Annotated in this window: 49 protein-coding genes and 1 tRNA gene (1 of these 50 running past the window's edge); 10 read left to right on the top strand and 40 right to left on the bottom strand. The window is 59.1% G+C overall.

The window, feature by feature from the left end; translation table 11 throughout:
* The 5 genes from HX868_RS24905 to treP form a co-directional block, all read right to left on the bottom strand.
* Nucleotides 1-153, bottom strand: the 5' portion of a protein-coding gene (locus HX868_RS24905; RefSeq protein WP_177004702.1) for a PTS sugar transporter subunit IIB. Its footprint begins 138 nt before the window's first position; the window shows 153 of its 291 coding nt (coding positions 1-153); the start codon lies at nucleotides 151-153; the stop codon falls past the left edge of the window.
* Between the two features lie 2 nt (nucleotides 154-155).
* Entirely contained in the window at nucleotides 156-2,672 is a 2,517-nt protein-coding gene (gene ptsP / locus HX868_RS24900; RefSeq protein ID WP_177004701.1) for a phosphoenolpyruvate--protein phosphotransferase, read from the bottom strand.
* A gap of 143 nt (nucleotides 2,673-2,815) precedes the next feature.
* Complete coding sequence (locus HX868_RS24895) at nucleotides 2,816-4,036, bottom strand: maltoporin (protein ID WP_177004700.1); 1,221 nt, start codon at nucleotides 4,034-4,036, stop codon at nucleotides 2,816-2,818.
* A gap of 69 nt (nucleotides 4,037-4,105) precedes the next feature.
* Nucleotides 4,106-5,752 (bottom strand): alpha,alpha-phosphotrehalase, encoded by a 1,647-nt coding sequence (gene treC, locus HX868_RS24890; protein WP_177004699.1) that lies wholly within the window; start codon nucleotides 5,750-5,752, stop codon nucleotides 4,106-4,108.
* 30 nt (nucleotides 5,753-5,782) lie between these two features.
* On the bottom strand, nucleotides 5,783-7,225 hold the full coding sequence (treP, locus tag HX868_RS24885) for a PTS system trehalose-specific EIIBC component (protein WP_177004698.1): 1,443 nt from the start codon (nucleotides 7,223-7,225) through the stop codon (nucleotides 5,783-5,785).
* Between the two features lie 239 nt (nucleotides 7,226-7,464).
* Between treP and treR the strand changes: the two genes are divergently transcribed.
* Entirely contained in the window at nucleotides 7,465-8,169 is a 705-nt protein-coding gene (gene treR, locus HX868_RS24880; protein WP_033898611.1) for a trehalose operon repressor, read from the top strand.
* 16 nt (nucleotides 8,170-8,185) lie between these two features.
* Here the strand turns inward: treR and HX868_RS24875 are convergent, their stop codons facing one another.
* Together HX868_RS24875 and HX868_RS24870 are read right to left on the bottom strand one after the other, a co-directional pair.
* Nucleotides 8,186-9,421, bottom strand: a complete 1,236-nt coding sequence (locus HX868_RS24875; protein ID WP_177004697.1) for a type II toxin-antitoxin system HipA family toxin — start codon at nucleotides 9,419-9,421, stop codon at nucleotides 8,186-8,188.
* Nucleotides 9,405-9,659: a helix-turn-helix domain-containing protein gene (locus tag HX868_RS24870; protein WP_177004696.1), complete on the bottom strand. Its 255-nt coding sequence runs from the start codon at nucleotides 9,657-9,659 to the stop codon at nucleotides 9,405-9,407. The genes HX868_RS24875 and HX868_RS24870 overlap by 17 nt, the downstream gene beginning before the upstream one ends.
* Nucleotides 9,660-10,043: 384 nt before the next feature.
* Here HX868_RS24870 and HX868_RS24865 point away from each other — a divergent pair, with 384 nt between their 5' ends.
* From HX868_RS24865 to HX868_RS24855, 3 genes are all read left to right on the top strand, one after another.
* Nucleotides 10,044-12,116, top strand: coding sequence for a TerD family protein (locus HX868_RS24865; protein WP_177004695.1), 2,073 nt, complete (start codon nucleotides 10,044-10,046; stop codon nucleotides 12,114-12,116).
* Nucleotides 12,117-12,369: 253 nt separating this feature from the next.
* A complete protein-coding gene (locus tag HX868_RS24860) occupies nucleotides 12,370-13,212 on the top strand; it encodes an alpha/beta hydrolase (RefSeq protein ID WP_246355586.1) in 843 nt (280 codons plus the stop codon).
* A gap of 329 nt (nucleotides 13,213-13,541) precedes the next feature.
* Complete coding sequence (locus HX868_RS24855) at nucleotides 13,542-15,845, top strand: autotransporter family protein (protein WP_177004694.1); 2,304 nt, start codon at nucleotides 13,542-13,544, stop codon at nucleotides 15,843-15,845.
* Between the two features lie 416 nt (nucleotides 15,846-16,261).
* On the opposite strand, the gene HX868_RS24850 is transcribed toward HX868_RS24855, so the two are convergent.
* The 5 genes from HX868_RS24850 to HX868_RS24830 all read right to left on the bottom strand — a co-directional run bounded on the left by HX868_RS24850 (nucleotide 16,262) and on the right by HX868_RS24830 (nucleotide 25,817).
* Complete coding sequence (locus HX868_RS24850; RefSeq protein ID WP_177004693.1) at nucleotides 16,262-20,884, bottom strand: ATP-binding protein; 4,623 nt, start codon at nucleotides 20,882-20,884, stop codon at nucleotides 16,262-16,264.
* Nucleotides 20,885-21,028: 144 nt separating this feature from the next.
* Nucleotides 21,029-22,606, bottom strand: a complete 1,578-nt coding sequence (gene guaA, locus HX868_RS24845) for a glutamine-hydrolyzing GMP synthase (RefSeq protein ID WP_016977685.1) — start codon at nucleotides 22,604-22,606, stop codon at nucleotides 21,029-21,031.
* A gap of 80 nt (nucleotides 22,607-22,686) precedes the next feature.
* Nucleotides 22,687-24,156 (bottom strand): IMP dehydrogenase, encoded by a 1,470-nt coding sequence (gene guaB, locus HX868_RS24840; protein ID WP_016977684.1) that lies wholly within the window; start codon nucleotides 24,154-24,156, stop codon nucleotides 22,687-22,689.
* A 228-nt stretch (nucleotides 24,157-24,384) separates the two neighbouring features.
* Nucleotides 24,385-24,933: a hypothetical protein gene (locus HX868_RS24835; RefSeq protein WP_028617835.1), complete on the bottom strand. Its 549-nt coding sequence runs from the start codon at nucleotides 24,931-24,933 to the stop codon at nucleotides 24,385-24,387.
* A 116-nt stretch (nucleotides 24,934-25,049) separates the two neighbouring features.
* Nucleotides 25,050-25,817 carry a sulfite exporter TauE/SafE family protein gene (locus tag HX868_RS24830; RefSeq protein ID WP_177004692.1) on the bottom strand — a complete coding sequence of 256 codons (768 nt, stop codon included), beginning with the start codon at nucleotides 25,815-25,817 and terminating at the stop codon, nucleotides 25,050-25,052.
* A gap of 99 nt (nucleotides 25,818-25,916) precedes the next feature.
* On the opposite strand from HX868_RS24830, the gene HX868_RS24825 reads away from it, so the two are divergent.
* The 4 genes from HX868_RS24825 (at nucleotide 25,917) to leuA (ending at nucleotide 31,025) form a co-directional block, all read left to right on the top strand.
* Complete coding sequence (locus tag HX868_RS24825) at nucleotides 25,917-26,807, top strand: LysR substrate-binding domain-containing protein (protein WP_177004691.1); 891 nt, start codon at nucleotides 25,917-25,919, stop codon at nucleotides 26,805-26,807.
* 10 nt (nucleotides 26,808-26,817) lie between these two features.
* Nucleotides 26,818-28,197: an exodeoxyribonuclease VII large subunit gene (gene xseA / locus HX868_RS24820; RefSeq protein ID WP_177004690.1), complete on the top strand. Its 1,380-nt coding sequence runs from the start codon at nucleotides 26,818-26,820 to the stop codon at nucleotides 28,195-28,197.
* A gap of 3 nt (nucleotides 28,198-28,200) precedes the next feature.
* Nucleotides 28,201-29,022 (top strand): M23 family metallopeptidase, encoded by an 822-nt coding sequence (locus HX868_RS24815; protein WP_061433992.1) that lies wholly within the window; start codon nucleotides 28,201-28,203, stop codon nucleotides 29,020-29,022.
* A gap of 323 nt (nucleotides 29,023-29,345) precedes the next feature.
* Entirely contained in the window at nucleotides 29,346-31,025 is a 1,680-nt protein-coding gene (leuA, locus tag HX868_RS24810) for a 2-isopropylmalate synthase (RefSeq protein ID WP_177004689.1), read from the top strand.
* 160 nt (nucleotides 31,026-31,185) lie between these two features.
* Here the strand turns inward: leuA and HX868_RS24805 are convergent, their stop codons facing one another.
* The 21 genes from HX868_RS24805 to trmJ all read right to left on the bottom strand — a co-directional run bounded on the left by HX868_RS24805 (nucleotide 31,186) and on the right by trmJ (nucleotide 50,055).
* On the bottom strand, nucleotides 31,186-31,977 hold the full coding sequence (locus HX868_RS24805; protein ID WP_177004688.1) for an amidohydrolase: 792 nt from the start codon (nucleotides 31,975-31,977) through the stop codon (nucleotides 31,186-31,188).
* Nucleotides 31,965-33,113 (bottom strand): pyridoxal phosphate-dependent aminotransferase, encoded by a 1,149-nt coding sequence (locus tag HX868_RS24800; RefSeq protein ID WP_177004687.1) that lies wholly within the window; start codon nucleotides 33,111-33,113, stop codon nucleotides 31,965-31,967. Before HX868_RS24800 ends, HX868_RS24805 begins: the two co-directional genes overlap by 13 nt.
* A gap of 121 nt (nucleotides 33,114-33,234) precedes the next feature.
* Nucleotides 33,235-34,704, bottom strand: coding sequence for a ribosome biogenesis GTPase Der (gene der / locus HX868_RS24795; RefSeq protein WP_016977675.1), 1,470 nt, complete (start codon nucleotides 34,702-34,704; stop codon nucleotides 33,235-33,237).
* A 205-nt stretch (nucleotides 34,705-34,909) separates the two neighbouring features.
* Entirely contained in the window at nucleotides 34,910-36,061 is a 1,152-nt protein-coding gene (gene bamB / locus HX868_RS24790) for an outer membrane protein assembly factor BamB (RefSeq protein WP_016977674.1), read from the bottom strand.
* Nucleotides 36,054-36,695, bottom strand: coding sequence for a YfgM family protein (locus HX868_RS24785; RefSeq protein WP_016977673.1), 642 nt, complete (start codon nucleotides 36,693-36,695; stop codon nucleotides 36,054-36,056). The genes bamB and HX868_RS24785 overlap by 8 nt, the downstream gene beginning before the upstream one ends.
* A gap of 41 nt (nucleotides 36,696-36,736) precedes the next feature.
* Nucleotides 36,737-38,026 (bottom strand): histidine--tRNA ligase, encoded by a 1,290-nt coding sequence (gene hisS, locus HX868_RS24780; protein ID WP_177004686.1) that lies wholly within the window; start codon nucleotides 38,024-38,026, stop codon nucleotides 36,737-36,739.
* A 23-nt stretch (nucleotides 38,027-38,049) separates the two neighbouring features.
* Nucleotides 38,050-39,159, bottom strand: a complete 1,110-nt coding sequence (gene ispG, locus HX868_RS24775; protein ID WP_003175952.1) for a flavodoxin-dependent (E)-4-hydroxy-3-methylbut-2-enyl-diphosphate synthase — start codon at nucleotides 39,157-39,159, stop codon at nucleotides 38,050-38,052.
* Nucleotides 39,160-39,161: 2 nt separating this feature from the next.
* Nucleotides 39,162-40,142: a RodZ domain-containing protein gene (locus HX868_RS24770; protein WP_177004685.1), complete on the bottom strand. Its 981-nt coding sequence runs from the start codon at nucleotides 40,140-40,142 to the stop codon at nucleotides 39,162-39,164.
* On the bottom strand, nucleotides 40,142-40,900 hold the full coding sequence (gene pilW, locus HX868_RS24765) for a type IV pilus biogenesis/stability protein PilW (protein WP_177004684.1): 759 nt from the start codon (nucleotides 40,898-40,900) through the stop codon (nucleotides 40,142-40,144). Before pilW ends, HX868_RS24770 begins: the two co-directional genes overlap by 1 nt.
* Nucleotides 40,901-40,912: 12 nt before the next feature.
* Nucleotides 40,913-42,061, bottom strand: a complete 1,149-nt coding sequence (rlmN, locus tag HX868_RS24760) for a dual-specificity RNA methyltransferase RlmN (RefSeq protein WP_177004683.1) — start codon at nucleotides 42,059-42,061, stop codon at nucleotides 40,913-40,915.
* Between the two features lie 29 nt (nucleotides 42,062-42,090).
* Nucleotides 42,091-42,516: a nucleoside-diphosphate kinase gene (gene ndk / locus HX868_RS24755; protein ID WP_003175956.1), complete on the bottom strand. Its 426-nt coding sequence runs from the start codon at nucleotides 42,514-42,516 to the stop codon at nucleotides 42,091-42,093.
* 92 nt (nucleotides 42,517-42,608) lie between these two features.
* Nucleotides 42,609-42,809: a Fe-S cluster assembly protein IscX gene (iscX, locus tag HX868_RS24750; protein ID WP_016977667.1), complete on the bottom strand. Its 201-nt coding sequence runs from the start codon at nucleotides 42,807-42,809 to the stop codon at nucleotides 42,609-42,611.
* A 14-nt stretch (nucleotides 42,810-42,823) separates the two neighbouring features.
* The gene (gene fdx / locus HX868_RS24745) at nucleotides 42,824-43,165 is read right to left on the bottom strand and encodes an ISC system 2Fe-2S type ferredoxin (RefSeq protein ID WP_015885743.1); all 342 of its coding nucleotides are present in this window, start codon (nucleotides 43,163-43,165) and stop codon (nucleotides 42,824-42,826) included.
* 3 nt (nucleotides 43,166-43,168) lie between these two features.
* A complete protein-coding gene (gene hscA, locus HX868_RS24740; RefSeq protein WP_177004682.1) occupies nucleotides 43,169-45,031 on the bottom strand; it encodes a Fe-S protein assembly chaperone HscA in 1,863 nt (620 codons plus the stop codon).
* A gap of 53 nt (nucleotides 45,032-45,084) precedes the next feature.
* On the bottom strand, nucleotides 45,085-45,606 hold the full coding sequence (gene hscB, locus HX868_RS24735; protein ID WP_177004681.1) for a co-chaperone HscB: 522 nt from the start codon (nucleotides 45,604-45,606) through the stop codon (nucleotides 45,085-45,087).
* 8 nt (nucleotides 45,607-45,614) lie between these two features.
* On the bottom strand, nucleotides 45,615-45,938 hold the full coding sequence (iscA, locus tag HX868_RS24730; protein WP_003175963.1) for an iron-sulfur cluster assembly protein IscA: 324 nt from the start codon (nucleotides 45,936-45,938) through the stop codon (nucleotides 45,615-45,617).
* Between the two features lie 28 nt (nucleotides 45,939-45,966).
* Nucleotides 45,967-46,353, bottom strand: a complete 387-nt coding sequence (gene iscU, locus HX868_RS24725; RefSeq protein ID WP_010207899.1) for a Fe-S cluster assembly scaffold IscU — start codon at nucleotides 46,351-46,353, stop codon at nucleotides 45,967-45,969.
* A gap of 99 nt (nucleotides 46,354-46,452) precedes the next feature.
* Nucleotides 46,453-47,667 (bottom strand): IscS subfamily cysteine desulfurase, encoded by a 1,215-nt coding sequence (locus tag HX868_RS24720; RefSeq protein WP_016977663.1) that lies wholly within the window; start codon nucleotides 47,665-47,667, stop codon nucleotides 46,453-46,455.
* A 50-nt stretch (nucleotides 47,668-47,717) separates the two neighbouring features.
* Nucleotides 47,718-48,209 carry a Fe-S cluster assembly transcriptional regulator IscR gene (gene iscR / locus HX868_RS24715; RefSeq protein ID WP_003194020.1) on the bottom strand — a complete coding sequence of 164 codons (492 nt, stop codon included), beginning with the start codon at nucleotides 48,207-48,209 and terminating at the stop codon, nucleotides 47,718-47,720.
* A 287-nt stretch (nucleotides 48,210-48,496) separates the two neighbouring features.
* Complete coding sequence (gene cysE, locus HX868_RS24710) at nucleotides 48,497-49,282, bottom strand: serine O-acetyltransferase (protein ID WP_016977662.1); 786 nt, start codon at nucleotides 49,280-49,282, stop codon at nucleotides 48,497-48,499.
* Nucleotides 49,283-49,284: 2 nt separating this feature from the next.
* Nucleotides 49,285-50,055, bottom strand: a complete 771-nt coding sequence (trmJ, locus tag HX868_RS24705; protein WP_016977661.1) for a tRNA (cytosine(32)/uridine(32)-2'-O)-methyltransferase TrmJ — start codon at nucleotides 50,053-50,055, stop codon at nucleotides 49,285-49,287.
* A 145-nt stretch (nucleotides 50,056-50,200) separates the two neighbouring features.
* Here trmJ and suhB point away from each other — a divergent pair, with 145 nt between their 5' ends.
* Nucleotides 50,201-51,016, top strand: coding sequence for a type III secretion system regulator SuhB (suhB, locus tag HX868_RS24700; protein WP_003175971.1), 816 nt, complete (start codon nucleotides 50,201-50,203; stop codon nucleotides 51,014-51,016).
* Between the two features lie 57 nt (nucleotides 51,017-51,073).
* Here the strand turns inward: suhB and HX868_RS24695 are convergent, their stop codons facing one another.
* From HX868_RS24695 to queA, 6 genes are all read right to left on the bottom strand, one after another.
* The gene (locus tag HX868_RS24695; protein WP_010207894.1) at nucleotides 51,074-51,616 is read right to left on the bottom strand and encodes a glycine zipper 2TM domain-containing protein; all 543 of its coding nucleotides are present in this window, start codon (nucleotides 51,614-51,616) and stop codon (nucleotides 51,074-51,076) included.
* Between the two features lie 123 nt (nucleotides 51,617-51,739).
* On the bottom strand, nucleotides 51,740-52,654 hold the full coding sequence (gene secF, locus HX868_RS24690) for a protein translocase subunit SecF (protein ID WP_095013459.1): 915 nt from the start codon (nucleotides 52,652-52,654) through the stop codon (nucleotides 51,740-51,742).
* Between the two features lie 9 nt (nucleotides 52,655-52,663).
* Nucleotides 52,664-54,532 (bottom strand): protein translocase subunit SecD, encoded by a 1,869-nt coding sequence (secD, locus tag HX868_RS24685; protein ID WP_177004680.1) that lies wholly within the window; start codon nucleotides 54,530-54,532, stop codon nucleotides 52,664-52,666.
* Between the two features lie 62 nt (nucleotides 54,533-54,594).
* Entirely contained in the window at nucleotides 54,595-54,933 is a 339-nt protein-coding gene (gene yajC, locus HX868_RS24680; protein WP_003175975.1) for a preprotein translocase subunit YajC, read from the bottom strand.
* Nucleotides 54,934-54,976: 43 nt separating this feature from the next.
* Nucleotides 54,977-56,092: a tRNA guanosine(34) transglycosylase Tgt gene (gene tgt / locus HX868_RS24675; protein ID WP_003175976.1), complete on the bottom strand. Its 1,116-nt coding sequence runs from the start codon at nucleotides 56,090-56,092 to the stop codon at nucleotides 54,977-54,979.
* A 5-nt stretch (nucleotides 56,093-56,097) separates the two neighbouring features.
* A complete protein-coding gene (queA, locus tag HX868_RS24670; protein WP_177004679.1) occupies nucleotides 56,098-57,147 on the bottom strand; it encodes a tRNA preQ1(34) S-adenosylmethionine ribosyltransferase-isomerase QueA in 1,050 nt (349 codons plus the stop codon).
* Nucleotides 57,148-57,255: 108 nt separating this feature from the next.
* Between queA and HX868_RS24665 the strand changes: the two genes are divergently transcribed.
* Nucleotides 57,256-57,340, top strand: a tRNA-Leu gene (locus tag HX868_RS24665).
* Nucleotides 57,341-57,473: 133 nt separating this feature from the next.
* On the opposite strand, the gene HX868_RS30600 is transcribed toward HX868_RS24665, so the two are convergent.
* On the bottom strand, nucleotides 57,474-57,671 hold a 198-nt coding region (locus HX868_RS30600; protein WP_218168802.1), incomplete at its 5' end, for a hypothetical protein.

Genomic DNA, 57,671 nt, shown 5'->3' with positions numbered 1-57,671 from the left:
CGCCACCCGCTGCTGCGACTTGAGGTTATCCGCCCCGCCCAACGCATTCAGCACCTCGGCCGACAGCAGACTATGCGTTGGCGCAACGACCGTCTCGGCAATCAAATCCGGCGTCAGGGCCTTCCAGAACGCCCGCTGTAATTTCTCGAACATACTCAGTGCTCCACGACAGGTGAGGTTTCAACGGTAGCCGCGTGATACTGGCGCAAGGCCTCACGCACCTGGGCGGCTTCTTCCAGGCCCAGCACCTGGCGGGCGATGATCTGGCAGTCGGCCAGGTCCAGCTCGCGCACGGTGGCCTTGATGGTGGGGATCAACGGCACGCTGACCGACAACTCGTCCACACCCAGCCCGATCAATACGGGCACCGCCAACGCTTCGGACGCCAACGCGCCGCACACACCCACCCACTTGCCGTGGGCGTGGGCAGCCTTGACCGTGGTGGCGATCAAGCGCAGTACCGCCGGGTGGAAACTGTCGGCCTGACTGGCCAGGCGCGGGTGGTCGCGGTCCATCGCCAGCGTGTACTGGGTCAGGTCGTTGGTGCCGATGGAGAAGAAATCCACATAGGGCGCGAACACATCCGCCATCAGCGCGGCGGATGGCACTTCAATCATGATGCCCAGCTTTGGCAACTCGGTGAGCCCCAGCGCCAGCGCTTCTTCTTCAAGGATTTTGCGCGCCAGGTGCAGTTCCGACAGCAGGCTGACCATCGGCAACATGATGTGCAGCCGTGCAAAACCGGCGCTGGCGAGGATTGCGCGAAATTGTTCGCGCAATAGTTCCGGGCGTTCCAGGCATAAACGAATGCCGCGAAGGCCAAGGAACGGGTTGGTCTCGGCGTCCATCGGCACATAGGCCAAGGGTTTGTCGCCACCGACGTCGAGGGTGCGCACCACCAGGTTGCGCTCGGTGCCCAGGGCGCGGGCGATAGCGGTGTAGGTCGCGGCCTGTTCGTCGGGACTTGGGGCACGGTTACGATCCAGATACAGGAACTCCGATCTCAGCAGGCCGACGCCTTCGCCGCCGAGGGTCAGGGATTGCTCGACTTCCTGCAACGAAGCCACGTTGGCAGTGACTTCAACGTGGTGGCCGTCACGGGTAGTGGCGGGTAGCGACGCCTGCGCCACATCGTGCTGATGGCGGAGCCCCTGTTGTTTACGTGCCGCGTCCAGTTGCTCGATTTCGGCCAGGTTCGGGTCGAGGTGCAGCTCGCCCTTGTCGGCGTCGAGCAGCACCTGCTTGCCATTGGCCAACGCCAACACCTCGCCCGGCACACCGCAAATAGCCGGCAGGCCCAGGGCACGGGCGAGGATTGCGACGTGGCTGGTCGCACCACCACCGACAGTGACAAACCCCAGCACCTTGCGTGTGTCCAGGCTGGCGGTCTGTGAAGGGGTCAGTTGTTCGGCGATCAGGATCGCGCGCTCTGGCAACTCCCAGGCGCTGTCTTGGATACCCAGGATCAGTTTCAGCACGCGCTGGCCGACGTCCGTCAGGTCTGCCGCACGCTCAGCGATCAGCGCGTTGCCCAATCCCTGGAAGAGCTTGACGGTCGCGAGCGTCGCACTGTTCCAGGCGAACGCGGCACTCTTGCCTTCAGCCAGTAGGCGGTGGGCATGTTCCAGCAAGGTCGGGTCTTCAAGCAATTCCTGATGGGCGCGGAAAATCTCGGCCTGGGCGCTGCCAGCCGCCTTGTCCTGCAAAGCCTGCAACGCTTCAGTGGCGGCGAGCAAGCCGCGGGTCAAAGCAGCACGTTCGGCAGCTTCGCCCGTGCCTTGCTGCGTGATGACCAGCTCGGGTTCGGTCACTTGAACGACCTGACCAAACGCCGAGCCCGGTGATGCACACACGCCCCGCAGCAAGGTCACCGGCGACTGCGCTGCGGCTGGCTCGGCAACACTCGCCACCGCCTCGCCACACCCTTCGGCCAACAAGGCCACCAGCGTCTTGATCGCCGCCTCGGCGTCCTCGCCCGCCGCGCTCACTTGCAAGGTATCGCCCTGCACGGTTTGCAACGCCATGATCGCCACCAGCGATTTGGCGTTGGCGCTCTGGGTTTGCTTGTGCAGGTAGATGCTGGCGTTGAAACCCTTCGCCGCCTGGGCGAATACCGCGGCCGGGCGCGCGTGCAGGCCGTTGGCATTAGGCAAGGTCAGCGGCTTGGAGAACAGGGCATCGCCCTCCTCTTCGTCCGCTGCTTGCACAGCCTCACTTGGGGATAACTGCAACAGCGGCTGGCCCGTTTCCACCAGGCCGTCCGCCAACAGGCTGAAGGGCTCGCCGCTGACCACCAGCATCAAGGTCAGCAAACTGCGTGCATTGAGCGCCACGTAGTCGGCATCGAATTCGATCAACGGCTGCCCGGCCTCCACACGCTGGCCTTCCTGCACCAACCGGGTGAAGCCCTGGCCCGCCAGGTTCACGGTGTCCAGGCCGATATGCATCAGCACCTGGACGCCGTTGTCGTCGGTGACACTGACCGCATGCCCACTGTCCTGGATATTGCTGATCACCCCGGTCAGCGGCGCGCAGAGCGTCTGCGACGTGGGGTCGATGCACAGGCCATCGCCGATCAGGCGGCTGGAGAACACCGGGTCCGGCACCTTGTCCAGCGCCAGCAGCACACCCGATAAGGGCGCCAGCAATTCCAGGGGTTGAGTTGTGGTCATGACTTCACCTGCTGTTTTGTTCTGTAAATAACCCTGTAGGAGCGAGCTTGCTCGCGAAGGACGTCAACGATGACGTACGCATCCTGGATGAACGCGGTGCCCTTGCGTTTTTCGCGAGCAAGCTCGCTCCTACAGAGAATTGATTATTTCCACCAATATTCGACTTGCACACCAAAGTTCGACCCATGTCGCGCCGTGCCATAGGCACCGGTATCGGATAACGCCGACCCTGCCGCCAATTCATTCGCCGCACGCTTGGCCGCTTCGTTCCAGGTTGCATAGGTGTAGTACAAGCGCACCTCCGGCCGCGCCCAGAAATCCGGGCCTTTGGGCGACCATGTGGGAGCGAAGGTAAATTTGCTCAGCTTGCGCGTTCCGCCCGTGGCCTCGACTTGATCATGCCCAAGCTCGGTGACCAGTTTGAATTGCTCGCTGATGGCGTATGCCGGGCGCACACCGAGGGACATCCAGGTCTGGTCGCTTGAGCCTGGGCGAATGTCTTTCTGATACACGGCCTCGATCTGCCCGCCAAAACGCGGGGTCACCTGCCAATCGAAAAACTCCACGGCGCGGTAACTTTTGCTGCTGTTGTCCAGGAAGGTATTGCCGGTATAACCCAGGCCGGTGCCGGGGCCCTCGCCGTACTGCAAGGCGAACTTGTTCTTGCCGCCGAGGAAAGGTTTTTGCACGTGCTGCGCGGTGATCGCCCAACCGCTGTTGGTGTCGCGGCCGCCGGCTTTTTCGATGTAGCTCAAGCCCAATTCCAGTTCGCCGCCGGGGTTGGTCTTGAAGCCCGCGACGTTGAAATCGTGACGGGTGGCGTATTCCTTCTGGTAAAGGTTGTCCTTGCGGGAAATCGCGTAGCTGTACTTGAGGTCACCGATCAGCACGTCCTCGATACCGCCGCCCGTGGCGCTCTGGTTCCAGTAGTAGAAGTCGGAGATATGGATGTCGTTTCGTTTGTAGTAACGCCGGCCGGCCCACAGCGAACCGCCATTGAGGCTGGGCAGGTTGGACCACTGCGCATACATCTGCGGCATGCGCGCCGAGCCATTGTTCTCGCCCTGGAACTTCAGCTCACGGTCGTACTTGTTGTAGAGCGACGCCATGGCATCGACGCTGAGCACCGAACCGTCGTCGAGGGTGAGCAGGTCCTGGCGCAGTTCCAGCTCGGCGTATTGTTCGCATTCGTTACCCAGGCGGTATTTGGATTGCGCCCCCGGCAGCTGGAAACATTGCTGTGGACCGCTGCCCGTCGAGGTGCCTGCGCCGCTGCGCAGGTAACCGGCAAATTCCAGGGCTTGAGCGCCAAACGGCAGGCTTAGACAAGACGCAACGAGGCCCAGCTTTATAGTTGTTTTCATGAAGCACTCCGATATTTTTATTATGGTTTTTGAAGCGCCCCGTGCTCCCACACGGGGTTGCAGCGGGTCTCAATCCTTGAGGTGCAGCACAAACGATTCGTAGGGGCGCAGCGTTACCGTGGCGCTACGTTGCGGGCAGTCGGGGTAGTTGCTGATCAGCAGGCGCTGTTCGCTGGCCGGGTTGATCACGTTGTCCGGCAGTTGGATTTCGCAGGGCGTACCGTAGAAGTTGTTCAGCACCAGCAGGCGTTCGCCATGGCCCTCGCGCAGGTAGGCCCAGACTTGCAAATGGTCTTGCAGGAGCTGGCGATACACGCCCTCCTGGATCAGCGGTTCGTGACGACGCAAGGCGATCAGCGCGCGGTAGTGATGCAGCACTGAGTCCGGGTCATCCAGTTGGCTTTCGACGTTGATCTGCGCCGCATTGGCCGGAATGCCGATCCACGGTTCACCGCTGCTGAAACCGGCGTTTTCCCCGGCACTCCACTGCATCGGCGTACGACCGTTGTCGCGGGATTTCTGCATGATCGCCGCCATGCTCGATGCCTCGGACTCCCCCGCATCGCGCTTGAGGCGGAAGATGTTCAAGGTCTCCACATCACGGTATTGCGAGATGCTGTCGAAACCCGGATTGGTCATGCCCAGCTCTTCGCCCTGGTACACATACGGCGTGCCCTGGAGGAAGTGCAGCGCAGTCGCCAGCATCTTGGCCGAGACCACACGATGCTCGCCGTCATTGCCGAAACGCGAGACCACCCGCGGCTGGTCGTGGTTACACCAGAACAGCGCATTCCAGCCACCACCGGCCTGCATGCCCAGTTGCCAGTCAGAGAAGATCTGCTTGAGTTGCAGAAAGTCGAAATCGGCCTTCACCCACTTCTGCAGGTTCGGGTAATCGACTTTCAGGTGATGAAAGTTGAAGGTCATCGACAGCTCTTTCGACTCCGGCCGCGAGTAGCGGATGCAGTGTTCCAGGCTGGTGGACGACATCTCGCCGACGTTGATCAGGTCATGCCCTTCGAAGACTTCACGGTGCATTTCCTGCAGGTATTCGTGCACGTTCGGGCCGTCGGTGTAGAAGCGGCGGCCGTCGGTGTTGTCTTCGGGGAAGTCGGCAGGCTTGGAGATCAGGTTGATCACGTCCAGGCGGAAACCGCCCACGCCCTTGTCGCGCCAGAAACGCATCAACTTGAACACTTCGGCGCGCACCTTGGGGTTGTCCCAGTTGAGATCGGCCTGGGTATGGTCGAACAGGTGCAGGAAATACTGGCCGGTTTGCGCCTCGTATTCCCAGGCCGAGCCGCCGAACTTGGATTCCCAGTTGTTCGGCTGGTCGCGCCAGATGTAGAAGTCGCGGTACGGGTTGTCGAGGCTGCTGCGTGCCTGCTGGAACCATTCGTGTTCGATGGAGGTGTGGTTGACCACGATATCCAGCATCAACTTGATGCCGCGCTTGGCTGCTTCGCTTATCAGCAGATCGCAATCGGCCATGGTCCCGTAGCTGGGGTCGATGGCGTAGTAGTCGCTGATGTCGTAGCCGTTGTCGCGTTGCGGCGAGCGCAGGAACGGGGTGATCCACAGGCAGTCGACGCCCAGCCATTTGAGGTAGTCGAGTTTGTCCACGATGCCCAGCAGGTCACCGGTGGCGTTACCCGCGTGGCTGTGGAAGCTTTTGGGGTAGATCTGGTAGATCACCGAGTGTTGCCAGTCTTGCATGGTGGACTCCTTCAATGTGAAAGCGCTGGTTCAGGCGACGCGATAACCAGGGCGCACGATCTTCATGCTCAACGCACAGGTCAGAACAAACGGCACCACGATCGCGATGGCCATCCCGATCACAAAACTCGGGATGTACTGCGGAATGATCGAGATGAATCCAGGCAGGCCACCGACGCCGATGGCCGAGGCCTGCACCTTGTTCAGCGAGAGGAAAATACTGCCCAGTGCCGAGCCCAGCAGCGCGGCATAGAACGGGAACTTGAAGCGCAGGTTCACCCCGAACATCGCCGGCTCGGTGATGCCGAAGTACGCAGAAATCGCCGAGGTGGACGCCATGCTTTTGTCCCGCGCGTTGCGGGTCATGTAGAACACCCCGAGCGCGGCGCTGCCCTGGGCCAGGTTGGACATGACGATCATCGGCCAGATGAAAGTGCCACCCTGTGTAGAAATAAGCTGGAGGTCCACGGCGAGAAACATGTGGTGCATGCCGGTGATGACCAGCGGTGCATACAGCAGGCCGAAAATCGCGCCACCGACCATCGGTGCCAGGTCGAACAAGGTGACCACGCCTTCAGTGATCAGGATGCCCAGGTGACGGGTCACCGGGCCGATGATCGCCAAGGCGAGCACACCGGTGACGACGATGGTGGTGATCGGCACGACCAGCAATTGAATGGCGTTGGGTACTCGCGCCCGCAGCCATTTCTCGATCACGCTCATCACATAGGCGGCCATCAGGATCGGCAGGATCTGCCCCTGGTACCCCACTTTCTCAATCTTGAACCAACCGAAAATATCGAAGTACGGCAGGCTCTGGCCGTCTAGACCCGCGACCGCCTTGCCGTAGTTCCAGGCGTTAAGCAGGTCCGGGTGCACCAGCATCAGGCCAAGCACGATGCCGAGGATTTCACTACCGCCAAACCGCTTGGCCGCCGACCAACCCACCAGCGCCGGCAGGAACACGAACGAGGTGTTGGCCATCAGGTTGATCAGGCTCCACAGGCCATCCAGGTTCGGATAGGCCTCCAGCAGCGTCTTGCCCTCGATGAACATGCCCTTGGCGCCCATCAGGTTGTTCACGCCCATCAACAGGCCGGCAATGATCAGCGCGGGCAGGATCGGCATGAACACGTCGGAGAACACCCGCACCAGACGCTGCATAGCGTTGGTTTTGTCGGCGCCCTTCTTCTTCACGTCGGCGATGGTGGCGGCGGCGAGGCCGGTCTGCTCGCGCAGGGCGGCGTAGACCTTTTCCACTTCACCGGGGCCGATCACCACCTGGAACAGGCCGCCGGTGAAGAACGAGCCCTTGACCAGATCCACCTGATTTAGCGCGCTGCTGTTGACCAGGCTCGGGTCCTTGAGCGCCAGGCGCAGGCGGGTGACGCAGTGGGCAGCTTGCTCAAGGTTGCCTGTGCCCCCGAGGTTCTCGAGAATCTCGCGGGCGATAGTCGAATAGTCGTGGCTCATGCTTGGTTTCCACTTTGATTTTTTTATTTGGGGGGCAGTCATTGGCAGCACGCCGAGGGCAAAAGTACTCGTCTGTACGAGTTAAAGCAACAACTCGTCTGTACGAGTTACATATTGTTTATTTTTTGTAGTCTCGCGTATCGCTACAAGCCGCATAAACCCAAGGGTCTAATGGACAAACACCGGCTCTGCCACTAAGGTTCCTGCCTTGACCGCAACCCCGGCAAAGAGCCATCCCCATGAGTAAATACAACCAGATCTACACGGATCTGCTTGCCAGCATCACCACCGAACGCCTGCAGCGCGGCACACGCCTTCCCTCCGAAACAGAACTGATGGACAGCTACCAGGCCAGCCGAGGCACGGTGCGCCGGGCTATCGAGCAACTGCAGGAGCGTGGGTTTGCGCAAAAGATCCACGGCAAGGGCACCTTCGTGTTGTCGCCCAACCCGATCGAGTTCCAATTGGGCGGCATCGTCAGCTTCCACGAAACCCACGCCGACCTGGGCGATGACGTACGCACCGAAGTGGTCGAATTCACTCAATTCCCGCTGGAAGGTTCGCTGCTGCAACACATCGAAGCCGAACCCGGCACCCTGATCACCCGCATCAAACGGGTACGGCGCATCGGCGGCAAACGGGTGATCCTCGACATCAACCACTTTGTCGCTGAGGTGATTCCCGGCCTGGACCGCTCGATCGCCGAACAGTCGATCTACGCGTTTATCGAACAGACGTTGCAGCTGCAAATCGCCTACGCCCAACGCACCATCGAAGCCCTGCCACGCGGCAAGGACGACCAGACACACCTCGACCTCGAAGGCCAGAGCCATGTGATCGTGGTGAGTAACCAGACATTTTTGCAGGACGGACGGCAGTTCGAGTACACCGAGTCGCGGCATACGTTGGATAAGTTTTACTTTTCGGATATTGCGCGGCGGTAAGCATCCGTCGGGAAGATCATTGCACTGCGATGCTTCTCGCCAGCCCTGCCGACCAGGCTGCGGTCATCTTCTCCCCAACCACCTCGAACTCTGGGTGAGTGCTTCGGTATTCTGAAAGCTCCGTCATCCCGCGGGTCATGCCGTCTTGCACTCTGGCAAGCAGTTCGTTGCAGCGAGAGTCAGTCAAGCTGCACGCACTGCGTCCGAACTGGACCAGCATCTTGCGCTTCGGCCAGGCTTTCGAACCGCCGAGCAGCAAGCCCATGATGTCATTGCTGCTGTACACGGTGGTGGTCACCAGATCGTAAGCAGGTGCCAGCCAAACGTCCGCGTCCTCTGCGCAATTCTCGTACAACAGACCGTAGTTTTTCAGGTGTGCGTCACCATTCTGGATGCCGGCAGAAAGCGCCACCATCAAGAAGAAGTCTTCCAACGTTTTGGTGACACGGCTGGGCGTGACGAATGACCTGATCAGCTTCGCGCATCCCTGGTAGCTTCCGTCGTACTTTTTGGCAGTTCCCCATCCCGATAAAACGCACATGTCCTCAAACCCGAGATAGGCGCTTTCACTGATGTCGAACCGTTTTACCACCAGGAATTTCCCGTGCTGGCTGAGCTGAAACTCAGGCACGTCGAGGCCACAATGGAATGCCGCACGCATGCAGAAAAACTCATTGGCCGCCAATTGCGGAAAGTCGGATTCATTGAACGCCTTCACCAAGTGAGTCGCGCCCCGATGGGTGAGACGCTCAATACCGGGGGCCATGTCGTCAACATCGCGCACCAAAACCTTGGGTTGAACACCCGACACTCCCGAGTAGGCTGCGTAGGTTTTCAGAAGGTCGTCAAACAGGTCTTTGGCCCCGTCATAGACCAACAGCTCGGAGAGCTTGACCTCAGGCAGTGACTCGCCATCCGCGTCATGGGCAACGCTGATACGTCCCAGCTGGTGTGGGCCTACAATGCCCAGCAAAGCGAAGTCGTCAAAGCCGCGCACTGACTTGCTGAAGCGTCGCACCAGCTCATCCTTGAGGTGCCCCTCGGGGATGTGCATCTCGAACAGAGGATGGATTCCGTACTCCCAGTTGTAGCTCTCCAGGCGCACCGGCATCGTCAGAGAAACGGCATTCTCTTCGCCGACCGTTTCGTTATACGAGAAAACCGTATCGCGCCGGTTCTCCTCGCCCCGCCCGAGCGTCCCAGCAGGCACACCGCCAGCACCGATATAGAGCCGCTCACTTTGACGGGTCATGGATGTTCTCCGATTTCAGCTCATCAAGGGTCATGCGGCGACGCTTTGGAATGGCGGTCAACTCATACCCCAAGCCCTCAAGAATGGCTGCGACCTTGCGAATCCCCACTTCCGGGATGGTATTGTTCTCAATCCCCGAAATGGTGGCGCGACTCATACCATGCCGTTGCGCGATCTGGCTTTGTGAGAGGCCTGCGGCTTTGCGGAGTTGCTTAATCAATAGTCCTAAATCGCTCATGTCAAAACGCATCCAATGCAATGCAAAATTGCATAATATCGCATTAATGCATCCCATATGATGCACTTAATTTTGAATAGTGCTTTAGTCACGCGCAGGCCATTGAGCGTTCGCACACCAGAAACACAAACATACCGCCAAGCAGATTGTGCAAAACCGTAGTCTGTGAAGCAGCTTGTTACCGTTGAGATACGCCACTACTTGGCAAGCAAATACAACCTTCCGTAGGATACGTTCGTGGCTATGGAACACCTTCCTTCTAACCTCCTATGACCTAGGGGTTTCGCTCTCCACACTGCGCCTGCTTCTTGCAGGCGTTTTTACATCAGCTGTAAAACCATACTGCAACTCGTCTACGACGGCGGCCAAGAGAGATAAACAAGCATGAATCAGGGTCTTTTCCTGCGTCGCCGTAGCAAAGTTCACGTCCCGATGGGAACTGGCGGAGCCACGCGCGCTCAGGTCGCGTCCGCTGTCCGGGAAGTCGCGGCGTTCCGATGCGTACTATCAGAGCCTCTGATTGCGCAAATCGGCATGTTGTCAGCGATAGAACTCAAGCACTGGTTGCGCGAAATTGTCGGAGTCCTGCGTCGGCAAACTGGCGCTCATGTACACCACAAGCCATTTTATCCTGACTTTCCAGAGCAGGTGCTGATGGCCTCAGAGGCGGAGTTGTACCTTAACGCCGTCATACACTGCCTTACGCTTTTGCGTTTGCCACCGTCTGAACACTCTCGACCTGCGATGCTTGAAGGCAGCTTCATATCCCGCGTGATCGAACCGGGAAGCGTCTCTGAGTTCGAGTCACTGCTCGAGCCACTCGTTTCATCGCGCACTTCGCTTTCCGAAGAGGAAGCCGCCGATGTCGCCTGGTTTATCCGAACGTACAAAAACGATGTGTTCCGCCTACTGCCTGAAGCCATTCCGTTCCGGGAGATCCGTGCACAAGTTGGCGGCGCACTTATTCTGCAGGTAGCCGGCGATGCACGGGTGGACGCATTCCTTGAGAAAAACGTCGAAACAGCGACTGACGTGCTACGACTCGCGGTCGCTCTGAGTGGTGGAGACGTGTCATTAGCGACAGCTTCGACGCAGTTCACAGCGATGAAGCGCTCGATACGCCGTCTGCTTTTGCGCCTACTCGACCAAATACCCAACGCTGTAGAAGACGTGATGCGCCATGCTGAGCGCTGGAAACGCCTGGCTGAAGTACTGCATCCGGGCGACTACGCCGATAAATACCCACGCGCGCTAGCCGCCATCACGGCAGCACGTCGCAACGAAGCGCCAGCCTCATTTGGATCACGTGTCGAAACATTGTTTGCGCAGCGTCACATCACCACGCTTACGTCCCTACTACAGAGCCGTCCTGGGGAGTTCGCGCGACGGCTGGACGCGACCCTGCGGCGCGCGACGGAACCGGAATCGGTTCTCGACGCGTTCGAGTCGGTTGCAACTCAAGTTTCCTCACCTGTACTGCTGCAGTTACTGGCCCAGGTACGTGCGCCGCGCCCCCTCCCTCTGCGGGCCTTCACGCCGAAAGGTGCATTTGCCAAAGTCTATGGCATCAAGGATCGACGCGAACCTCTCGCTTCCGACGTGTTGGCGCGTACAGTCAGAATCTGCGAGGACGCACTCGTTACGCGTTTTACGTCGCTACCGCCACTAGGCCGCTGTTTCATCGATCCAGCATTACGCGAATACAGGGTGCCGCTGACGCAGCGTACCTCATCGAAATCGCTACGTACGCTGGTACGGGGCAGTCGACTGCCTATGCCTGACACACGCTTCATTCGCCTGTTCCTGTGGTGGAAAAACGGCCGTGGACGCACGGACATCGACTTGTCCGCCGCTTTTTTCGACGCTAACTTCGTGTTTAAAGAAACGGTCGCGTACTACAACCTGAAGGGTTTCGGCGGCTACCATAGTGGCGATATCGTCGACGCGCCCGAAGGAGCGTCGGAGTTCATCGACCTCGACCTTGATGTCCTTGTCGAAAAGGGCATCCGCTATGTCGTCACGTCTATCAACTCATTCACCGAACAACCGTACTGCGATCTTCCAGAGTGCTTCGCTGGCTGGATGGCCCGCGCCGACACGGCGTCGGGTGAAGTCTTTGAGCCGCGCTCCGTGTTCGACCGTATCGATATCGCATCCGATACAGCGATCTGCCTGCCGTTCGTGATGGACTTGCAGGAACAACGCATGATTTGGGCCGACCTAGGGCTCACGTCATCCGCGCGGTGGAACAACGTCGAGAACAACCTCAGTGGGGTATCGCTGATGCTGCGAGCGCTGGTACATACACCAAGGCCGGATTTGGAGACTCTGTTCGATTTACACGTTCGAGCACGGGGAGAGCGAGTGGTTTCACCGCTGCAAGCACAATCGGTGTTTGCGCCTGATCAAGGAATAACTCCGTTTGATACGGATTTGATTCGGTCACAGTTTCTCTGATACCTAAGCCAACCTTTGCCGTTCATTGAAACGACAGTCTCTGCTTCAGCGCTTTTTTCCAAGTACAAAAAAACAGTCAGCATATCTGACTGGCGCTGACCACAAAATTTGCAACTTGCACCTGTGCGTTTACTGGGTAATGGCTGTGTGGCCCTCTCACAGGGTCGCCACTTTCAGCCATCGCCACCAAGACTTAACCTGGAGCTACGCCGCCCATGCCGACGGCTCCATTGCCAATGGCGTGTTGTGAAATATGATAAGTAGACACTTTCGCTATCAACGAACATTGGCCGGCTCCTACAAAGCCTGGATGGTGATGGTCTGTGCGCTTCTTGTCGCCTGCCAGTCGCCGCGCGAGGCACTGCAACAGCTGGCGCAAGAGCGCGGCCGGCAAGTGGAGGTCCTGCCGGGGCGCGACTTTCCCCTCCTCATACTTGCGCCGCAAACCGCAGAAAAGACAACTCGCCTGCGGGTCTACCTGGAAGGCGATGGCCATGCCTGGTCGACGACCACCCAACCTAGCCTGGATCCGAGCCCGCACACTCTATTAGTGCCACGGCTGGCGGTCGATGATCCGACACCGAATGCGTACCTGGCACGTCCCTGCCAGTTCGTCATGGCCGCAGCCTGCCAGTCGGCCCTCTGGACCAACCGCCGATTTTCTCAGGACGTGGTCACTCGTCTCAGCCAGGCGCTGGACCAATTAAAACAGCGGTACGGTAATAGAGAGTTTGAACTGGTGGGGTATTCAGGTGGCGCTGCTCTCGCCCTATTGTTAGCGGCTCAGCGCAATGATGTGATCCAGGTGCAAACCCTGGCTGGCAACCTCAGCCCACGCTTGTGGGCGACGATGAAAGGATTGTCGCCACTCGACGGTTCGCTGGACCCGCTGGACTACCGTGAGCGGCTCGCCTTGTTACCCCAACGCCATCTCATCGGCGAAGCAGACCTGATTATTCCAAGTGGGTTGGCTGATAGGTACCAACAGGCGCTTGACTCGCCCCTCTCCGAATCCATCCATGTACGGGGAGCAAGCCATGACAAAGGATGGGAAGCGACCTGGAGCCGATGGGTTAAAACGCCATTAATCCATTAAGGTCCTAAAATTGACGACAAGCAGGTCCGCTTAAAAACATCCGAATACCTTTCCCCCTAGCGCCCAATCCAGGCGCGACCACAAAAACAACCTTAAAGTTCCATTTATTGCCGGATTAGCCCGTACAGCCACAAAAAATAACGGTAACGTCGCATTTCTTAGCTTTTTTTCCTTCGCCGATCCTTTTTATGATGAATTGTCCTACACGCATCGTGTAAGTTTGCACGCGCTTGAATCAGCCATTCACTGACAAGCTGGCAGGGATGCCTAAAACAGACGCTGACGCGTGGGTTGTTCCCTGCCAGTTTCTGCCCTGTAAGGATACTGCCTTGAACACTTCCCACCTGCGCCGCTCGTTGTTGGCGCTGTCCGTCGCGGCGACCACTGCCACGGCCCATGCCGCACCCGCACCCGACTTCAATTACGACCTGAGCACAGGGGCCTACAGCAGCTTCGGTGATGTTTTCAATAACGCCACCTTCACCGGAACGTCGCAAAACGCAGGTGTGGAGCTGACGAACGTGACGTTGGCCGGCAACCTGGTCAACCAGGGCAACATCAACCTGACGGCTGCGAGCCCCACCGACTTCCCGTCTGGTATCGCCATGACCCTCAACTCCAACGTCGGTGGCGACGTGGTTAATAATGGCGACATTATGGTGAACGGCAACTCCGTCGTCGGGCTGGACCTGTACCTGGCGAAGATCGCGGGTGAAGTGAGCAACAACGGCAACATCACTGTGACGGGCGCAAATGCCGAAGGCATGCTGATCACCTCGACCCAGGCGCGCATCAATAACTCGGGCACTATCATCGCGCGGGGTATCGACTCTGAGGGGATCGACATCGAGAAAGCTCGCTTTACGGGCCAGATGACAGGCGCGCCCTTCCTGAGTGATATCAACAACAGCGGGACTATCTCCGCCGACGGGATCGGTATCCGCTTTCGCAGTCTCGACACCACCGACGGCTTCAGGATCTTCTCTATCAGGCAGACAGGTGGCCTGATCGAAGGCGGCACCGCAGCCATTCTGGCGGACGACAATGCCTCCCCTTCGTACTTCTACTGGCAGGGTGGTCAGGTCAAGGGTGATCTGCTGGGCCTCAGCGGTGTACTGGTGCAAGGGGACGCGATGTTCGATGGCTCGACCATCCGCGCCGGCTTCGTCGATATCGACGGTGGCCGCCTGACCCTGCTTCGCCCGCAGACCACGATTGTCGGCGACCTCGACATGGACAGCGACACGGCGCGCCTGCGCCTGCTGCTGGATAACAACACACAGCCCAATACACCGATCCTGAAAGTCACCGGCAATACCTTCTTCTCTCCAGGCAGCCAGATCGAACTGCAGGCGCGCTCCGACGACTTCCGCACGTCGGCCCAGGGCACCCGCTACACCCTCATCAATTCCAGTACTTGGGAAGACCCGCAGAACCTGTCCGTGGTGTCCTCCTCGGCGCTGCTTGAGGTGAAGAACTTCGGCATTGAAGGCCAGGATGTGAAAGCACTGGTTGCCACCCGCAGTGATGAGGTGATCACGCAAGACCTGTTGGGCGCCCGTGGTTCGAACAATGCGGTGAGCGCCATCAAGCCGCTCAAGAACACCGTCATGGCCCAGATGGACGAAAGCGACCCGGTATTCCAGCAATTCGCCAACGCCGCCACCAGCGAAGAGCTGGCGAAACTGGCCGAAAGCTTGGCCCCGGACGTCAGCCGTGGGGCGATCAACGCCGCGACCAACAGCCAGAACCTGGTCGCAGGCGCCATCAACCGCCGGGCCAGTAAAGCGCGTAGCGGCCTGTCTTCCGGTGACGTCCTGGCAGAACAAGGCGTATGGCTGCAAGCGCTGTCCAGCGATGCCAACCAAGACAGCCGCCACGGTATCGATGGCTACGACGCCAACACCAATGGCATCGCCGTGGGTGCGGACGGCAAGCTCAATGCCCAGACAACCGTGGGCCTGGCTTACAGCTACCTGACCAGCGACGTCAAATCCGACCGAGGCAACAAAACCGACGTCAGCGGCCATGCACTGACCCTGTATGGCAACTGGGCCCGCGACAACTTCTTTGTCGACACCTCGCTGATGTACGGCTGGAACGACAACGAGTCCAAACGCTACATCGCCGGTACCCGCGCCAAGGCCAACTACGACAGTGAGATCTTCGGCATCAACGCACTGGCAGGCTACACGTTCCAGCTCGACAAGCAGTGGCTGCTGGAACCACAGGTCGGTGCGCGCTATGCCAATATCTCGATGGATTCGTACCGTGAAAAAGGTAGCTCTGCCGCCCTCAACGTCGGCAGCCAGCGCTATGAAATCGGCGAAATGGGCCTGGGCGCTCGTCTGGCGGCCGCTTTTGACGTAGGTGTGGGCAGCTTCGAACCGGAAGCCAAGCTGATGGCCTGGCACGACTTCATCGGCGACAAGGCCAGCACCACCTCCACCTTTGTGCTCGGCGGCACCCCCTTCACCACCACCGGCGCAACGCCGGCGCGCGACAGCTACGAGCTGGGACTGGGCGCCAACTACCGCGTCGGCGCCTGGAGCGTGGGAGGGTCGTACAACTACCTGACCAGCAGCGGTTTCAACGCCGACACCTTCACGGCGAACGTGCGTTACGATTTCTGATCAACGTCTACGTCTGAAACAACAAAGCCCGCCAATGCGGGCTTTGTTGTTTCAGGCTGATGGCATCCAGTACTAGCGCGGGCATGAAAAAAACCGGCCTAAGCCAGTTCTTTCGTGCAGCGCTGCGGGATCATTCCCCCTCTATTATCGATAGGCATATATAAACCCTTGGAACCGCACTCTTTGAAGCAACTGCTATTTCGAGACCATGAAAAATACCATACGGGAAACTCCTCCTGAGGGTGATATCGCTAGGAAACAACTTCCCAGTGCAACGCCGGTAACAGCTGCCGCATCAACACCGAAATCCGGAGAACATCAGCCCATAATAGAATCGGGCGACCGATTGGGATATCGTCTCATCGAAGCGGTGGGAGGCCAGGAAGCGGACGGGTTGAGCGGATACGGCATGGGCCTTAACGGCGCAGCGCAAATGCTGCAGCGTCCTCTGCGCCGTGAACCTCAGCGTCAAGCAGGCGCTCGTAGATCGTCATCGCACGAGTTTTGATCTCTATTGGTGAACGCTGGAGTGCAATCACAAGCCCTATAAATTCGCCGTCGTACAGCCCTCCAATGGTCCTATCTGGCGATGTACGTGCAAGCTCAGTTGCAGCCTCTGCGATTTCAAGCACCAGCATTTCAAAGCCTGGATAAAGCAACAGGTGCTGAAGCGAGCGTACAAACAGCAGCCCCATCGATTCTCTGAGCAGATCAATATTTACTGCCACAGAAGCCAGCAGGGCTCGCGTCATCTCATCGGGAGGTAATCGCTCGCCACGATCTACAGCTGTAGATAGAGCATGAGCCTCGAACCCACTGACAATGCTGGCGACATAAATGAGGTAGGCATGCGAGCGGCTTCGAATATCGAGATCAAGTTCACCCCACCCCGCTGCAGCCGCGAATAACACGCCAGACCTGGCAGAAATGTCATTCCCGGCCATCACCGCTTCGACTATCTCGCCCATCCCATCAGAAGCAGCGCTATCGACAATCACGCTAGCAGCAGAGAACTCACCACCAATCTGCCTAAGCTTATGATCGCTATGACTGAGCCAGAAGTTGACAATCTCCTGCAGTACGCTCGTATGTATGCGAACGCGCAGGCGCCACAACGACTGGACTACAGCTGCATCTTCAAACGCCGCTGGAAACCTCCGCCAAATCGCCTCAATCAGTTCGCCCACTCTTGCCGCGTCCGCCCACCAAAGTTCATGCGACCTGAACATTAGGATCGCACTCCAAACCTCGGGATCTTCAGGATGAGTAACGTGTAGTTCCAACTCCGCGAGCCAACCATCACAATCCACGCCGTCACGATGGAGATATCCCGCTGCGATCGCTGACAGCAGCGTGAAATTGCGCTGAGGGAGAAAATGCATCCCGCCGCCCCGGCCGAATAGCATGGCCTCAGGGCGTTGATCTGGTTTCTCATTCCGCTCACGATTGGATTTGTTTAACTCGGCATGACGTACTGCTTCTGCAGCCAGCACATTGGGGTCGCGCTGCAGCCAGCCCTTGAGCAACTCGATGTCACGACCCTCAAGACCTTTCAGGCGTTTAGCGAGCACCTCCATGGCGCTGGCAACATCGTGGCGAAAGCTAGTCGACGAAAAGCCACGGGATTGGGCGTCCCAAATCAAAGTTTTTTGTGTCTGAGCGTCAACTGCCTCAACCGCCGACAACTCCCTAATCGCGGCGCCCGTAACCTGCTCGTGCAGACCCGGTTGTAAACGCGGAATGATACGAAGAACACGATCTGGGAACGACTTCGCAAACGCCGAAAAAGCCCGAGACAACTCAGTAACACCGCCCTTCAGCCAGTGTTTCGGGTGCTCATGACGGCCAGTATGGTCGTTTACTGCAACGAACATTTTGATAATCGCATCGTCACTGGCTTTCGCCATCTGATCGTGGCTCATGGGCGATCCAACGAACTGCGCCATCCTCCGACCGCCACGTTTTGCTTTTAGCGTGGGCTGTTCGACCTGCCACTCCTCAACTTGCCTACGACGACGGGGCGTCAGCACGTGCACAGGTAGTTCGCCAAGTAAACGCAACCTCCGCTCATCAGACCAACGGAGCAACAGTCTTCTATGGGCAGGATCTTGCTCTTCCTGTAATTCTTCCCCCCAAGGCTCCCAAGCCTCGATGTAATCGCGAATCCGCTCAATATCAGCGAGAGAGAGGTAGGGAGTGATCTGGGCAATCAGTGTGCTTGACGACCAACCGCTGATCACGTGGCCGACACTTCTTTCATCGTCGAACGTATCGCTACCTAGATGAAGACGCCGCTGATCAGCCAGGAGAAACGCGAGCGCATACTCAGCAAATACAGCCGGGTTCGCCGCCAGGGTATCGGCCACTAGCGACTGGACCTCGTCAATTTCTACAGCAACAACAGTAGCGAGCAAGGTGCGCACACCTGGCGGGTCAGAAACTGCTGACTCTTCGAGCACACTCCTCAGAAGCTGCGTCAAATGCCCCTCGCCGGAATCATATTTCCAATCGTATGGAACAGATATCGATTGCGGATACCGATGCCCGGGCCGCCCATCACCAACCTTTCGCGATGCCACCCCGACAAACCAAGGCAGGAGTCGTTCGGCACAATAGAGCGGTGCGGCTGCCGCAATCTTTTCAACACCATACACCTTGATGCCATTGTGCCGATCCGCAGGCTGCAACTCAGCCCAAAATGAGATGAGATCCAAAGCAACGCGGGTATTACCGTTCTCATGCAAAGTCTTGGTGTAATGGGATATCGCCCAATCTGCCAACGTCGTTCGATTAAAGATCGTACGGACATGGGCGATTGCACGGTCGGTCGCAATACCAGAACGCTCAAAGAGACTAAACACGTCTCCGTCATGTGAAGTATCCGACCAATAGCGGTCGACCAGATCCATAACTTGGCTCGAGCCCTCAGCAACTTCTCGAACGAGCAGCATGGTCGCATTCCAGCGATGCTTTTCGTCCTGTAGAAGAATAGGAAGGAGCGGCAGCACCCCTGATCTCCAGCACGGCCATCTTATCGCTACCTGCCTGAATGCCCGATTCGCAAGTGCATGATCGTTACGCGCCATCCAATCGACCCAAGCAATATCACTTACGCTTGGATCATCAGCACTCGCCAAATAATCGGCAACCAGATGGCGCAGATGTCTGCGTGTCTTGGGGTTTGGTAGCAACAAGCGAATAGACATCTCATAGGATGCCATATCAACCCTTCGCATATGCTCAAGGCCGCGTAAAACTGTTCCCCGCGCAAATAACCCTTCCTGGCGACTCCATGCGTAATCAGCCAACTCTTGTGCGGTTCGGAGTGTCTTAGCCTGGAAATCATCGAGCCATGACTGATGACTGAATCCAATGCTGGCGTCTTCACGGATGACGATGCCAATTGACTCGGCCCAACGCAGCATCTCGCTGTAGTCCGGGTCATAGTAAGCGGCCGGCCGCCAGAGGCTCTCATACTGCGTCATGTCAGCCGCGAGCTGGCGCAAGAACGCCAGACACGAAGCACGCGCGGGCCCTACAGGTAGTTTTTTGTCGAGCCATCGATCAAGTAAGTTTGCTGCCGTAAAATCCGCAGGATTCAAGCCAGATTTGGCAAGATCGACGTATATACCCAGAGCAAAAGGTGTACGTAGTGCCTCTTTGAGACTATCCGGCACGACAGTGGAGTCGATACCGAGCTCACCAAGCAGAGTGGATATCCGCTCGAACGGAGGAAGAGTAAGTAGTAACTCATCCGCATCAAGCAACCTAAATCGAGCGTCGAACTTCGCCTCAAATGGTCGCGAAGAAACGATGACATGAATGGGAAGTTTATTACCCTCTTGACTCTCTGCCTCCTGTAACCGAGATGCAAGGCGAAGTAATACCTGCATGCGCTGTGAACTCTGGTCCATCACTTCACTGACAGCGTCAAGCTGATCAATGATCAGCACAACCGGGGCTTCAACCGCCAGCGAGAGAAGCTCCTTTTCGATATCACCTGACATACCAAGATCGCGAGCGAGGTCGACGAAATTCACAATATTAGGGCTAAGCATGTCGGCCTTTATCGCTAGCACAATCTGGCCGCGGGCTTTAAGGGCACAATACAGCTCAGCGAGAAGTGCTGACTTCCCAGTCCCTGCTCCTCCCACGACCAGCGTGGAGCCTGCAGGATGCCGATTGATCCGCTGGATCAGATCGTCGAACTCTGGTCGCTCTATATGCTGCCCCCAAATCAGTTGAGGCCAGTCGGCCAGACCGCGCGACCCGCGCGTGATGTCTTCCTCAACATCAGCTCTAGTGCATGTTTGTGTACTCTTTGAGACTAAGCCAACTGCAGCGAACCGAGCCTCAATCATGGCCTCGGCATCCTCTACAGCCACGACAAGTTGAACTTTGAAAAACCGCTGACGGACAGCAGGGATGCACTCCAGTAACGCGTCGAGGTCGACTGGTCTAAGAAGCTCATATTTCAGGTTCTTCAGGGCCGTCCTGATGCCTGGCATGACAGCCTCGATCTTCAGCATCGAGAATGCTTCATACTTTTTAATGACGTCGGTAGCCAGACCTAAAAGCTCTGTTTCATTGGCAGTTAGCCAAGTCTGTGGCGCATCGAAAAAATCGGTTGTAGTGCTGGCAGGATCCGAAGCAAGAGCAAGAATAAATCGGAAACTGGCTGGGTCCGGCATAAGCGTCGGCTCAAGCACGACATTTAGAAGGAACTTGATTACCTCACGGAGCGTGTCCGGCCGAGTGAAACCAGCCTTAACCTTTTTGCACTGAATAACCCCAACTGGCCGCTCATCCTTCGTGAGCCAAACATCCCGTCCTTGATCAGCTCCTGTGACCATCAAGCGAGCATTGCTGTACCAAGGCCAATCAGACGCACGTCCTCTATAGATGCTGTACAGAAGGAGTTCAAAATCAGCGTCCGTTAACGCGAGATAATTTGCTCTATCTGGTCCCACGCGCCCTTCGTCTACGGCTTCGACGTGAGCGTATGCAACATTAATCTCATCATCTGTGAGGAGTTTCATTCTGGTCTTCCGTGTTTGACGATATCTAGCTACCAACAGTGAGCTACCACCGACACATGCGGCTATATCGATAGCAAGAATAAGCCATTTGCTCGAGCATGAAAAAACCGGCCTAAGCCGGTTTTTTCATACAGCGCTGCGGGATCACTCCCACTCAATCGTCGCCGGCGGCTTGCTCGACACGTCGTAAGTAACGCGCGAAATACCTTCGATCTCATTGATGATACGGCCGCTGACGGTTTCCAGCAGTTCGTACGGCAGGTGTGCCCAACGCGCAGTCATGAAGTCGATGGTTTCTACCGCACGCAGGGCCACGACCCAGGCGTAACGACGGCCATCACCAACCACGCCAACCGATTTCACCGGCTGGAACACCACGAACGCCTGGCTGACTTTGTGGTACCAGTCGGCCTTGCGCAGTTCTTCGATGAAGATGTGGTCGGCGCGACGCAGCAGGTCGGCGTATTCCTTCTTCACTTCACCGAGGATCCGCACGCCCAGGCCCGGGCCTGGGAATGGATGACGGTAGACCATGTCGTACGGCAGGCCGAGTTCCAGGCCCAGGCGGCGGACTTCGTCCTTGAACAGTTCGCGCAGCGGTTCTACCAGCTTGAGGTTCATTTCCTCAGGCAGGCCACCCACGTTGTGGTGGGACTTGATCACGTGGGCCTTGCCGCTCTTGGCGCCAGCCGACTCGATCACGTCAGGGTAGATGGTGCCCTGGGCGAGGTACTTGATGTTGTCCAGTTTGTTGGACTGGGCATCGAACACGTCGATGAAGGTGCGGCCGATGATCTTGCGCTTCTTCTCCGGATCGGACTCGCCGGCCAGATTGTTGAGGAACTGGTCCTCAGCATTGGCGCGGATCACCTTGACGCCCATGTTCTCGGCGAACATGGCCATCACTTGCTCACCTTCGTGCAGGCGCAGCAGGCCGTTGTCGACAAAGACGCAGGTCAGCTGATCGCCGATGGCTTTGTGCAACAGGGCAGCAACAACGGAGGAGTCAACGCCGCCGGACAGGCCGAGCAGTACGTTGTCGGTGCCGACCTGGGCGCGAACCTGGGCGATGGCGTCTTCAGCGATCTTGGACGGGGTCCACAGGGCTTCACATTCGCAGATGTCGAGGATGAAGCGCGACAGGATGCGGCCGCCTTGCTTGGTGTGGGTCACTTCCGGGTGGAACTGCACGCCGTAGTAACGACGCTCGTCGCTGAACATGCCGGCGATCGGGCAGCTCGGGGTGCTGGCCAGGATGTGGAAGTCTTCCGGCATCTTGGTGACCTTGTCACCGTGGCTCATCCACACGTCGAGGCCGAACAGGCCGTCGGCGTCGACGTGATCTTCGATGCCGTCCAGCAGGCGGCTCTTGCCGACCACGTCGACACGGGCATAACCGAATTCACGCAGCTCGGAACCTTCAACCTTGCCGCCCAATTGCTCGGCCATGGTCTGCATGCCGTAGCAGATGCCGAAGACCGGGACGCCCAGGTCGAAGACGGCTTGCGGGCAGCGCGGGCTGTTGGCTTCGTGCACGGACTCTGGGCCACCGGCGAGGATGACGCCTTTCGGTGCGAATTCGCGGATCGCTTCGTCGTCCATGTCGAACGGATGCAGTTCGCAGTACACGCCGATTTCGCGCACACGGCGGGCGATCAGTTGGGTGTACTGGGAACCGAAATCGAGGATCAGGATACGGTGGGCGTGAATGTCGAGGGCCATGAAGTCAGTCTCGTCTAATGAATCAGAAACAACTCGGGGCTGAAGAACAGCCCCGGTTACTTAACAGTTTGCTGGAAGCATCAACCTACGCGGTAGTTTGGCGCTTCCTTGGTGATCTGCACGTCGTGGACATGGGATTCAGCCATGCCGGCGCCGGTGATCCGCACGAACTCTGGCTTGGTGCGCATTTCTTCGATGTCGGCGCTGCCGGTGTAGCCCATCGAGGAACGCAGGCCGCCCATCAGTTGATGGATGATCGCGCTCAGGGTGCCTTTGTACGGCACACGGCCTTCGATGCCTTCCGGAACGAGCTTCTCGGCGCCTGCCGAGGAGTCCTGGAAGTAACGGTCGGAAGAACCTTGCGCCTGGGACATGGCGCCCAGCGAACCCATGCCGCGGTAAGCCTTGTAGGAACGGCCCTGGAACAGTTCGATCTCGCCTGGTGCTTCTTCAGTACCGGCAAACATCGAGCCCATCATCACGCAGGAAGCACCGGCTACGATGGCCTTGGACAGGTCACCGGAGAAACGGATGCCACCGTCGGCGATCAACGGAACACCGGTGCCTTCAAGGGCAGCGGCGACGTTGGCGATGGCGCTGATTTGCGGCACGCCAACACCTGCAACGATACGGGTGGTGCAGATCGAGCCAGGGCCGATACCGACCTTGACCGCATCCGCGCCCGCTTCGGCCAGCGCCTTGGCGGCAGCGCCGGTGGCGATGTTGCCGCCGATCACTTGCACGTCAGGGAAATTCTGTTTGACCCAACGCACGCGGTCGATCACGCCTTTGGAGTGACCGTGGGCGGTATCGACTACCACCACGTCAACGCCGGCAGCGACCAGGGCCGAAACACGGTCACCGGTGTCTTTACCGGTACCAACGGCAGCGCCTACGCGCAGACGACCTTGGTCATCCTTGCTGGCCAACGGGTAAGCCTTGGCTTTTTCGATGTCGTTGACGGTCATCATGCCTTTGAGGGCGAATTTGTCGTCGACGATCAGCACGCGCTCGATGCGGTGCTTGTGCAGCAGTTCGCGCACATCGTTCTTGTCGGCGCCTTCCTTGACAGTGACTAGACGCTCTTTGGGCGTCATCACTTCACGGACAGTGACTTCAAGACGGTTCTCGAAACGCACGTCACGGGAAGTGACGATGCCGACCAGGTCGCCATCGTGCAGCACCGGAACGCCGGAGATGTTGTGCAGGCGGGTCAGGTCGAACAGGTCACGCACAGTAGCGTCGGCTTCGATGGTGATCGGATCTTTCACCACACCGGCTTCGTAACGCTTGACCTTGCGCACTTCGGCAGCTTGCTGCTCGATGGTCATGTTCTTGTGGATGATGCCGATGCCGCCTTCCTGAGCCATGGCGATGGCCAGACGGGCTTCAGTGACGGTGTCCATGGCAGCGGAAACAAGGGGAATATTCAGCTCGATGCCACGGGTTAGGCGGGTCTTGAGACTGACTTCGTTAGGAAGCACCTCGGAATAACCGGGCACTAGGAGAATGTCGTCGAATGTCAGAGCTTCTTGGCTGATACGCAGCATCGCGGGGGCTCCCGAGCGGGAAAATGGAAGCGCGCCATTATATACATGCACCCTGCCGGGCTCAATGTAAAACTCTGACAAACTTGGTAATACTGATAGATGGAAAAAATCTGCTGCTTTTCTGTAGGAGCGAGCTTGCTCGCGAAGAACGCAAAGGCACCGCGTTAAAGCAAACCCACCACGTTATCGCTGACGTTTTTCGCGAGCAAGCTCGCTCCTACAGGAGGGTTACAACTCGACTTTGACCCAACTCATCTTCTGGTCCAGCCAATCGGCAAATTCGTCGATAAAACTCTGCTTGAACCCCGCCTCCGCCCAGTTATTGAAGATGAATCCCAGGTTGGAAAACCCGCATTGCTGTAGGAACAGGAACCCGTTGATGTCGTCTTCATGCCCGCACAGCGGGCAGGTGAAGTTGTCGGTGTGGCCGGGCATCCAGTCTTCCAGGCTTTCGAACAGGGCTTCGCCGACTTCCTTGCGGCATTCCGGGCAACCGGCTTCTTCGAGAAAGCCTTTGGCGGGTGTGTAGATGCAGCGCTTGTAGATGATCTCCAGGCCGTTGATCGGCTCGTTGAACGGCAGCGCCTCGGGGTACAACACCACGGCGCGGGCGCCGTCGGCCAGGGCATAGCCCATGCGGTTGCCGGTACGGCCGCAGGTGGTGAGTTCTTCCTTGATGATGTTCTTGCGCACCAGCCAGCGCACGATTGCCCGGGCGCGGGGTTCGTGGACGGGCAAGGTGGAGATTTTCGGGACAAGGATGCTTTGGGAATTCATGAGAGTCCTGCGGTGTGGCCACTGGCGCCATCGCCGGCAAGCCGGCTCCTGTAGGAGCTGGCTTGCCGGCGGTGAGGCCCTGAAAGGTTGGCAGCTTAATCCCTGCCCCACACAGGTCAAGTGCTCAGGTAGCGTCCGATCAGTGCAATACCGCTCGCCAGCACCAGCCAGGTCACCAGCCGCACAAAGGCCTCACGGGACATACGCATCGTCAACCTGCGCCCACACCACAGCCCGAGGGCCATCGCCGGCAACAGACACAGCGCCAACATCAATAGCGGCAAATCCGCATACACCCCGGCGATCAGAAACAGGCTCAGGCGCACCACCGTGCTGCAACTGATCAACGCACTCTGGGTGGCGCGCGCCGCATCCTTGGGCAGGCGGCTGTTCAGATAGATCGCATACAGAAAACCGCCACTGCCAAACAATGCGCCGAATAAACCACCGACGGTGCCCATGGGAACCGACGAACCCGTCGCCATCTGCGTCGACCGCGCCTTTACCGCCAGGCTGTAGAGGGCGTAGGCACTGATGAACAAGCCCATCAGCAACAGCAACAAATCCGAATGCAGGTTGAGCAAAAACACCACGCCCAGTGTGCAACCCATTGCCATGCACGGCAGCAAGCGCAGCAGCTCTGGCTTGTTCACATCCCGCCGCGATTGCAGCAGGTTGCCAAACGCCGCGACAAAATCCAACAACACCAGTAACGGGATGATCTTCGACAGCGGCATGAACAGGATCAGCAGCGGCCCCGCCACCAACGCGGTGCCAAAGCCCGCAATACCGAACACGATATAGGCCACGACGATGCCCAGGCCGATCACCAGCCAATCCACACCGCCAAACGACCACTGGCTCATCAGCTCAACCGGGTTCATGGGTCATTCCTTATTAGAGATGGGCTTCACTTTAGCCAGCGCCGAGAGATGCGACTAATATCTTCAAAGCCCTCCACCCATCTCGAAAAGGCATGACGCGTGATTTCCACCCGCCAACTGCGTTACTTCGTCGAAATCGCCGACAGCGGCAGCTTCAGCGCCGCCGCTGAGCGCCTGTTTGTGGCGCAGTCCGCCTTGAGCCGGCAGATCAAGGAGCTGGAAACCCAGCTGCAAACGCCCCTGTTCGAACGCACTGCACGCCAACCGCGACTGACCGCTGCGGGTGAGGCCTTCTACCCGCGAGCACGCAACCTGCTGAGTGAACTGATCAAGGCCAGTGAAATGGCAACGCAAGTGGGCAACGGCGAACTGGGTACGCTGCGCCTGAGCCATTCGAGCACCGTGCCGATGAGTGGGCCGTTGCTGCAAGGCATCAGCACCTGGCTGGAACGCTGCCCAGGGGTGTCGATGGACATCGTCACACTGTCCTCCGAAACGCAGTTGGAAGAAATCGCCGAAGGTCGCCAGGAAGTCGGGCTGTTGCGCCTGCCCGTGTTGCGCCAGCGCGAAGGCGTGCGAGTGGTGCCTTTATATAGCGAGCAACTGTTGCTCGCGGTGCCGCCGAATCATCGGCTGGCGCGCAGCAATGCGCCCATCGAGCTGGGGCAATTGAAGGACGAAGCGTTTATCTCGATCCCTCATCCCCAGCGTGGCGGCTTGAGTTATCTGTCAGCCGAGTTGTGCATGCGCGCAGGTTTTTTCCCCAAGGCCGCGCGGGTGATGTCACGCAAAACAACCCAATTGCAGTTGATCCAGGCCGGCTTCGGTATTGCCTTGTTACCAAAATCCATGCAGGACATCGCCCCTGCCACTGTGCGCTTTTTGCCTCTGGCCGACCCGGACTGCCTAAGCACCGTGGCCCTGGCCTGCGCGCAGGGGCAGAGCGCGCTGGTGGAGCAATTCTGCCAAACCTTGCACGAATGCCTATAAACTGCCGCCCATGATTAAAGATCCTTTTGCCCGTCTGGGCCTCGACCGCGAAGTCCTGACTGTCAGCCAGCTCAACGGCCGCGCGCGGGTGTTGCTGGAAGACGTGTTCACCAATATCTGGGTCGAAGGCGAGATCTCCAACCTCGCCCGCCCGGCCTCCGGCCACGTGTATTTCACCCTCAAGGACAGTGGCGCCCAGGTGCGTTGCGCGCTGTTTCGCAACAACGCCGCGCGCGTGCGCCAGGCGCTGAAGGACGGCCTGGCGGTGAAGGTACGCGGCAAGGTCTCGCTGTTCGAAGGCCGGGGTGATTACCAACTGATCCTCGATACCGTCGAGCCAGCCGGTGATGGGGCACTGCGCCTGGCGTTCGACGCGCTGAAGGAAAAGCTCAGCGCCGAAGGCCTGTTCAGCGCCGAGCGCAAAGTGCCGCTGCCGGCGCACCCTCGGCGCATCGGCATCATCAGTTCGCCGACCGGCGCGGTGATCCGCGACATCATCAGCGTGTTCCGCCGTCGTGCGCCAAACATTGAACTGACCCTGATCCCCACCGCCGTGCAAGGCCGCGAAGCCATCCCGCAGATTGTGCGCGCACTGAAACTGGCAGATGCACGTGGCTTTGATGCGCTGATCCTGGCCCGTGGCGGCGGTTCGCTGGAAGACCTCTGGTGCTTCAACGAAGAAGCCGTGGCCCGTGCGGTGGATGCTTGCGTCACGCCAATCGTCAGCGCTGTTGGCCATGAAACCGATGTATCCATCAGCGACTTCGTGGCCGACGTGCGCGCCCCTACCCCCTCCGCCGCAGCCGAATTGCTCGCGCCGGACGCCAGCCATTTGGTGCGTCAGGTCGAGAACCTGCACCGCCGCCTGGTGATGCTGATGCGCAATCGCCTGAGCCATGACCGCCTGCGCTTGGAAGGTTTGGCGCGACGCCTGCGCCACCCTGGCGAACGTCTGCGCCAGCAAGCCCAGCGTCTGGACGACCTGGACATGCGCCTGCGCCGTGCATTCGAGCGCAGCCTCAATACCCGCCGCGAGCGCCTGATCCGCCTGGAAACCCGCCTCGCTGGCCAGCACCCCGGTCGCCAACTGGCGCTGCTGCGCCAGCGCCTGGACAGCCTCGCAGAACGCCTGCCCCGCGCCATGCGCGAAGGCCTCAAGGCGCGGCGCCTGCAACTGCAAAGCCAGATGCAGACGCTGCACGTGGTCAGCCCGCTGGCGACCCTGGGCCGTGGCTACAGCATCCTGCTGGACGAGCGCGGACAGGCCATTCGCAATGCTGCGCAGACTCACACCGGCCAGCGCCTCACCGCGCGCCTAGGTGAGGGCCAATTGCAAGTGCGGGTGGAAGACAACCACCTGACACCCGTCACCCTTTCGTTATTGGATTGATTGATGCCACGTCTCTTTAGTGTGTTGATGCTGCTGTGCCTTGCCTTTAATGCTCATGCCGATAGCTACATCACCCGCACCTTGAACAAGCCGGTGCCGGGCGGTGTTGCCGTGGTCGAACTGGGCCCTTCCGCCGCTGCACCCAAGGCCACGTACTTGGGCAAGCCCGTGCTGGTGGTGAAAGAGGCCGACAACTGGCTGGCGATTGTCGGCATCCCGTTGACGGTCAAGCCCGGCAACGAACGCATCAGCAGCGGCGGGCGTAACCTGCCGTTTATCGTCGGCTACAAGAAGTACCCGGAACAGCGCATCACCCTGAAAAACAAAAGCCAGGTGAACCCCGACCCGGCGCAGCTGAAACGCATCGAGGCGGAGCTGGCGGTGCAGATCAAGGCTTATCGCAGTTTCAGCCCTAACCTGCCGAGCAACCTGGTGTTGGACAAACCGGTGAACGGGCCGCTGTCGAGCAAGTTCGGCGTGCGACGTTTCTTCAATGGTGAAGAGCGCAATCCCCATTCGGGCCTGGACTTTGCCGTGCCGGCCGGTACACCGATCAAGACGCCGGCCAACGGCAAAGTGATTCTGGTGGGCAACTACTTCTTCAACGGCAACACCGTGTTCGTCGATCACGGCCAGGGCTTTATCAGCATGTTCTGCCACATGTCGAAGATCGACGTGAAAGTCGGTGACCAGCTCACGCGTGGCGCGGTGGTGGGCAAAGTCGGTGCCACGGGCCGTGCGACCGGGCCGCACATGCACTGGAACGTCAGCCTGAACGACGCGCGGGTCGATCCGGCGATCTTCATTGGCGCGTTCCAGCCCTGAAACGCTCGATTGCGCGCCTGATAATAGGCGCGCAATTAAAACCAGCCCTAGACATATTCCTAAGCACAAGATCTCGTTTCCTACGTAGATAGCAGAACTTATCTCAATTTTTCGCGACTGCTTGCCATCTTTCACCCCGACGGTTAGGGTTGGGCTTATGAAAACCTCTCACACCCTCATTCAGCTCCGCCAGCACCGCAGCCTGTGCCTCGTCAGCGCACGACTGCCAGGCTGAATCGATCTGCCTCGTCCCGCGATTTATCCCCAATAACAGTTCCACGGCAGGCCGCCTTTTCTCGGCCCCTACAACAAAGGATTTCCCGATGAGCATGCTCAAAGACCCGTCTTCGAAGTACCGCGCGTTCCCGACCATCGACATCCCGGACCGCACCTGGCCGTCGAAGACCATCACCGAAGCGCCGATCTGGTGCAGCTCGGACCTTCGTGATGGCAACCAGTCGCTGATCGAGCCGATGGACGCGGTGAAAAAGCTGCGTTTCTGGAAGACTCTGGTTGCCGTCGGCGTGAAGGAAATCGAAGCCTCGTTCCCAGCCGCCTCGCAAACCGACTTCGACTTCGTGCGCACCTTGATCGAAGACGGTCACATCCCCGAGGACACCACCATCCAGGTGCTGACCCAGGGCCGTGAAGACTTGATCGCACGCACCTTCGAATCCCTGCGCGGTGCCAAGAAGGCCATCGTGCACCTGTACAACGCGACGTCGCCGTCGTTCCGCCGCATCGTGTTCAACCAGGACAAGGACGGCATCAAGGCCATCGCGGTCAACGCCGCGCAGCTGTTCGTCAAATACGCTGCGCAGCAGCCGGAAACCCAGTGGACCTTCGAATACTCTCCGGAGACTTTCAGTGCCACTGAGCTGGAGTTCGCCAAGGAAGTCTGTGATGCGGTGATCGAGGTGTGGAACCCGACGCCTGAGCACAAGATGATCCTCAACCTGCCAGCCACCGTGGAATGCGCCACGCCGAACATCTATGCCGACCAGATCGAATGGTTCGGTCGCCATATCAACCGTCGTGACAGCGTGATCATCAGCCTGCACACCCACAACGACCGTGGCACTGGCGTTGCCGCCACCGAGCTGGGCCTGATGGCCGGCGCCGACCGTGTCGAAGGCTGCCTGTTCGGCAACGGCGAGCGTACCGGTAACGTCGACCTGGTCACCGTGGCTTTGAACATGTACACCCAGGGCCTCGACCCGCAGCTGGACTTCTCCGACATCGACGGCGTGCGCAAGGTCGTCGAGGAATGCAACCAGATCCAGGTGCACCCACGTCACCCGTACGTCGGCGACCTGGTTCACACCGCGTTCTCCGGCTCTCACCAAGACGCAATCCGCAAAGGTTTCTCCCAGCAGAAAGACGATGCGCTGTGGGAAGTGCCGTACTTGCCGATCGACCCGGCCGACATCGGCCGCAGCTACGAAGCGGTGATCCGCGTGAACAGCCAGTCGGGCAAAGGCGGCATCGCCTACCTGCTGGAGCAGGAGTACGACATCAGCTTGCCGCGTCGCATGCAGATCGAGTTCAGCCAAGTCGTGCAGGCCGAAACCGACCGTGTGGGCCTGGAGATGACGGCGCCGCAGATCTACGCCTTGCTTCAGCGTGAGTACCTGCAAGCCAACACCCCGTACGCGTTGGTCAGCCATCGCCTGCAGGAAGAAAACGGTAACAGTTTTGTTGAGGTGGAAGTCTCCGGCAAGGGCCAGGGCGAAACCAACCTGCACTGGAAAGGCAAAGGCAACGGCGCGCTGGAAGCACTGGTGGCCGGCCTGCCGATCGGCGTGGAGATCATGGACTACAACGAACATGCGATCGGTGCAGGCACCAACGCCAAGGCGGCGGCCTACATCGAGCTGCGTGTGAACGGTGAGCGTCCGGTGCATGGCGTGGGTATTGATGAAAACATCACCACCGCCAGCTTCAAGGCGCTGTTCAGTGCGCTGAACAGGTCGTTGAGCCAGCAGGAAGCCAAAGCGGCGTAAGCGTTTAGCTGTCATACAAAAGGCCCCTGGGTGAGAACCCAGGGGCCTTTCTGTTTCCGGACCTTGTAGGAGCGAGCTTGCTCGCGAAAAACGCAAGGGCACCGCTGGCTACCTGATAGCGCTGCGGTATCGTTAAGGTTTTTCGCGAGCAAGCTCGCTCCTACAGGAACTGGAAGCTGTCAGCATCCAGGTTGGCTGGAAACCGGGTGCGATACGCCGCCAATTCCGCCGCGTCCAGACTCACTGCAAACACCCCATCCGCCTCCCCCGCACTCAGCAAGGTCTCACCTTGGAAATCCAGCACCTGGCTATCCCCGGTGTAGGCAAAGCCCTTCCCATCCGTGCCCACCCGATTGACTGCCGCCACGTAGCACAGGTTTTCAATAGCCCGCGCCGGCAGCAACCGGTTCCAGTGTGAACGCCGCGCCCCCGGCCAGTTGGCGGTGTACAGCAGCAGGTCGGTGTCCTGGGCATCGCGGCTCCACACCGGGAAACGCAGGTCGTAGCAAATCAGCGGGCGAATACGCCAGCCCTTCAATTCGAACTGCACCTGGCGTTCGCCCGGCGTGTAGTGATTGTGTTCACCGGCCATGCGGAACAGATGGCGCTTGTCGTAATGCAGCACCTCGCCATCCGGCCGCGCCCACAGCAGGCGGTTGCGGTGACTGCCGTCGGCGGCCTGGATGATCACACTGCCGGTAATCACCGCTTTGTACTTCGCCGCCTGGGCCTGGAGCCAATGATGGGTCGGGCCGTTTTCAGGCTCTGCAAGGGCTTGCGACTCCATCGAGAAGCCGGTGGTGAACATCTCCGGCAACACGATCAGGTCGGCGCCTTTGGCTTGCTCCAACAGCAGCTCGAAATGTTCGAGGTTGGCCTGGCGGTCATGCCAGGCCAGGCTGGTCTGCACCAGGGCGATGTTCAGGTTCGGCAGTGCACTCAGATCACGCATAGTTTTTCCGCCGCTTGGCGCAGCGTTTCCTCGCGTTTGGCAAAGCACAGGCGCACCAGGCGCTGGCCTTGGGGTGGGGTCTGGTAGAACACCGAGACCGGGATGGTGGCCACGCCGTGTTCGCGGGTCATCCACAGGGACATGGCGACGTCATCCAGGTCCGGGCGAATCTGTGAGTAATCCACCAGCTGGAAGTAGGTACCGGTTACTCGGGTAAAGCTGAAACGGGACGGCGCCAACAGGTCGCAGAACAGGTCACGCTTGGCCTGGTAGAACGCCGGTAATTCGTCGACGTGTTCCGGGTGTTCGGCCATGAAGTCGGCCAGCGCGTATTGCAGTGGGGTCACGCCGCAGAAATTGACGTATTGGTGCACTTTACGCAATTCGGCGGTGAGGGCTGGCGGTGCGACGACATAGCCGGTTTTCCAGCCAGTGACGTGATAGGTCTTGCCAAAAGAGCTGACCACAAACGCGCGCTGGTAGAGTTCTTCGTGGGCCAACACGCTGACGTGAGACACGCCGTCGAATACCAAGTGTTCGTAGACTTCGTCGCTGACCAGATAGATATCACGGTCACGGATCAGTTCGGCCAATTGGTCCAGCTCGGCGCGGCTGATCAAGGCACCTGTAGGGTTGTGCGGGGTATTGAGAATGATCATGCGCGTGCGCGGTGACAGCGCCGCCTTGACCTTCTCGAAGTCGAGGGTAAAGCCGTTCAGGCTCAGTTGCACATGCACGCAGCGACCGCCAGCCAACTCCACCGAAGGCTCATAGCTGTCGTAGCTGGGGTCGAACACGATCACTTCATCGCCCGTGCGAATCACTGCCTGGATCGCGCAGAAGATCGCCTCGGTGGCGCCAGGGGTGATGGTCACTTCACTGTCGGCATTGACCGTGGCGCCGTAACTACGAGCGATCTTGGCGGCCACTTGCTGACGCAGCACCGGCAGTCCGGTCATTGGCGCATATTGGTTATGCCCGAGGGCGATATGCTTGCCCACCGCATCGAGCAAAGCCTGGGGGCCATTGAAGTCCGGGAAACCCTGGGACAGGTTGAGCGCGCCGGTTTCGGCAGCGAGTTGCGACATGGTGGTAAAAATGGTCGTGCCGACATTCGGCAGCTTGCTGGTGATCATCGAAAGGCCCCTGCAGGTGAGCCCCAAGTTTTAAGCTGCCAACTACACCGGGTCAAGGCACAAACCACCGCGCACAAAAAAGGGCTCCAAAGGAGCCCTCTCTCACAACTTGAAGCTGCCGTTATTTCTTGTCACGGCGCTTCTTGTCGGCCTTCTTGTGGTGAGTCATCAAACGACGCTTCTTGTTCACCTGACGGTCAGTCAGTGTGTTCTTGTTGCCTTCGTATGGGTTCTCGCCACCCTTGAACTCGATACGGATCGGCGTACCGACCAGTTTCAAGACACGGCGGTAGGTGTTTTCCAGGTAACGCACATAGGACTTCGGCACCTTCTCGATCTGGTTACCGTGGATCACGATAATCGGCGGGTTGGCACCACCCAAGTGGGCGTAACGCAGTTTGATCCGGCGGTTGTTGACCATCGGCGGCGCATGCTCACCAACGGCGTCTTCCAGGATCTGGGTAAGGCGATTGGTCGGCCAGCGGGTGACCGCGGACTTGAACGAGTTCTGTACGGACGCGTAGAGGTTGCCCACGCCGGTGCCGTGCAGTGCCGAGATAAAGTGGATATCGGCGAACTCGACGAAGAACAGGCGGCGTTGCAGCTCGATCTTGACGAAATCGCGCTCGCTCGGCGTCATGCCGTCCCACTTGTTGATCGCGATCACCAGTGCCCGACCGGCCTCCAGGGCAAAGCCCAGCAGGTTGAGGTCGTGGTCCACCACGCCTTCGCGGGCGTCCATCACAAAGATCACCACGTTGGCGTCTTTGATCGCCTGCAGGGTTTTCACCACAGAGAACTTTTCAACTTCCTCGTGGATCTTGCCGCGCTTGCGCACACCGGCGGTGTCGATCAGCGTGTACTTTTCCTCGTTGCGTTCGAACGGGATGTAGATGCTGTCGCGGGTGGTGCCGGGTTGGTCGTAGACGATAACCCGGTCTTCACCGAGCATGCGGTTGACCAGCGTCGACTTGCCGACGTTAGGGCGGCCGATGATGGCGATCTTGATACCGTCTTTTTCGCTCGGGCCAGGAATGCGCTTGGCTTCCTCGCCTTCGGCAACGATTTCCTCTTCGCCTTCTTCTTCCTCGACATCATCCTTGGGGAAATCGCGCAGGGCGATTTCCAGCATCTGGGTGATACCGCGACCGTGAGCGCCGGCGACCGGAATCGCATCGCCCAGGCCCATCGGGCTGAACTCGGCACGGGCCGCTTCAGGATCGATGTTGTCGATCTTGTTCGCGACCAGATAGGAACGCTTGTTGCGCTTGCGCAGGTGCTCGCCAATCATTTGGTCAGCAGCGGTGTAGCCCGCACGGGCGTCCACCAGGAACAACACGACATCGGCTTCTTCAATGGCGAGCAGAGACTGCTCGGCCATCTTTTCGTCCATGCCATGCTCGTCACCGGAGATACCACCGGTGTCGACAATAATGTAGGAGCGCCCTTGCCACTTTGCCTCACCGTATTGGCGATCACGGGTCAGACCGGACAAGTCGCCGACGATGGCGTCGCGAGTCCTGGTCAGGCGGTTGAACAAGGTGGACTTGCCGACGTTAGGTCGGCCCACCAGGGCGATTACGGGAACCATGCGGCTCTCCACTTCGTTATTTCAGAAAATACAAAAGCCGCTGCAGGGCAGCGGCTGGTGCTCGACTGTAGGAGCGAGCTTGCTCGCGAAAAACGCAAAGGCACCGCGTTTATTCAGACAGCACGCGTTATCGTTGACGATTTTCGCGAGCAAGCTTGCTCCTACAGGTGAAGCTACTTGAGGGGCTACCCCCCAAGCATAGTTCTTACTTGATGGTCAGGGCTTCCAGCTTGCCGCTGTTGCCAAACACATAAAGCATATTACCCACGACCAGCGGACGCGCACGCAGGCCGTCGCTGTCGATACGCTCGCGACCCACGAAGCGACCGTCCACCTGGCTCAGCAGGTGCAGGTAGCCTTCGAAGTCACCCACGGCGACGTAGCTGGAGAACACTTCCGGTGCCGACAGTTGACGGCGAGCCAGGGAGTCGTTGCTCCACAGCGCGGTAGTAGAGCGTTCGTCGACACTTTCAACGGTGCCTGACGCCAGGCTTACGTAGACGCTGCCAAACCCTTGGGCGACACCGGCGTAGCTGGAAGCATCACGCTGCCAGTTAACGCGGCCGCTCTGCAGGTCCAGTGCGGCAACACGGCCCTGGTAGGTAGCGACGTAGAGGGTTTCACCGGACAGCAGCAGGCCGCCGTCGATGTCCACTACGCGGTCCAGCTCGGAACGACCTTGCGGGATGGCCACACGGGTTTCCCAGGCCGGCACGCCGTTCTGGGTATCCAAGGCGACCACTTTACCGGTCGACAGGCCAGCAACGGCCAGATTGTTGGTCACAATCGGACCACTGGTACCGCGCAACGTCAGTACCGCTGGGGTGCTGTCGTACAACCAACGCTGTTCGCCAGTGCTGGCGTCGAGGCCGATTACACGGTCGTCCTGGGTTTGCACCACGACGATATCGCCGTTGGTGGCAGGCGGTGCGAGGACTTCACTGGTCACGCGAGCGCGCCATTTCTCTTCACCGGTGCTGGAGTCCAGGGCCACGACTTCGCCTTTCAGCGTGCCGAGCATCACCATGCCGTAACCCACGCCGACGGCGCCGGAGACTGGCAATTCGAGGTCTTTCTTCCACTTCACGTCGCCGTTCATGCGATCCATGGAGATCACCACGCCGGTCACGTCAGCGGCCACAATGTTGTCACCGTCGATTGCCGGTACCAACATGTTGTAGGTGTCGCCCTGACCGTCACCGATGGAGCGGCTCCACTGCTTTTGCAGGACCACTTCTTCCTTGAAGCTGGTCAGCTCGGCCGGAGGCAGTTCTTTTTTACTGTTGCTGCTGCAACCCGCGGCCAGAACGGCCAGAGCCAGCAATGCTGCATGTTTCCAACGGATCACGTCACGCATCCCCTTTGGCCAAGTCGTCCAGCTTGATTTGTAAGCCACCGACCGCCGCTTCATCAGACAGCGCCGCCTTGGCTTTTTGGTACGCAGCATTGGCTTCGTCGGTACGACCCAATTGGACCAACAGGTCGCCCTTGAGCTCTTCGCGAGTGGCTACAAATGCCTTGTCAGCATCGCCGTCGAGCAGTTTGAGTGCTTCGTCAGCCTTGTTCTGTGCCGCCAGTACCTGAGCCAGGCGCTGACGTGCGATTTCACCCAAGGTCGGGTTGGTCGGCTTGTCGGCGATGGCCTTCAGCTCAGCGGCGGCGTCATCCAGCTTGCCGGTGTCGACCGCGACTTTCGCGACGAACAGGCTGCCGTATTGGGCGTAGGTGCTACCGCCGAATTCGTTCTTCAGCTTGCCGGCCAGGTCTGCAACCTGCGCAGGGTCGGGCTTGCCGTCCGGCGTCAGGGTGGTTTCCAGCAATTGCTGATAGAGGATCGAGGCGCCTTGGGACTGGTTAGCCTGATACTTGGTCCAGGCTTGCCAGCCGAACACCACCACTAAAGCCAGCAGACCGCCAGTAACCAGGGGCTTGCCGTTACGCTGCCACCAGTCCTTGAACTCGGCCAGTTGATCATCATCAGAACTCGACACCCCAATACTCCTTAATCGCTAAATTCGGCTGTTCGACAGCTTCAACCCTGCACGACGCAGGTGGCCAAGTGCGCAGCGAGCGCATCAAAGGCAATGTTCTGTTGCTCGCCCTGGCCACGCAGGGGTTTGAAACCTATCACTTGCTGGGCCAATTCGTCATCGCCAAGGATCAGCGCATACAACGCACCGCTCTTGTCGGCCTTCTTGAACTGGCTCTTGAAGCTGCCGGCGCCGGCATTGACTTGCAGACGCAGGTTCGGCAGTTGGTCACGGACCTTTTCGCTCAGAGCCAGGGCAGCCAGTTCGGCGGCCTCGCCAAAGGCGCACAGGTACACGTCCACCTGACGGGAGATCTCTTCCGGGACCTGCTCCAGGGTTTCCAGCAGCAGGATCAGCCGCTCGATGCCCATGGCGAAGCCCACGCCGGTGGTCGGCTTGCCGCCCATCTGCTCGACCAGGCCGTCGTAACGACCACCGGCACACACGGTGCCCTGGGCGCCGAGTTTGTCGGTGACCCACTCGAACACGGTCTTGCTGTAGTAATCGAGGCCGCGCACCAGCTTGGTGTTGATCACGAACGGAATACCGGCCGCTTCCAGACGAGCCTTGAGGCCCTCGAAGTGGATACGGGACTCGTCGTCCAGGTAGTCGGCCATTTTCGGCGCATTGACCAGCACGGCCTGGGTATCGGCGTTCTTGGTATCGAGGACGCGCAATGGGTTGGTCTTCAGACGGCGCTGGCTGTCTTCGTCCAACTTGTCCAGGTGGGCGGACAGGTACTCGACCAGGGCCACTTTGTAGCGGCCGCGGGATTCACTGGTGCCCAGGCTGTTGAGTTCAAGCTTGACCGCGTCGCGGATGCCCAGCAGGCCCCACAGGCGCCAGGTCAGGACGATCAGCTCGGCGTCGATGTCCGGGCCGTCGATGTTGAACACTTCCAGGCCGATCTGGTGAAACTGGCGATAACGGCCTTTCTGTGGGCGTTCGTGACGGAACATCGGGCCGATGTACCACAACTTCTGCGGCTGGCCGGCACCGGTGAGGCCATGCTCAAGCACAGCGCGAACGCAGGCGGCAGTGCCTTCCGGACGCAGGGTCAGGGAGTCGCCGTTGCGGTCTTCAAAGGTGTACATCTCTTTTTCGACGATGTCGGTCACTTCACCGATGGAGCGTTTGAACAGCTCGGTGAACTCGACGATCGGCATGCGGATCTGCTTGTAACCGTAGTTATCCAGCAGCCGCGCGACAGTGCCCTCGAAATAGCGCCACAGCGGCGTCTGTTCCGGCAGGATGTCGTTCATGCCACGAATGGCTTGCAGAGACTTGCTCACATCAAATCCTTAAATTCGTTCAATCAGCCGCGCGCGATCAGCGCTGCGTCAGCCGCGACCTTTTCGGCCGCTTTCTCGCGGATCAGCTTTTCCAGCTCATCCACCAGATTGTCATTCGTCAACTTCTGCGACGGCTTGCCGTCGATGTAGATCAGGTTCGGCGTACCACCGGTCAGCCCCACATGGGCCTCTTTGGCCTCGCCCGGCCCGTTGACCACGCAACCGATCACTGCAACATCCAGCGGCACCAGCAGGTCTTCAAGGCGCAATTCCAAGTCGTTCATGGTTTTAACCACGTCGAAGTTCTGCCGCGAGCAACTCGGGCAGGCAATGAAATTGATACCACGGGAACGCAAACGCAGGGATTTGAGAATGTCGTAACCGACTTTCACTTCCTCTACAGGGTCTGCTGCCAGCGAAATGCGGATAGTATCGCCAATCCCTTCGGCGAGCAGCATACCGAGACCCACCGCAGATTTCACTGTGCCTGAACGTAAACCGCCCGCTTCAGTGATACCCAGGTGCAACGGCTGCACGATTTCCTTGGCCAGCAGGCGGTAGGCTTCTACCGCCATGAACACGTCGGAGGCCTTTACGCTGACCTTGAAGTCCTGGAAATTCAGGCGTTCAAGGTGCTCAACGTGGCGCAGCGCCGATTCAACCAGTGCCGCCGGGGTAGGTTCGCCGTATTTCTTTTGCAGGTCTTTTTCCAGGGAACCGGCGTTGACGCCGATACGGATTGGAATGCCACGGTCGCGAGCGGCATCCACCACAGCGCGCACACGGTCTTCACGACCGATGTTGCCCGGGTTGATACGCAGGCAGTCCACACCCAGCTCGGCCACGCGCAATGCAATCTTGTAGTCGAAGTGAATATCGGCAACCAATGGCACCTTGACCAATTGCTTGATGCGGCCAAAGGCTTCAGCAGCATCCATGTCCGGCACAGAGACGCGCACGATGTCTACGCCGGCTGCTTCCAGACGGTTGATCTGGGCAACCGTGGCGGCCACATCATTGGTGTCGCTGTTGGTCATGCTCTGGACCGCGATGGGGGCATCGCCACCCACCGGCACCGAGCCGACCCAGATCTTGCGCGATACGCGACGTTTGATTGGAGATTCGCCGTGCATGACTATTGTCCCAACTTCAGGCGAGCGGTCTCGCCACTGGTGAACGGCGCTACGTCCACAGGCTGGCCGTTGTAGGCCACTTGCGCGCCACGGGCAAAGCCCAGACGCAGCGTCAAAGGAGGCTTGCCGCCCTGGTCGAGCGTATCTCCCTTACGCTTCAGACCGCTGAACAGCACTTTGCCGTTGCCATCGGTGACTTGCGTCCAGCAGTCAGCGATGAAGGTAATCTGTACACGGCCATCACCGGCGATCAACGCTGGGGTGGTAGGCGGCGAAATCGCAGGGGCAGCGGGAGCGGCTGGGGCCGGAGTCGCTGGCGTCTGCGCTGGAGCGGCCGGCGTGTGAGCCGGGGCAGTAGGCGTTGCAGGAGCCGGTGCCGCAGCAGTCGCGGCTGGCGCGGTTTCCGGTGCGGCTGGCTGCTCGGTGGCAGCCGGTACTTCCGGCGCGGCCTGGCTTTCGGCAACGGCCTGGTCTTCCGGCTCATCCAGCGGGTGAATCTGGGTGGTGCCGTCAGCGCTCTCGACTTCGACGTGCTCCATTGCGTTGCTGGTCAAGTCCTTGGCGCGCTGGGAGGTCTGGTCTTGCCACCAGACGAAACCGCCACCAATGACCGCGATCAGCAGCAACAGGCTGACTATTCGCAAAATCGTGTGGGAAACCCGCACCGGCTCTTCGATACGCCCCAGGCCGTGGACATTGCTGCCTTGGGAATCGGTGCCGGTGAATTGGTCGAACTCCTGAACCAGTATGGCCTGGTCGATACCCAGCAATTTGGCATAGGCGCGGATATAGCCGCGGGCAAAGGTGTGCCCAGGCAGCTTATCGAACGCGCCGGCTTCCAGGTTGCCCAGGGACGTCGTGGTCAAATTGAGCTTGAGGGCCACTTCTGCCAGCGACCAACCATTGCTTTCGCGGGCCTGACGCAAGGTGTCGCCTGGGTTTACGCGATTAGCTGCTACAACTTCCGGGTGCGCCGCTTTCATCATTGCTCCGACAGGTATTGCTGATATTCCGGCGTACCGGGATAGAGTCGTTCGAGTTGCTGGCCAAAACGTGCGGCCGTGTCGCGTTCTTCATGAACCGTCGCCAGGCGCACACCGAGCAATAGACTACGTGCATTTTGCCCGCTGAGCAGGCTAAAACGCTCGTAATAGTCACGTGCCGGCACATAATGCCTGTCATCAAAGGATAACTCAGCCATTTCGAGCAACGCCCGAGGCTGGCGACCGTTCAAATGCAGGGCTTTTTCCAGTTGCTGGCGGGCGCTGTCGCGCTGACCGAGGCGCATCGAGGTCACCCCAAGGTTCTCGAACACCCGCGAACGCTCAGGATAGAGGGTATCGGCGCTGGCTTGCTGGAAATAAAGGGCGGCCTGGTCATAACGTTTTTGCGCGAACAGGAAGCTGCCGTAATTGTTCAGCAGCCGCGGGTCGGCAGGCCGGGAGGCCAGTGCCTTATGGAAATACTGTTCGGCCAGTTCAGGCTCGGCCTGGGCCTGGAAAACCAGGGCCAGTGCGCCATTGGCGTCGGCATCGTCGCTGTCCAGCTCCAGGGCCTTCTTCAGCGGCACCTTGGCCTGCTCGCTCATGCCTTGTTGCAGATAACCCAAGCCCAGTTGCACATAGGCAACCCGCGCCTCGTCACGGCCTTTACCGGTTTGCAAAGGGCTCTCATGACCCGATGAAACACAACCGGCCGCGAGACCGGTAACAAGCAAAAGCAGCGCAAGGCGCAAGGGCATAGAGATCCTCTCTCAGATTCGATTCACAGCAATCAGCGGTAAATCGTCGGCGGCTTTCGCTTCGCGTCCGGCGATATAACGCTCGCTGCGGCGGGTACGGTCCATCACCTGCCCTACCAATTGGCCACAAGCGGCGTCGATGTCTTCACCACGCGTGGTGCGGACGGTCACGTTGTAGCCAGCCTGGTGCAGTTGATCCTGGAAACGGCGGATGGCGTTGTTGCTCGGCCGCTCGTAGCCAGAATGTGGAAACGGGTTAAACGGAATCAGGTTGATCTTGCACGGGGTGTTCTTGAGCAACTCGATCATCTCGACCGCGTGTTCGACCTTGTCGTTGATGTCCTTGAGCATCGTGTACTCAATGGTCAACACGCGTTTTTCGCCCAAGGTCGCCATGTAACGCTGGCAAGATTCGAGCAGCATCTTAAGCGGATACTTCTTGTTGATTGGCACCAATTGGTTACGCAATGCGTCATTCGGTGCATGCAGCGACAACGCCAGGGAGACGTCGATGTGCTTGGCCAGCTCATCGATCATCGGTACCACGCCAGACGTCGACAGGGTCACGCGGCGCTTGGAGATGCCGTAGCCCAGGTCGTCCATCATCAGGCGCATGGCCGAAATGACGTTGTCGAAGTTCAGCAGCGGCTCACCCATGCCCATCATCACCACGTTGGTGATGGCACGGTCGACGGTCGCCGGGACGCTGCCAAAGGATTTGTTGGCAATCCACACCTGGCCGATCACTTCGGCGGCGGTGAGGTTGCTATTGAAGCCTTGCTTGCCGGTGGAGCAGAAACTGCAGTCCAGGGCACAGCCTGCCTGGGACGAAACGCACAAGGTGCCGCGCTTGCCCTGGGGAATGTACACGGTCTCGACGCAGCTGCCGGACGCCACGCGCACCACCCATTTACGGGTGCCGTCGGTGGAGATGTCCTCGCTGACCACTTCGGGACCACGCACCTCAGCAATGGCCTTGAGCTTGTCGCGCAGGGCCTTGCTGACGTTCGTCATGGCGTCGAAATCGTCGACGCCAAAGTGGTGAATCCATTTCATTACCTGACCGGCACGGAAACGCTTCTCCCCGATTGAGTCGAAGAATTTCTCCATTTCCGGCTGGGTCAGACCCAGCAGGTTGGTTTTAACAGTCGATGTAGTCATGGATTCACCCTCACTCTTTAAGCCGATGCTTAGCGAGCGGTTACTTCAGTAGCAGCGAAAAAGTACGAGATTTCGCGAGCAGCAGCAGCTTCGGAGTCCGAGCCGTGTACAGCGTTGGCGTCGATGGATTCAGCGAAGTCAGCACGGATAGTGCCGGCAGCAGCTTCTTTAGGGTTGGTAGCGCCCATCAGCTCACGGTTCAGAGCGATAGCGTTTTCGCCTTCCAGAACCTGAACAACAACAGGACCGGAGATCATGAAAGCAACCAGGTCGCCGAAGAAACCACGAGCGCTGTGCTCAGCGTAGAAGCCTTCAGCTTCAGCCTTGGACAGTTGCTTGAGTTTCGAAGCTACAACCTTCAGGCCGGCTTTTTCGAAACGAGTGGTGATCTCGCCGATGACGTTTTTTGCAACAGCGTCAGGCTTGATGATGGAGAAAGTACGTTGAACAGCCATGGTGTAACTCCAGAAACGGTAATTTACGAAAAATTAAACCCGCGAATTATACGCGGGTTATTGGGTATTGCCTAACTGCGTAAAGGGAGGCGTCAGTCCTGTTCTTCTTTCCAGGCAGTCTGGATAGCTTCCAGAACCTTCTCACCGCCGCGATCACGCTCATCTTCGAACCCCGGCAACGCCATGACCATGTCACGCAAAGCTACAAAGTTCAGGGAGTAAGGATCCAGATCCGGGTTGGCATCCGCCAACAGGATAGCGATCTCTTGCACATCAACCCATTTAAGACTCATGACACTTCCTTGAATCAATGCGGCGCTTCGGCGGCGTGGTTGAGGGAATATTTCGGAATTTCGACAGTGATGTCTTCCGTGCCGACCTTTGCCTGACAGCTTAGACGCGAAGTCGCCTCCAGGCCCCATGCGCGGTCGAGAAAGTCCTCTTCCAGCTCATCAGCCTCTTCAAGGCTGTTGAAGCCCTCGCGGATGACGCAATGGCACGTGGTGCAAGCGCACACACCGCCGCAGGCGCTTTCGATCTCGATGTGGTTGTCATGGGCAACTTCGAGGATGGACTTGCCGGTCTCAGCCTCCACGACCATACCGTCCGGGCAATGCTCGGCGTGTGGCAGAAAAATGACCTGCGGCATTAATTATTCCTCGATTTCATTCAGGTTGCGTCCCGCCAAGGCGGCTTTGACCGTCTGGTCCATACGACGGGCGGCAAAGGCATCGGTCACTTGGGACAGGCGCTTGGTCTGTTGCTCGATGGCATAACCATCGTCGCCGTTCATCAGTTCGGCCAGCTCCTGCATTTGCAGGTCAATGACCATGCGCTCTTCGGCATCCAACAGGCGCTCGCCGTCAGCATCCAGCGCGCCCTGCACCGCTTCGAGCAGGCGCTGGGCGTCGACTTGCTGCTCACGCAATACACGGGCGACCTTGTCGTCACCGGCATATTGGAACGAGTCCTTGAGCATCTTGGCGATTTCACCGTCGGTCAGGCCGTAGGACGGTTTGACCTGGATGCTCGCCTCAACGCCTGAGCCCAGCTCGCGCGCGGCCACATTCAACAGGCCATCGGCGTCAACCTGGAAGGTCACGCGGATCTTCGCCGCACCCGCGACCATCGCCGGGATGCCGCGCAGTTCAAAACGCGCCAGGGAGCGGCAGTCGCTGATCAGCTCGCGCTCGCCTTGCAGCACGTGGATCATCATGGCCGTCTGGCCATCTTTGTACGTGGTGAAGTCCTGGGCGCGGGCGACGGGAATGGTGGTGTTGCGTGGAATCACCTTCTCCATCAAGCCGCCCATGGTTTCCAGACCCAGGGACAACGGAATCACGTCGAGCAGCAGCAGCTCGCCACCGTCGCGCTTGTTGCCGGCCAGGGTGTCGGCCTGGATCGCGGCGCCGATGGCGACCACTTGATCCGGGTCGATTTCAGTCAGCGGCTGGCGACCAAAGGCCTCGGCGACAGCTTCACGAACACGCGGCACACGAGTGGAACCGCCGACCATGACCACGGCACCGACATCTTCCAGCTCGATACCGGAATCACGCACGGCGCGGCGGCAGGCTTTCAGGCTGCGGGCAACCATCGGCTCGATCAACGCATCAAAGGCTTCGCGCGTCAGTTGGGCCGACCAGGTGCCGTAGGAAACTTCAACGGATGCGGCGTCAGTCAGCGCTTCTTTGGCGGCGCAGGCGGTTTGCAGCAGGTTACGCTGCGCGCCCGGATCCAGATCGGCCGACAAGCCGGCGCTGCTGATGATCCAGCCCGCAATGGCGTGATCGAAGTCATCGCCGCCCAGGGCGCTGTCGCCGCCGGTGGCCAGCACTTCGAAGACACCTCCGGTCAGGCGCAGGATCGAAATATCAAAGGTGCCGCCGCCCAGGTCATAAATAGCGACCAGGCCTTCTGCGTGCTGGTCCAGGCCATAAGCCACGGCCGCAGCAGTCGGCTCGTTGAGCAGGCGCAGCACGTTCAGGCCGGCGAGTTTTGCCGCATCCTTGGTAGCTTGGCGCTGCGCGTCATCGAAATAAGCCGGAACGGTGATCACTGCACCGACCAGTTCGCCGCCCAGGGTTTTTTCCGCGCGCTGGCGCAGCACCTTGAGGATATCGGCCGACACTTCCACGGGGCTTTTTGGGCCCTGGATGGTGTCGATGAACGGCATATGGGATTCGCCGCCGACAAAGCGGTACGGCAGTTGGTCACCCAATTGCTTGACGTCGGACAGACCACGACCCATCAAGCGCTTGACCGACAGCACGGTATTCAAAGGATCGGTAGACGCCGCCAGTTTGGCCGACTCACCGACTTCGGTGCGATCAGCGTGATAGCGCACGGCAGACGGCAGGATCACCTGGCCATCGGCGTCGGGCAGCGGCTCGGACAGGCCGCTGCGCAAGGCAGCAACCAGGGAATTGGTGGTGCCCAGGTCAATCCCGACCGCCAGGCGACGCTGGTGCGGTTGAGGGCTTTGGCCGGGTTCGGCGATTTGCAGTAGGGCCATGGTAATCAGGTCTTATCTGTCTATCAGGCGTGCATCACGGGCAGCACACTGGGTTAATCGTCGAGGCGCTCTTCTAGCTGGCGCACTTCGTAGGTGAGCTTGTCGAGGAACTGCATGCGCCGCATCAGGCGTTCGGCCTGTTCACGTTGCGCCGCATCATCCCAACAAGCTGCGAAGCTTTCGTTGAGCTCATCCTGGGCCATTTTCAGACGACGCTTGAAGACTGCGACGCCGGCCAGATCGGCTTCGTCCTGCAAGTCCTCGAGTTCCTCGCGCCACTGCATCTGCTGCATCAGAAAGTCCGGGTCGTGAACCGTAACTTCCAACGGCAACTCCCCACCGTTCATCGCGAGCAAGTAACGCGCGCGTTTCGGAGGGTTTTTGAGGGTCTGATAGGCTTCGTTGAGGCTGGCTGACCGCTCCAGCGCCAGGCGTTGCTCACGCTCGGAAGCGTCAGCGAAGCGGTCCGGATGCACGCCACGCGCCAATTCTCGGTAGCGCGTGGCAAGCTGCTCAAGGTCCAGCCGAAAACTCGGCTGCAGCTCGAATAAAGCGAAATGACAAGGAGTACCCACAAATAGCCTCAGATGTTGAAGCTTTCGCCGCAGCCACATTCACCGCGTACGTTGGGGTTGTTGAACTTGAAGCCTTCGTTCAACCCTTCCTTGACGAAATCGAGCTCGGTGCCGTCCAGGTAGGTCAGGCTCTTAGGGTCGATGATCACTTTTTCGCCGTGACTTTCGAACACCTGGTCTTCCGCAACCACCTCGTCGACAAACTCCAGCACGTAGGCAAGGCCGGAACAGCCTGTGGTGCGAACACCCAGACGAATCCCCTCACCTTTACCGCGCCCATTCAGGGAGCGGCGAATGTGCTGCGCAGCCGCTTCTGTCATGCTGATAGCCATCGTTGACTCCTTACTCGTCGCCAAATGCTTAGATCAAGCCTTTCTTCTGCTTGTAGTCACGAACGGCCGCCTTGATAGCGTCTTCCGCGAGTACCGAGCAGTGGATTTTCACTGGCGGCAGGGCCAGTTCTTCGGCCAGCTGGGTGTTGCTGATGGTGACAGCCTCATCCAGGGTCTTGCCTTTCATCCATTCAGTCGCCAGCGAGCTGGAGGCAATGGCCGAACCGCAGCCGTAGGTCTTGAACTTGGCGTCTTCGATAACGCCGTTGTCGTTGACCTTGATCTGCAGGCGCATGACATCGCCGCACGCCGGGGCGCCGACCATGCCGGTGCCGACATCTGGGTCTTCCGCGTCCATCTTGCCGACGTTACGCGGGTTTTCGTAGTGGTCGATGACCTTTTCGCTGTAAGCCATGGTACTGAATCCTCACTCATCAGGGCCGCTCTGGAACCCTGTAGAAACGCCTGCGTTTTCCGCCACGTTCCTACAGAGCTGGGGTGGCGGCTTCTATAGTTAGTGTGCCGCCCACTCGATCTTGGAAATGTCGACGCCGTCTTTGTACATGTCCCATAGCGGCGACAGAACACGCAGCTTGTTGACGGCTTCGCAGACTTTTTGCGCGGCGTAGTCGACTTGTTCTTCGGTGGTGAAGCGGCCGAACGTAAAGCGGATCGAGCTATGCGCCAGTTCGTCGTTGCGGCCCAGGGCGCGCAGTACGTACGAAGGCTCAAGGGACGCCGAGGTGCAGGCCGAACCAGACGAAACCGCCAGGTCCTTGAGCGCCATGATCAGCGACTCGCCTTCAACGTAGTTGAAGCTCAAATTCAGGTTGTGCGGTACACGGGCGGTCATGCTGCCGTTGATGTACAGCTCTTCAAGGCCTTCAACCTGCTTGTAGAAGCGGTCGCTGAGGGCCTTGATACGAATGTTTTCGGCAGCCATGTCTTCCTTGGCCACACGGAAGGCTTCGCCCATGCCGACGATCTGGTGGGTGGCCAGGGTGCCCGAACGCATGCCGCGCTCGTGACCGCCGCCGTGCATGGTGGCTTCGATGCGCACACGTGGCTTGCGGCTCACGTAGAGGGCGCCGATGCCTTTAGGGCCGTAGGTCTTGTGGGCAGAGAACGACATCAGGTCGACTTTCAGCTTCGACAGGTCGATATCGACCTTGCCGGTGGACTGAGCGGCGTCGACGTGCAGCAGAATGCCCTTCGAGCGAGTCAGTTCGCCGATGGCCGCGATGTCGTTGATGGTGCCGATTTCGTTGTTCACGTGGATCACGGAAACCAGGATTGTGTCTTCACGCAGGGCCGCTTCGATCATGGCCGGAGTGACGATACCGTCGGTGGTTGGCTCGAGGTAGGTGACCTCGAAACCTTCACGCTCCAGTTGGCGCATGGTGTCGAGGACAGCCTTGTGCTCAATCTTGGTGGTGATCAGGTGCTTGCCTTTGGTCGCGTAGAAATGCGCCGCACCCTTGATTGCCAGGTTGTCGGACTCGGTGGCACCGGAGGTCCAGACGATTTCGCGTGGGTCGGCGTTGACCAGGTCAGCGACTTGGCGACGAGCGTTCTCGACCGCTTCCTCGGCTTTCCAGCCGAATACGTGGGAACGGGACGCCGGGTTGCCGAAGTTTCCGTCAACCAGCAGGCATTCGCTCATCTTTTGCGCGACACGCGGATCAACCGGGGTGGTCGCTGAGTAATCAAGGTAAATCGGCAATTTCATGGACTTTCTCCTAAATCAGGCTGGCTGGCGTGCCGTTAGCTCTTCGGCTGTCACTCGACGGCGGACGCTTCGATCTTGTCCAGACGCGGCGCCTTGGTGTTGCAACGGCGCTGGTCCTGACGCTGGGCTACTTCTTGCACCTCACGGCGAGTCACAAGATCAGCCAAGCTGATACCACTCAAAAACTCATGGATCTGCAGGCTCAGGTCACACCACAAGTGGTGTGTCAGGCAGGTGTCGCCGGCGTGGCAGTCACCCAGGCCCTGGCATTTGGTGGCGTCGACGGATTCGTTGACCGCGTCGATCACCTGAGCCACTTGGATACCCTGCATATCGCGGGACAACTGATAGCCGCCACCCGGCCCGCGCACACTGGAAACCAGGTTGCTACGGCGCAGCTTGGCGAACAGTTGCTCGAGATAGGACAGGGAAATGCCTTGGCGCTCGGAGATATCGGCCAGGGACACCGGCCCAGTTTGCGCGTGCAAAGCCAGGTCGAGCATGGCAGTCACCGCGTATCGGCCTTTTGTAGTCAGTCTCATGGACAAGTACCAAGGTGTTTCAGAATGGGGGCAAGTATGCGATTCCCGAGTATTTAAGTCAACTATAAGACCTAGTACTTTAGTCAGGATTACCCGTAAAAAGGGCGCGCGAATCATAGCAGGATGGGGTGGAGACGAACAGCAGGAACCGGGCCAAGGCCCGACCTCAAGACCAATGGAGATCAAATGTGGGAGCTGGCTTGCCTGCGATAGCATTCTGCCAGGCAGCCTATGGGTTGCTGAGCCACCGCTATCGCAGGCAAGCCAGCGCCCACAGAAGACCGTATTCAGCCAGCCTTGGTAGTGGCGGCCTCGTCCTTGATCTCGGCGAAGTCTTCTTCGCGCAGCTCAGGCAGATCTTTCGCACAGTAGGGGCTGCCCAAGTCCTTCAACGCGCCGCACATGCCGTCCAGCTTGCCATCGACTGCCTGCAGGTGATCCAACAACTGGCCAATGGCTCGCGCCACCGGGTCGGGCATGTCTTCGCTCACACCATAGGCATCGAAGCCAATCTTCTCGGCCATGGCCTTGCGCTTGGCTTCCTGCTCGTCGCCGACGTCCGGCTTGACGATGATTCGCCCAGGAATACCCACAACGGTTGCACCCGGCGGCACAGCCTTGGTCACCACCGCATTGGAGCCGACCTTGGCGCCCGCGCCGACAGTGAACGGGCCGAGCACCTTCGCGCCCGCCCCTACCACCACACCATCACCCAAAGTTGGGTGGCGCTTGCCCTTGTTCCAACTGGTGCCGCCAAGCGTCACGCCCTGGTAAAGGGTCACGTCATCGCCGATCTCGGCAGTCTCGCCAATCACGATGCCCATGCCATGATCGATGAAGAAGCGGCGGCCGACCTTGGCACCTGGATGAATCTCGATCCCGGTCAGCCAGCGCCCGAAGTTCGACACCAACCGCGCCAGCCATTTCCAGCCCATGCCCCACAAGGCGCCGGACAGGCGATGGATCCAGATGGCGTGCATGCCTGGGTAGCAGGTCAGCACTTCAAAGGCGTTGCGCGCCGCCGGGTCACGGTGGAAAACACTCTGGATATCTTCTCGCAAACGCTCGAACATTTTTAATCCTTCCGCTTAAGAAGCTCGCCACGGGCCGCTTTTTGGGTTTCCGTGAGGATGCCACGCAATATATTCATTTCTGCCCGGCTGACCGAGCTACGTCCGTAAAGGCGACGCAGGCGTGCCATCAAGTGCCGTGGTTTTTCCGGATCGAGGAATTCGATGGCCACCAGGGTTTGCTCCAGGTGCTCATAGAATCGCTCCAGCTCGTCCATGGTGGCCAACTCGCCACTTTTGGTCGACGCGACCTCTTCCTTCTCTACCTTGCTCGGCTGACCCGCAGCGGCCAGCCAAGCCATGCGCACTTCGTAGGTCAACACCTGCACCGCCGCCCCGAGATTCAGCGAGCTGAACTCAGGGTCCGATGGGATGTGCACGTGATAATGACATCGCTGCAGCTCTTCATTAGTCAGGCCGGAATCTTCACGACCAAAGACCAAGGCGATTTCAGCGCCACCAGCGGCCTCCTCGACAACTTTGGTACCGCATTCACGCGGATCCAGCAGCGGCCAAGGGATGCGACGGTCGCGAGCGCTGGTGCCAAGCACCAGGTTGCAGCCGACCAAGGCGTCTTCCAAGGTGGCGACGACCTGGGCTTTTTCAAGAAGGTCATTGGCGCCAGATGCACGGGCATCGGCCTCGTGGTGCGGGAACACGCGCGGGTCGACCAGCACCAGGCGCGTCAGCCCCATGTTTTTCATGGCTCGCGCCACCCCACCGATATTGCCGGGATGACTGGTATTGACCAAGACGACACGAATGTTTTGCAGCAAGGGAGGCGCTCTCGGACACGGGAAAGGGGAGCAAATCTTACAGAACAGCCTAAGGTTATGCCATGAAAGCTAACGTCGTCCTTCACCTGAAGAAAGTTTCTGCTAGAATGCTCGGCTTTCTTTAACAACCTTAGGTGACACATCCATGCAGCCCATGCTGAATATCGCGCTGCGCGCCGCCCGCAGCGCCAGTGAATTGATCTTCCGCTCCATCGAGCGCCTGGATACCATCAAGGTCGACGAAAAAGACGCCAAGGATTATGTATCCGAGGTGGATCGCGCCGCCGAACAGAAAATCATCGACGCCCTGCGCAAGGCCTACCCTACCCACGGCATCCTCGGCGAAGAAACCGGCTTGCACAAAGGCAGCGGTGAAGGCGAAGACTACTTGTGGATCATCGACCCACTGGATGGCACCACCAACTTCCTGCGCGGCATCCCGCACTTTGCCGTGAGCATCGCGTGCAAATACCGTGGTCGCCTGGAACACGCCGTCGTACTCGACCCGGTTCGCCAGGAAGAATTCACCGCCAGCCGTGGCCGTGGCGCCCAGCTGAATGGTCGTCGCCTGCGTGTCAGCGGTCGTACCAGCCTGGACGGCGCCCTGCTGGGTACCGGCTTCCCGTTCCGTGATGACCAGATGGACAACCTGGAAAACTACCTGGGCATGTTCCGCGCCCTCGTTGGCCAGACCGCTGGCATTCGTCGCGCCGGCGCAGCGAGCCTGGACCTGGCCTATGTGGCTGCTGGTCGTTTCGATGCGTTCTGGGAGTCGGGCCTCTCCGAGTGGGACATGGCTGCAGGTGCCTTGTTGATCCAGGAAGCGGGCGGCTTGGTGAGCGACTTCACTGGCGGTCATGATTTCCTTGAGAAAGGCCACGTGGTTGCCGGCAACACCAAATGCTTCAAGGCAGTATTGACGGCGATCCAGCCGCACCTGCCGGCTTCGCTGAAGCGTTAAGCTAGCGAGCACAAAAAAGCACCCCTCGGGGTGCTTTTTTTATGCCTGTAGAACCGGTTACTGCTGGTTCTGACCCAGGATCAGACGACCCTCCTTGTCGACTGGAATCTGGCTGCCTGGGTCGCGCTCCATACGCACGGAACCTTCCTTGCCATCCAGGTTGTAACGTACGTCGTACCCGACCACCTTGTCGCTGATGTCGTTGACGGTGTTACAACGGGTTTGCGTGGTGGTGTAGGTATCGCGGTTCTGCATGCCTTCCTGAACCTTGTTACCGGCGTAACCGCCACCCACCGCGCCGGCTACAGTCGCCAGCTTCTTGCCATTACCACCACCGATCTGGTTGCCCAGCAAACCACCCGCCAGGGCGCCTACGACCGTACCGGCGATTTGATGCTGATCCTGCACCGGACGCTGCCGGGTCACGGTGACGTCCTTGCAGACCTCACGGGGAGTTTTTATCTGGGTTTTAACCGGCTGCACCGCCAGCACTTGCGCATACTCAGGGCCGCTTTTTACCAGGCTGTAGGTGGCAACAGCACCCCCGGCAGTCACACCGACAGCACCCAATACCGCACCAACCAGCAACGACTTGTTCACGTGAACCTCCTGACCATCACAAGCGGACCGAAACGTCCGCGCTATACCCAGCCTTGGAGCAAAAAAAAAGGCGCGAGTTCAATACTCGCGCCTTTCTTGTATCAGCGGATCAACAAACGCCCATCAAGGGCGGTCGTCAACCTCCTTGCCAGTGCTGGCCGGAGGGATCAGGTCTTCACTGCTGAGGTTCAGCCAGATCAGTACCACGTTGGCGATGTAGATCGACGAGTAGGTGCCCGCCAGAACGCCGATGAACAGCGCAAGGGAGAAGCCCCACAGGTTGTCGCCACCGAAGATCATCAACGCAGCGATAGCCAGCAAGGTGGAGATCGACGTCGCCATGGTCCGCAGCAGGGTCTGGGTGGTGGAGATGTTGATGTTCTCGATCAGCGACGCTTTGCGCAGCACTCGGAAGTTCTCACGAACCCGGTCGAATACCACGATGGTGTCGTTGAGGGAGTAACCAATGATCGCCAGTACAGCGGCCAGCACGGTCAGGTCGAAGGTAATCTGGAAGTACGCCAGGATACCCACTGTGACGATCACGTCGTGGATCAGCGACACAATGGCGCCGACACCGAACTTCCACTGAAAGCGGAACGCCAGGTAGATCATGATACCGACCAGCGCCATCAGCATGCCGAGGCCGCCCTGGTCGCGCAGCTCTTCGCCGACCTGCGGGCCCACGAACTCGACGCGCTTGACCGACGCCGGGTTGTCGCCGCCGACCTTCTGCAAGGCCTCGGCTACCTGGTGACCCAGTTGCGGGTCTTCGCCAGGCATACGCACCAGCAGGTCGGTGGTGGCACCAAAGCTCTGCACGATGGCTTCGTGATAGCCGGCCTTGACCAGCTCACCACGCACCAGAGTGACATCGGCCGGCTTCTCGTAGGTCAGCTCGATAAGCGTACCGCCGGTGAAGTCCAGACCGTAGTTCAGGCCCTTATGGAACCAGCTGAACAACGCCAGAACGGTAAGGAGCACAGTGACGCCGAACGCAATGTTGCGAACGCCCATGAAGTTGATTGTACGTAACATGGCAGCCCCTTAAATCCACAACTTCTTGAAGTCACGCCCGCCATAGATCAGGTTGACCATTGCGCGGGTCACCATGATGGCCGTGAACATCGAGGTAAAGATACCGAGGGACATGGTCACCGCAAAACCTTTGACCGGGCCGGTGCCCATGGCGAAGAGAATCCCGCCAACCAGCAATGTGGTCAGGTTGGAGTCGAGAATCGCGGTAAATGCCCGGCCGAAGCCTTCGTTGATTGCACGCTGTACGGTCATGCCATTGGCGATCTCTTCACGAATCCGCGAGAAGATCAGTACGTTGGCGTCTACCGCCATACCCATGGTGAGTACGATACCGGCGATACCTGGCAAGGTCAGCGTAGCGCCCAGCAGCGACATCAGGGCCAGCAGCATGACCATGTTGCCCGCCAGGGCCACAGTGGCGATAACACCGAAGAAGCGGTAGATGGCGATGATGAACAGGGACACGAACAGCATGCCCCACAAGGCTGCGTCGACACCTTTGGTGATGTTGTCGGCACCCAGGCTCGGGCCAATGGTACGTTCTTCAGCGAAGTACATCGGGGCAGCCAGGCCACCGGCACGCAACAGCAGCGCCAGTTCCGAGGATTCGCCCTGGCCGTTCAAGCCAGTGATACGGAATTGAGCACCCAGTGGCGACTGGATGGTCGCCAGGCTGATGATCTTCTTCTCTTCCTTGAAGGTCTGAACCGGCACGTCTTTCTCGACGCCGTTGACGATCTGCTTGGTATAGGTGGTCACCGGGCGTTGCTCGATGAAGATCACCGCCATGCTGCGACCGACGTTGCTGCGCGTGGCGCGGCTCATCAGTTCGCCGCCATGGCCATCCAGACGGATGTTCACTTCAGGGGTGCCGTGCTCGCCAAAACCAGCCTTGGCGTCAGTCACCTGGTCACCGGTGATGATCAAGCCACGCTCGATCAACGCAGGGGGACGGTTGCCTTCGCGGAATTCGAACTCTTCGGCAGTGGCGCGAGTAGCACCCGGCTCAGCCGCGAGGCGGAATTCCAGGTTGGCGGTTTTACCCAGGATACGCTTGGCTTCAGCGGTGTCCTGTACGCCTGGCAGTTCAACCACGATGCGGTTGGCACCCTGGCGCTGAACGATCGGCTCGGCCACACCCAGTTCGTTGACGCGGTTACGTACCGTGGTCAAGTTCTGCTTGATGGAGTATTCGCGGATTTCCGCCAGCTTGGCTGGGGTCATCGCCAGACGCAGTACAGGTTGACCGTTGAGGTCGGCCGGTACGATGTCGAAATCGTTGAAGTTCTTGCGGATCAGTGCACGGGCCTGTTCGCGGGAAGCTTCATCAGAGAAGCCCAGCTGGATGGCGCCGTTGAGCTGCGGCAGGCTGCGATAACGCAGGCGCTCTTTACGCAGCAGGCTCTTCACGTCGCCTTCGTAGACCTTCAGGCGAGCGTCGAGGGCTTTGTCCATGTCGACTTCCAGCAGGAAGTGCACACCACCGGACAAGTCCAGGCCCAGCTTCATAGGGTGCGCGCCAATCTTGCGCAGCCAGGTTGGCGTGGTCTGTGCCAGGTTGAGCGCGACAACATAGTCGTCACCCATGGCCTTGCGCACGACATCTTTGGCCGGCAATTGGTCTTCTGCCTTGGTCAGGCGCAGCAAGCCGCCCTTCGCATCAGCCGCCAACGTTGCCGCCTTGACCTGGATACCCGCGTCAACGAGCGCTTTGCTCGCGCGTTCCAGATCGGCCTGATTGACCTGCAGCGAAGTGCTGGCGCCAGTGATCTGGATCGCCGGGTCATCAGGATAGAGATTGGGAGCGGAATAAATAAAACCGATCGCCAGCACCGCCAGGATCAGTACGTATTTCCACAGAGGGTATTTGTTCAGCATCACGCCGCCCGCTTATAACGCGGGGCGCCTTGCGCGCCCCGTCGATTGGTAAAGGTTGTTACTCAGATCGCTTTGAGCGTGCCTTTTGGCAGCGTGGCGGCGATGGCGCCCTTCTGGAACTTCATTTCTACGGTGTCGGAAACTTCCAGAACCACGAAAGCATCGGAAACTTTGGTGATCTTGCCGGCGATGCCGCCAGTGGTAACAACTTCGTCACCTTTCTGCAGGCTGCCCAGCAGGTTTTTCTGCTCTTTGGCGCGCTTGGCCTGTGGACGCCAGATCATCAGGTAGAAGATGACCAGGAAGCCGACCAGGAAAATCCACTCGAAACCACCACCCATAGGGCCGGCAGCAGCAGGCGCAGCGGCATCAGCCATGGCGTTAGAGATAAAAAAGCTCATTTAGCACTCCAGTTGCAAATAGTGAATCTTAGGGTCGGAAAACTCAGTCCAAGGGCGGCACAGGGAGCCCGCGCTTGGCATAGAAGGCATCGACGAAGGCGGCCAATGTACCCTGTTGAATAGCCTCGCGCAAACCAGCCATCAGGACTTGGTAGTGACGCAAATTGTGGATGGTATTCAACATGCTACCCAGCATTTCCCCACACTTGTCCAGATGGTGCAGATAAGCACGGGAGAAGTTCTGGCAGGTGTAGCAATCACAGGTGGGATCCAGCGGCGAATCATCATGGCGATGGAACGCGTTACGGATCTTCAGCACGCCTGTATCGATGAACAGATGCCCATTGCGGGCATTACGGGTTGGCATCACGCAATCGAACATGTCCACACCGCGGCGCACACCCTCTACGAGATCTTCCGGTTTGCCAACGCCCATAAGGTAACGAGGTTTGTCAGCCGGCATCAGGCCCGGCAGGTAATCCAGCACCTTGATCATCTCGTGCTTGGGCTCGCCCACCGACAAACCGCCGATGGCCAGGCCGTCAAAGCCGATCTTGTCCAAGCCTTCGAGCGAGCGCTTGCGCAGGCTTTCGTGCATGCCGCCCTGGACGATACCGAACAGCGCTGCGGTGTTGTCACCGTGGGCATTCTTCGAACGCTGAGCCCAACGCAGGGACAACTCCATGGAAATTCGTGCGACGTCTTCGTCAGCCGGGTACGGCGTGCACTCGTCGAAAATCATCACGATGTCGGAACCCAGGTCGCGCTGCACCTGCATCGACTCTTCCGGGCCCATGAACACCTTGGAACCGTCCACCGGCGAGGCGAAGGTCACGCCCTCTTCCTTGATCTTGCGCATGGCGCCCAGGCTGAACACCTGGAAGCCACCCGAGTCGGTCAGGATCGGGCCTTGCCACTTCATGAAGTCATGCAGATCGCCGTGCTTCTTGATCACTTCCGTGCCCGGGCGCAGCCACAGGTGGAAGGTGTTGCCGAGGATGATCTCGGCGCCGGTGGCGACGATGTCACGCGGCAGCATGCCTTTGACGGTGCCGTAGGTGCCGACCGGCATGAAAGCCGGGGTCTCGACGGTGCCGCGCGGAAAGGTCAGGCGACCGCGTCGGGCCTTGCCGTCAGTGGCAAGCAGTTCAAACGACATACGACTCATAAGGTTCCCTCTGGGCCGCGTGGCGCCGGGTTACGGGTGATAAACATCGCATCACCGTAGCTGAAAAAACGGTACTCGTTGGCGATGGCGGCTTGATAAGCGGCCATGGTTTCCGGGTAACCGGCAAATGCCGAAACCAGCATCAACAGCGTGGATTCGGGCAGATGGAAGTTGGTCACCAGGCAATCGACCACATGGAATGGCCGGCCTGGGAAGATAAAGATATCGGTGTCGCCGCTGAACGGCTTGAGCACGCCATCACGGGCCGCGCTTTCCAACGAGCGCACACTGGTGGTGCCCACTGCGACTACGCGTCCGCCACGCGCCTTGCACGCCGCGACAGCGTCCACCACTTCCTGGCTGACCTCCAACCACTCGCTGTGCATATGGTGGTCTTCGATGTTATCCACACGCACCGGCTGAAACGTACCGGCCCCCACGTGCAGGGTCACATAGGCAGTCTCGACGCCCTTGGCGGCAATCGCGTCCAGCAGGGGCTGGTCAAAATGCAGGCCCGCAGTCGGCGCGGCAACGGCACCAAGACGCTGGGAGTACACCGTCTGATAGCGCTCGCGGTCCGAATCTTCGTCGGGGCGATCTATATAGGGCGGCAGCGGCATATGGCCGACGCGCTCCAGCAGCGGCAATACCTCTTCGGCAAACTTGAGTTCGAACAGCGCATCATGACGCGCCACCATCTCGGCTTCGCCATCGCCATCGATCAGGATGGAGGAACCCGGTTTCGGCGACTTACTCGAGCGCACATGGGCCAGTACGCGATGACTGTCCAGTACTCGCTCAACCAGAATTTCCAGCTTGCCACCAGACGCTTTCTGGCCAAACAGCCGCGCCGGAATCACCCGGGTGTTGTTGAACACCATCAGATCGCCAGGGCGCAAATGCTCAAGCAAATCAGTGAATTGACGGTGTGCGAGGACGCCACTCACCCCGTCCAGGGTTAGCAGTCGACTGGCGCGACGCTCGGCCAAAGGGTGGCGAGCGATCAGCGAATCAGGGAGTTCAAAAGTAAAGTCAGCAACGCGCATGATGGAGTTCGTCTAGCAGGGCCGGGAAGTCTAGCGGAATTAGTCAAAATTGACCATGAAAGGTGATTGACCAACGGTAATCTCATCTCTATACTTCGCCGCCATTGAGCCCTGATGGCGGAATTGGTAGACGCGGCGGATTCAAAATCCGTTTTCGAAAGGAGTGGGAGTTCGAGTCTCCCTCGGGGCACCATCTTAAAAAAAGACCTTGAAATTCAAGGTCTTTTTTTTTCGCCTGTAGAAAAGTGCATCACCTGCAAAGTTGTTCTTTTGTGAGCGGTGCAGCACTCCACCCCTCCTCTCCAGGCGCGTTCTGACACGTCCTATCAGCGCGATGCCTGCCTACCATTCATCGCATGCCCATGAGCCTCTAGCAGCCACCAGGGAGCGCACAGCGCGTCGAACGTGTTTTGACGCCGCACTGCCGGGAACGCAGGAAAAACCCAGACTAATGCAAGATTGAAAGCACCCGATGAAATGGCCACGCCTAGTACGTTAGGAATTTTCGACCGCCCAAAACAAAA

Source organism: Pseudomonas reactans (genome assembly GCF_013385825.1).
GTDB classification, from domain to species: Bacteria; Pseudomonadota; Gammaproteobacteria; order Pseudomonadales; family Pseudomonadaceae; genus Aquipseudomonas; species Aquipseudomonas reactans.
This window is presented reverse-complemented; position numbering and strand designations above follow the sequence as displayed.

What these genes read in the sequence shown, in the direction of transcription:
- HX868_RS24815 (WP_061433992.1), top strand. Translation starts at nt 28,201, where the DNA reads ATGCCACGTCTCTTTAGTGTGTTGATGCTGCTGTGCCTTGCCTTTAAT.
- treR (WP_033898611.1), top strand. Translation starts at nt 7,465, where the DNA reads ATGAGTAAATACAACCAGATCTACACGGATCTGCTTGCCAGCATCACC.
- yajC (WP_003175975.1), bottom strand. Translation starts at nt 54,933, where the DNA reads ATGAGCTTTTTTATCTCTAACGCCATGGCTGATGCCGCTGCGCCTGCT.
- secF (WP_095013459.1), bottom strand. Translation starts at nt 52,654, where the DNA reads ATGTTACGTACAATCAACTTCATGGGCGTTCGCAACATTGCGTTCGGC.
- HX868_RS24830 (WP_177004692.1), bottom strand. Translation starts at nt 25,817, where the DNA reads ATGAACCCGGTTGAGCTGATGAGCCAGTGGTCGTTTGGCGGTGTGGAT.
- leuA (WP_177004689.1), top strand. Translation starts at nt 29,346, where the DNA reads ATGAGCATGCTCAAAGACCCGTCTTCGAAGTACCGCGCGTTCCCGACC.
- guaA (WP_016977685.1), bottom strand. Translation starts at nt 22,606, where the DNA reads ATGGCCCTCGACATTCACGCCCACCGTATCCTGATCCTCGATTTCGGT.
- queA (WP_177004679.1), bottom strand. Translation starts at nt 57,147, where the DNA reads ATGCGCGTTGCTGACTTTACTTTTGAACTCCCTGATTCGCTGATCGCT.
- bamB (WP_016977674.1), bottom strand. Translation starts at nt 36,061, where the DNA reads ATGCGTGACGTGATCCGTTGGAAACATGCAGCATTGCTGGCTCTGGCC.
- ndk (WP_003175956.1), bottom strand. Translation starts at nt 42,516, where the DNA reads ATGGCTGTTCAACGTACTTTCTCCATCATCAAGCCTGACGCTGTTGCA.
- treC (WP_177004699.1), bottom strand. Translation starts at nt 5,752, where the DNA reads ATGCAAGACTGGCAACACTCGGTGATCTACCAGATCTACCCCAAAAGC.
- HX868_RS24770 (WP_177004685.1), bottom strand. Translation starts at nt 40,142, where the DNA reads ATGAAAGCGGCGCACCCGGAAGTTGTAGCAGCTAATCGCGTAAACCCA.
- iscU (WP_010207899.1), bottom strand. Translation starts at nt 46,353, where the DNA reads ATGGCTTACAGCGAAAAGGTCATCGACCACTACGAAAACCCGCGTAAC.
- cysE (WP_016977662.1), bottom strand. Translation starts at nt 49,282, where the DNA reads ATGTTCGAGCGTTTGCGAGAAGATATCCAGAGTGTTTTCCACCGTGAC.
- HX868_RS24850 (WP_177004693.1), bottom strand. Translation starts at nt 20,884, where the DNA reads ATGAAACTCCTCACAGATGATGAGATTAATGTTGCATACGCTCACGTC.
- HX868_RS24720 (WP_016977663.1), bottom strand. Translation starts at nt 47,667, where the DNA reads ATGAAATTGCCGATTTACCTTGATTACTCAGCGACCACCCCGGTTGAT.
- suhB (WP_003175971.1), top strand. Translation starts at nt 50,201, where the DNA reads ATGCAGCCCATGCTGAATATCGCGCTGCGCGCCGCCCGCAGCGCCAGT.
- fdx (WP_015885743.1), bottom strand. Translation starts at nt 43,165, where the DNA reads ATGCCGCAGGTCATTTTTCTGCCACACGCCGAGCATTGCCCGGACGGT.
- guaB (WP_016977684.1), bottom strand. Translation starts at nt 24,156, where the DNA reads ATGCTGCGTATCAGCCAAGAAGCTCTGACATTCGACGACATTCTCCTA.
- iscA (WP_003175963.1), bottom strand. Translation starts at nt 45,938, where the DNA reads ATGGCTATCAGCATGACAGAAGCGGCTGCGCAGCACATTCGCCGCTCC.
- HX868_RS24800 (WP_177004687.1), bottom strand. Translation starts at nt 33,113, where the DNA reads ATGATCACCAGCAAGCTGCCGAATGTCGGCACGACCATTTTTACCACC.
- HX868_RS24870 (WP_177004696.1), bottom strand. Translation starts at nt 9,659, where the DNA reads ATGAGCGATTTAGGACTATTGATTAAGCAACTCCGCAAAGCCGCAGGC.
- ptsP (WP_177004701.1), bottom strand. Translation starts at nt 2,672, where the DNA reads ATGACCACAACTCAACCCCTGGAATTGCTGGCGCCCTTATCGGGTGTG.
- tgt (WP_003175976.1), bottom strand. Translation starts at nt 56,092, where the DNA reads ATGTCGTTTGAACTGCTTGCCACTGACGGCAAGGCCCGACGCGGTCGC.
- xseA (WP_177004690.1), top strand. Translation starts at nt 26,818, where the DNA reads ATGATTAAAGATCCTTTTGCCCGTCTGGGCCTCGACCGCGAAGTCCTG.
- HX868_RS24860 (WP_246355586.1), top strand. Translation starts at nt 12,370, where the DNA reads ATGATAAGTAGACACTTTCGCTATCAACGAACATTGGCCGGCTCCTAC.
- secD (WP_177004680.1), bottom strand. Translation starts at nt 54,532, where the DNA reads ATGCTGAACAAATACCCTCTGTGGAAATACGTACTGATCCTGGCGGTG.
- iscX (WP_016977667.1), bottom strand. Translation starts at nt 42,809, where the DNA reads ATGAGTCTTAAATGGGTTGATGTGCAAGAGATCGCTATCCTGTTGGCG.
- hscA (WP_177004682.1), bottom strand. Translation starts at nt 45,031, where the DNA reads ATGGCCCTACTGCAAATCGCCGAACCCGGCCAAAGCCCTCAACCGCAC.
- HX868_RS24895 (WP_177004700.1), bottom strand. Translation starts at nt 4,036, where the DNA reads ATGAAAACAACTATAAAGCTGGGCCTCGTTGCGTCTTGTCTAAGCCTG.
- pilW (WP_177004684.1), bottom strand. Translation starts at nt 40,900, where the DNA reads ATGCCCTTGCGCCTTGCGCTGCTTTTGCTTGTTACCGGTCTCGCGGCC.
- rlmN (WP_177004683.1), bottom strand. Translation starts at nt 42,061, where the DNA reads ATGACTACATCGACTGTTAAAACCAACCTGCTGGGTCTGACCCAGCCG.
- HX868_RS24805 (WP_177004688.1), bottom strand. Translation starts at nt 31,977, where the DNA reads ATGCGTGATCTGAGTGCACTGCCGAACCTGAACATCGCCCTGGTGCAG.
- iscR (WP_003194020.1), bottom strand. Translation starts at nt 48,209, where the DNA reads ATGAGACTGACTACAAAAGGCCGATACGCGGTGACTGCCATGCTCGAC.
- ispG (WP_003175952.1), bottom strand. Translation starts at nt 39,159, where the DNA reads ATGCACGGCGAATCTCCAATCAAACGTCGCGTATCGCGCAAGATCTGG.
- HX868_RS24865 (WP_177004695.1), top strand. Translation starts at nt 10,044, where the DNA reads ATGAATCAGGGTCTTTTCCTGCGTCGCCGTAGCAAAGTTCACGTCCCG.
- HX868_RS24835 (WP_028617835.1), bottom strand. Translation starts at nt 24,933, where the DNA reads ATGAATTCCCAAAGCATCCTTGTCCCGAAAATCTCCACCTTGCCCGTC.
- HX868_RS24875 (WP_177004697.1), bottom strand. Translation starts at nt 9,421, where the DNA reads ATGACCCGTCAAAGTGAGCGGCTCTATATCGGTGCTGGCGGTGTGCCT.
- treP (WP_177004698.1), bottom strand. Translation starts at nt 7,225, where the DNA reads ATGAGCCACGACTATTCGACTATCGCCCGCGAGATTCTCGAGAACCTC.
- der (WP_016977675.1), bottom strand. Translation starts at nt 34,704, where the DNA reads ATGGTTCCCGTAATCGCCCTGGTGGGCCGACCTAACGTCGGCAAGTCC.